The sequence below is a fragment of the Saxibacter everestensis genome, assembly GCF_025787225.1.
GTDB classification, from domain to species: Bacteria; Actinomycetota; Actinomycetes; order Actinomycetales; family Brevibacteriaceae; genus Saxibacter; species Saxibacter everestensis.
The window spans coordinates 1,027,018-1,084,688 of sequence record NZ_CP090958.1 but is presented as its reverse complement, the minus strand read 5'-3'; the positions used below and the strand labels follow the sequence as shown (position 1 = coordinate 1,084,688).

51 protein-coding genes and 3 rRNA genes (2 of these 54 only partly in view) are annotated in these 57,671 nt (G+C 63.1%); 10 read left to right on the top strand and 44 right to left on the bottom strand.

The genetic code is table 11. The annotated features are described in order from the left end of the window. From murJ to argC, 25 genes are all read right to left on the bottom strand, one after another. Positions 1–727, bottom strand: the start of a protein-coding gene (gene murJ / locus LWF01_RS05295) for a murein biosynthesis integral membrane protein MurJ (protein WP_349639999.1). The gene continues 926 nt to the left of window position 1, outside the view; 727 of the gene's 1,653 nt are visible here — the first part of the coding sequence; it begins with the start codon at positions 725–727; the stop codon falls past the left edge of the window. Next, a complete protein-coding gene (locus LWF01_RS05290) occupies positions 724–1,596 on the bottom strand; it encodes a hypothetical protein (RefSeq protein WP_349639998.1) in 873 nt (290 codons plus the stop codon). Before LWF01_RS05290 ends, murJ begins: the two co-directional genes overlap by 4 nt. Next, positions 1,596–2,588 carry a copper transporter gene (locus tag LWF01_RS05285; protein WP_349639997.1) on the bottom strand — a complete coding sequence of 331 codons (993 nt, stop codon included), beginning with the start codon at positions 2,586–2,588 and terminating at the stop codon, positions 1,596–1,598. Before LWF01_RS05285 ends, LWF01_RS05290 begins: the two co-directional genes overlap by 1 nt. Positions 2,589–2,612: 24 nt before the next feature. Beyond that, a complete protein-coding gene (gene steA, locus LWF01_RS05280; protein WP_349639996.1) occupies positions 2,613–3,809 on the bottom strand; it encodes a putative cytokinetic ring protein SteA in 1,197 nt (398 codons plus the stop codon). Between the two features lie 125 nt (positions 3,810–3,934). Next, on the bottom strand, positions 3,935–5,683 hold the full coding sequence (gene recN, locus LWF01_RS05275) for a DNA repair protein RecN (protein WP_349639995.1): 1,749 nt from the start codon (positions 5,681–5,683) through the stop codon (positions 3,935–3,937). An 8-nt stretch (positions 5,684–5,691) separates the two neighbouring features. Beyond that, complete coding sequence (locus tag LWF01_RS05270; protein WP_349639994.1) at positions 5,692–6,615, bottom strand: NAD kinase; 924 nt, start codon at positions 6,613–6,615, stop codon at positions 5,692–5,694. Further along, positions 6,612–7,532, bottom strand: a complete 921-nt coding sequence (locus LWF01_RS05265; RefSeq protein WP_349639993.1) for a TlyA family RNA methyltransferase — start codon at positions 7,530–7,532, stop codon at positions 6,612–6,614. Before LWF01_RS05265 ends, LWF01_RS05270 begins: the two co-directional genes overlap by 4 nt. Continuing rightward, on the bottom strand, positions 7,529–7,714 hold the full coding sequence (locus LWF01_RS05260; RefSeq protein WP_349639992.1) for a hypothetical protein: 186 nt from the start codon (positions 7,712–7,714) through the stop codon (positions 7,529–7,531). Before LWF01_RS05260 ends, LWF01_RS05265 begins: the two co-directional genes overlap by 4 nt. A gap of 24 nt (positions 7,715–7,738) precedes the next feature. Next, a complete protein-coding gene (locus tag LWF01_RS05255; protein WP_349639991.1) occupies positions 7,739–8,698 on the bottom strand; it encodes an HAD-IIA family hydrolase in 960 nt (319 codons plus the stop codon). After that, complete coding sequence (locus tag LWF01_RS05250) at positions 8,695–9,849, bottom strand: hypothetical protein (protein WP_349639990.1); 1,155 nt, start codon at positions 9,847–9,849, stop codon at positions 8,695–8,697. The genes LWF01_RS05255 and LWF01_RS05250 overlap by 4 nt, the downstream gene beginning before the upstream one ends. Continuing rightward, on the bottom strand, positions 9,765–11,549 hold the full coding sequence (locus LWF01_RS05245) for a hypothetical protein (protein ID WP_349639989.1): 1,785 nt from the start codon (positions 11,547–11,549) through the stop codon (positions 9,765–9,767). The genes LWF01_RS05250 and LWF01_RS05245 overlap by 85 nt, the downstream gene beginning before the upstream one ends. Before the next feature lie 211 nt (positions 11,550–11,760). After that, positions 11,761–11,877: ribosomal RNA gene (rrf, locus tag LWF01_RS05240) — 5S ribosomal RNA — on the bottom strand. Between the two features lie 199 nt (positions 11,878–12,076). Then, positions 12,077–15,242 (bottom strand): 23S ribosomal RNA (locus LWF01_RS05235). A gap of 492 nt (positions 15,243–15,734) precedes the next feature. Next, positions 15,735–17,257, bottom strand: a 16S ribosomal RNA gene (locus tag LWF01_RS05230). Together the 16S, 23S and 5S rRNA genes form the textbook arrangement of a ribosomal RNA operon. Positions 17,258–17,888: 631 nt before the next feature. Beyond that, positions 17,889–19,166 carry a tyrosine--tRNA ligase gene (gene tyrS, locus LWF01_RS05225; RefSeq protein WP_349639988.1) on the bottom strand — a complete coding sequence of 426 codons (1,278 nt, stop codon included), beginning with the start codon at positions 19,164–19,166 and terminating at the stop codon, positions 17,889–17,891. Positions 19,167–19,325: 159 nt separating this feature from the next. Continuing rightward, positions 19,326–20,756, bottom strand: a complete 1,431-nt coding sequence (locus tag LWF01_RS05220; protein ID WP_349639987.1) for a purine-cytosine permease family protein — start codon at positions 20,754–20,756, stop codon at positions 19,326–19,328. A 96-nt stretch (positions 20,757–20,852) separates the two neighbouring features. After that, positions 20,853–21,656 (bottom strand): serine hydrolase, encoded by an 804-nt coding sequence (locus LWF01_RS05215; protein ID WP_349639986.1) that lies wholly within the window; start codon positions 21,654–21,656, stop codon positions 20,853–20,855. Positions 21,657–21,660: 4 nt separating this feature from the next. Continuing rightward, entirely contained in the window at positions 21,661–23,118 is a 1,458-nt protein-coding gene (argH, locus tag LWF01_RS05210; protein WP_349639985.1) for an argininosuccinate lyase, read from the bottom strand. Beyond that, positions 23,115–24,329 (bottom strand): argininosuccinate synthase, encoded by a 1,215-nt coding sequence (locus LWF01_RS05205; RefSeq protein WP_349639984.1) that lies wholly within the window; start codon positions 24,327–24,329, stop codon positions 23,115–23,117. The genes argH and LWF01_RS05205 overlap by 4 nt, the downstream gene beginning before the upstream one ends. Before the next feature lie 67 nt (positions 24,330–24,396). After that, the gene (locus LWF01_RS05200; protein ID WP_349639983.1) at positions 24,397–24,978 is read right to left on the bottom strand and encodes an arginine repressor; all 582 of its coding nucleotides are present in this window, start codon (positions 24,976–24,978) and stop codon (positions 24,397–24,399) included. After that, positions 24,957–25,883 (bottom strand): ornithine carbamoyltransferase, encoded by a 927-nt coding sequence (argF, locus tag LWF01_RS05195; protein ID WP_349639982.1) that lies wholly within the window; start codon positions 25,881–25,883, stop codon positions 24,957–24,959. Before argF ends, LWF01_RS05200 begins: the two co-directional genes overlap by 22 nt. Positions 25,884–25,885: 2 nt before the next feature. Beyond that, a complete protein-coding gene (locus tag LWF01_RS05190) occupies positions 25,886–27,130 on the bottom strand; it encodes an acetylornithine transaminase (protein ID WP_349639981.1) in 1,245 nt (414 codons plus the stop codon). Beyond that, on the bottom strand, positions 27,127–28,095 hold the full coding sequence (argB, locus tag LWF01_RS05185) for an acetylglutamate kinase (protein ID WP_349639980.1): 969 nt from the start codon (positions 28,093–28,095) through the stop codon (positions 27,127–27,129). Before argB ends, LWF01_RS05190 begins: the two co-directional genes overlap by 4 nt. After that, positions 28,092–29,246 carry a bifunctional glutamate N-acetyltransferase/amino-acid acetyltransferase ArgJ gene (gene argJ, locus LWF01_RS05180; RefSeq protein ID WP_349639979.1) on the bottom strand — a complete coding sequence of 385 codons (1,155 nt, stop codon included), beginning with the start codon at positions 29,244–29,246 and terminating at the stop codon, positions 28,092–28,094. The genes argB and argJ overlap by 4 nt, the downstream gene beginning before the upstream one ends. Continuing rightward, positions 29,243–30,310, bottom strand: coding sequence for an N-acetyl-gamma-glutamyl-phosphate reductase (gene argC, locus LWF01_RS05175; RefSeq protein WP_349639978.1), 1,068 nt, complete (start codon positions 30,308–30,310; stop codon positions 29,243–29,245). The genes argJ and argC overlap by 4 nt, the downstream gene beginning before the upstream one ends. Before the next feature lie 236 nt (positions 30,311–30,546). On the opposite strand from argC, the gene LWF01_RS05170 reads away from it, so the two are divergent. The 3 genes from LWF01_RS05170 (at position 30,547) to LWF01_RS05160 (ending at position 33,382) form a co-directional block, all read left to right on the top strand. Beyond that, positions 30,547–31,524, top strand: coding sequence for a quinone oxidoreductase family protein (locus LWF01_RS05170; RefSeq protein WP_349639977.1), 978 nt, complete (start codon positions 30,547–30,549; stop codon positions 31,522–31,524). Between the two features lie 515 nt (positions 31,525–32,039). Continuing rightward, positions 32,040–32,501 carry a hypothetical protein gene (locus LWF01_RS05165; RefSeq protein ID WP_349639976.1) on the top strand — a complete coding sequence of 154 codons (462 nt, stop codon included), beginning with the start codon at positions 32,040–32,042 and terminating at the stop codon, positions 32,499–32,501. An 8-nt stretch (positions 32,502–32,509) separates the two neighbouring features. Continuing rightward, positions 32,510–33,382, top strand: a complete 873-nt coding sequence (locus LWF01_RS05160; RefSeq protein WP_349639975.1) for a PKD domain-containing protein — start codon at positions 32,510–32,512, stop codon at positions 33,380–33,382. 8 nt (positions 33,383–33,390) lie between these two features. On the opposite strand, the gene LWF01_RS05155 is transcribed toward LWF01_RS05160, so the two are convergent. The 7 genes from LWF01_RS05155 to infC all read right to left on the bottom strand — a co-directional run bounded on the left by LWF01_RS05155 (position 33,391) and on the right by infC (position 40,130). Then, positions 33,391–34,245, bottom strand: a complete 855-nt coding sequence (locus LWF01_RS05155; RefSeq protein WP_349639974.1) for an SDR family NAD(P)-dependent oxidoreductase — start codon at positions 34,243–34,245, stop codon at positions 33,391–33,393. After that, a complete protein-coding gene (pheT, locus tag LWF01_RS05150) occupies positions 34,246–36,765 on the bottom strand; it encodes a phenylalanine--tRNA ligase subunit beta (protein ID WP_349639973.1) in 2,520 nt (839 codons plus the stop codon). Next, entirely contained in the window at positions 36,765–37,811 is a 1,047-nt protein-coding gene (gene pheS / locus LWF01_RS05145) for a phenylalanine--tRNA ligase subunit alpha (RefSeq protein WP_349639972.1), read from the bottom strand. The genes pheT and pheS overlap by 1 nt, the downstream gene beginning before the upstream one ends. Before the next feature lie 103 nt (positions 37,812–37,914). After that, complete coding sequence (locus LWF01_RS05140; protein ID WP_432761989.1) at positions 37,915–38,784, bottom strand: TrmH family RNA methyltransferase; 870 nt, start codon at positions 38,782–38,784, stop codon at positions 37,915–37,917. An 18-nt stretch (positions 38,785–38,802) separates the two neighbouring features. Then, positions 38,803–39,195, bottom strand: a complete 393-nt coding sequence (gene rplT / locus LWF01_RS05135; RefSeq protein WP_349639970.1) for a 50S ribosomal protein L20 — start codon at positions 39,193–39,195, stop codon at positions 38,803–38,805. Positions 39,196–39,237: 42 nt separating this feature from the next. Next, positions 39,238–39,432: a 50S ribosomal protein L35 gene (gene rpmI, locus LWF01_RS05130; protein WP_349639969.1), complete on the bottom strand. Its 195-nt coding sequence runs from the start codon at positions 39,430–39,432 to the stop codon at positions 39,238–39,240. Between the two features lie 83 nt (positions 39,433–39,515). Beyond that, positions 39,516–40,130, bottom strand: a complete 615-nt coding sequence (gene infC / locus LWF01_RS05125; protein WP_349639968.1) for a translation initiation factor IF-3 — start codon at positions 40,128–40,130, stop codon at positions 39,516–39,518. A gap of 327 nt (positions 40,131–40,457) precedes the next feature. Here infC and LWF01_RS05120 point away from each other — a divergent pair, with 327 nt between their 5' ends. From LWF01_RS05120 to LWF01_RS05105, 4 genes are all read left to right on the top strand, one after another. Next, positions 40,458–40,847, top strand: coding sequence for a DUF1844 domain-containing protein (locus tag LWF01_RS05120; protein ID WP_349639967.1), 390 nt, complete (start codon positions 40,458–40,460; stop codon positions 40,845–40,847). Between the two features lie 142 nt (positions 40,848–40,989). Then, positions 40,990–41,481 (top strand): Fur family transcriptional regulator, encoded by a 492-nt coding sequence (locus LWF01_RS05115; RefSeq protein WP_349639966.1) that lies wholly within the window; start codon positions 40,990–40,992, stop codon positions 41,479–41,481. Continuing rightward, complete coding sequence (locus tag LWF01_RS05110; protein ID WP_349639965.1) at positions 41,474–42,997, top strand: catalase; 1,524 nt, start codon at positions 41,474–41,476, stop codon at positions 42,995–42,997. The genes LWF01_RS05115 and LWF01_RS05110 overlap by 8 nt, the downstream gene beginning before the upstream one ends. 186 nt (positions 42,998–43,183) lie before the next feature. Beyond that, on the top strand, positions 43,184–43,951 hold the full coding sequence (locus LWF01_RS05105) for an inositol monophosphatase family protein (protein WP_349639964.1): 768 nt from the start codon (positions 43,184–43,186) through the stop codon (positions 43,949–43,951). Between the two features lie 964 nt (positions 43,952–44,915). Here LWF01_RS05105 and LWF01_RS05100 read toward each other — a convergent pair. The 8 genes from LWF01_RS05100 to LWF01_RS05065 all read right to left on the bottom strand — a co-directional run bounded on the left by LWF01_RS05100 (position 44,916) and on the right by LWF01_RS05065 (position 50,864). Further along, positions 44,916–45,251: a GNAT family N-acetyltransferase gene (locus LWF01_RS05100; RefSeq protein WP_349639963.1), complete on the bottom strand. Its 336-nt coding sequence runs from the start codon at positions 45,249–45,251 to the stop codon at positions 44,916–44,918. Positions 45,252–45,934: 683 nt separating this feature from the next. Continuing rightward, on the bottom strand, positions 45,935–46,699 hold the full coding sequence (locus LWF01_RS05095; protein ID WP_349639962.1) for an SseB family protein: 765 nt from the start codon (positions 46,697–46,699) through the stop codon (positions 45,935–45,937). A 2-nt stretch (positions 46,700–46,701) separates the two neighbouring features. Beyond that, entirely contained in the window at positions 46,702–47,445 is a 744-nt protein-coding gene (priA, locus tag LWF01_RS05090; protein WP_349639961.1) for a bifunctional 1-(5-phosphoribosyl)-5-((5-phosphoribosylamino)methylideneamino)imidazole-4-carboxamide isomerase/phosphoribosylanthranilate isomerase PriA, read from the bottom strand. Positions 47,446–47,507: 62 nt separating this feature from the next. Then, positions 47,508–48,122, bottom strand: a complete 615-nt coding sequence (gene hisH / locus LWF01_RS05085; RefSeq protein ID WP_349639959.1) for an imidazole glycerol phosphate synthase subunit HisH — start codon at positions 48,120–48,122, stop codon at positions 47,508–47,510. Next, entirely contained in the window at positions 48,122–48,772 is a 651-nt protein-coding gene (locus LWF01_RS05080; protein WP_349639957.1) for a hypothetical protein, read from the bottom strand. The genes hisH and LWF01_RS05080 overlap by 1 nt, the downstream gene beginning before the upstream one ends. Beyond that, on the bottom strand, positions 48,769–49,389 hold the full coding sequence (hisB, locus tag LWF01_RS05075) for an imidazoleglycerol-phosphate dehydratase HisB (RefSeq protein ID WP_349639956.1): 621 nt from the start codon (positions 49,387–49,389) through the stop codon (positions 48,769–48,771). Before hisB ends, LWF01_RS05080 begins: the two co-directional genes overlap by 4 nt. After that, positions 49,386–50,498: a histidinol-phosphate transaminase gene (locus tag LWF01_RS05070; RefSeq protein ID WP_349639955.1), complete on the bottom strand. Its 1,113-nt coding sequence runs from the start codon at positions 50,496–50,498 to the stop codon at positions 49,386–49,388. The genes hisB and LWF01_RS05070 overlap by 4 nt, the downstream gene beginning before the upstream one ends. Positions 50,499–50,507: 9 nt before the next feature. Beyond that, positions 50,508–50,864 (bottom strand): LysM peptidoglycan-binding domain-containing protein, encoded by a 357-nt coding sequence (locus tag LWF01_RS05065; RefSeq protein WP_349639954.1) that lies wholly within the window; start codon positions 50,862–50,864, stop codon positions 50,508–50,510. 476 nt (positions 50,865–51,340) lie between these two features. On the opposite strand from LWF01_RS05065, the gene lexA reads away from it, so the two are divergent. Then, on the top strand, positions 51,341–52,018 hold the full coding sequence (lexA, locus tag LWF01_RS05060) for a transcriptional repressor LexA (RefSeq protein WP_349640828.1): 678 nt from the start codon (positions 51,341–51,343) through the stop codon (positions 52,016–52,018). Positions 52,019–52,029: 11 nt separating this feature from the next. On the opposite strand, the gene LWF01_RS05055 is transcribed toward lexA, so the two are convergent. Continuing rightward, positions 52,030–52,326, bottom strand: a complete 297-nt coding sequence (locus LWF01_RS05055; RefSeq protein ID WP_349639953.1) for a helix-turn-helix domain-containing protein — start codon at positions 52,324–52,326, stop codon at positions 52,030–52,032. A gap of 66 nt (positions 52,327–52,392) precedes the next feature. On the opposite strand from LWF01_RS05055, the gene map reads away from it, so the two are divergent. Continuing rightward, positions 52,393–53,175 (top strand): type I methionyl aminopeptidase, encoded by a 783-nt coding sequence (gene map, locus LWF01_RS05050; protein ID WP_349639952.1) that lies wholly within the window; start codon positions 52,393–52,395, stop codon positions 53,173–53,175. Position 53,176: 1 nt separating this feature from the next. On the opposite strand, the gene LWF01_RS05045 is transcribed toward map, so the two are convergent. Then, entirely contained in the window at positions 53,177–55,135 is a 1,959-nt protein-coding gene (locus LWF01_RS05045; RefSeq protein ID WP_349640827.1) for an ATP-dependent DNA helicase, read from the bottom strand. Between the two features lie 108 nt (positions 55,136–55,243). Continuing rightward, complete coding sequence (gene hflX, locus LWF01_RS05040) at positions 55,244–56,725, bottom strand: GTPase HflX (protein WP_432761988.1); 1,482 nt, start codon at positions 56,723–56,725, stop codon at positions 55,244–55,246. 94 nt (positions 56,726–56,819) lie between these two features. On the opposite strand from hflX, the gene LWF01_RS05035 reads away from it, so the two are divergent. Next, positions 56,820–57,428: a class I SAM-dependent methyltransferase gene (locus tag LWF01_RS05035; RefSeq protein WP_349639951.1), complete on the top strand. Its 609-nt coding sequence runs from the start codon at positions 56,820–56,822 to the stop codon at positions 57,426–57,428. On the opposite strand, the gene dapF is transcribed toward LWF01_RS05035, so the two are convergent. Further along, positions 57,415–57,671 carry the 3' end of a diaminopimelate epimerase gene (dapF, locus tag LWF01_RS05030; protein WP_349640825.1) on the bottom strand. 652 nt of this gene lie beyond the right edge of the window, so 257 of the gene's 909 nt are visible here — the last part of the coding sequence; the start codon falls outside the window, past its right edge; it ends in the stop codon at positions 57,415–57,417. The genes LWF01_RS05035 and dapF overlap by 14 nt on opposite strands.

The following is a 57,671-nucleotide window of genomic DNA, read 5'->3' as shown; positions in this document are numbered from 1 at the left end:
GGAACCTCCAGGTGGGACGCAGCCTGACGCCGGTTGACCGGGTTGGCAGTAGCAGCGGGAGAGATATCGCCACAACTCCTGCCGTAGTGCCCCAAGCCAGAAGCGCTTCGGCGCCGGCGGAAACGTCGGCGGGCTGCGGAATCGAGCCGTCGGTCACCGCGCCGTAGCCCAGGTAGGCACCGATAACGACCAGCGATGACAGTAAAGGCACAAAGGCTGGCCAGAGGAACTTCCGGTGCGCCTGCAACACCCCGGTCAGCACCGCGCCGATGCCGTAGAGCAGAAGCTGGGGTGAGAACACCAGGAGCAGCCGGCCGGCCAGGTCCACAGTCCCGGCCGCCTGCTGCGCACTATCGCCTGAGGAGACGATCAGCTCCGCGAGCGGCCGGCTCAGGAGGGCGAGCAGAATCGAGGCCGGAAACAGGATGGTGATCGCCCAGGTCAGCAGGGCGGAGGCTATCCGGGAGGTTTCGTGCCGTGCGCCGCGAGAGATCGGACCGGCAAGCAGCGGCACAATGGCGCCGGCGAGCGCGCCGCCGACCGCGACCTCGAACAGGATATTGGGCACCAGGTTGGCGCTCTGGTACGCGGTACCGACGCCTTCAGAGCCGACCGTCGGCGCGAAGACCAGCCAGCGGCCGAAGCCGACGACGCGCGATAGCAGGGTGATGATTGCGACGAGCGCCGCAGCCGACGCAAATCCCGCGCCGACCTTGACAAGTTTCACGAGCCGGCTGAATGCCGCGGCACGCCGCGACCCCAGGCGTCGACGTCACGAAGCACAGGCGTCGACTCGATCACCTTGGTGAAACTGACTTTTTCGCTGGCCAGCGTCAGGCCGACGATTCCGGCAAGGGCCGCCGCACGCACCCACCGTGGCGCGGTGCAGATCGTGTGCACGCCGAGTAGTGCTCCGGCGGCATTCGCGCCGGAGTCCCCCAACATGGACCGGGAACTGAGGTCTGACTTCCAGCTTCCGGCGATGGCTCCTGCGGTCGCCGATAGCAGGCCGGCATTTGGGTCGCCGCCCTTCAGGCCGGCATAACCCGCCTGCAGGGCGCCGGTGCCGATAGCCGCCTTCAACGCCCTGCCCGGCCTCAGGTCGAGCAGATTGAACAGGTTCGCACTTCCGGCCACCACGCCGCCGGCGACGACGATATCTGCCAGGTGGCCGGCAACGCTGGTCTTCGGGTCCTTGTCGAGCACAAGTGCGGCCGAGGCGATTCCCGCCGCCGAGATCCCGAGCACCTTCAGCGCTCCGGTTGTCAGCTCACCCCGGACCAGCGCGCCAATATGGCCGCGGAGTCCTTTGGAGCTTCCACGCTCGGCCAGGTCGTCCACGGCACCGAAGGCGCCCGCGCCCACGGTGGCGAGCAGGGCGGCCGCTCGCACGTGCGGCGACTCGACATCGCCGATGGCGATTCCGGCGATCGCACCGGTGGTGTACGCCGGCCCCTCTAGCAGGGTGACCTGTTCGCCCTTGTGGTTCGTCCGATCGAATTTCGCGGCGCCGGGAAGGTGCTTTCGCGCCGCCAGGACTCCGGCGGTCGAGGCCGCCGCGGTGAGCGCGCCGGCGGCGTTCCGTAGCCAGCTCATCATTTGTCCTTTTCAGGCGCCGGCTCTGCCGTTTGCTTTTCCGGCAGGACCGCGTCCGCGCCGTCTGCGTAGCCATAGTGGCCGGAGCCGCCGCCGAGCTGTTCCCGCAGCGCGAGCGTCGTCACGATCGGCCCGGAAGCCAGGTTGACGTTGTCCACCGTCGAAACGTCGGTGTCACCGTCGCGAAGTTCGGTAAGCAGACCGTTCGTCGCCGATTTCGCGGTTCCGGAGGCGACCACTCCAGCCGAATCCTGTTTCAGGGCGCCGAGCAGCGCGACATACGGTTCCTCTGTCGTTTTGCGCTGATCGGCATTCTGCTCCGCGACCTCGCTTGAGGTGGCCGAGCTGGATGCGGTCGGCAGGCTGGTTTCATCTTCGCCGTCGATGACGACGCTCAGGGTGGCCAGGCCGAGATTGTCGGGCTCCGCCGAGACAACCTTTGCCTCGGCGAGCTGCGGCAGCAGGTTCTTCCTTGCCTTGTCGCCCTCGGCGTCGGCAAGATTGGGGACGACGAGCGACTGCGCCAGCGCGGCCGAAAGAGTCGCGGACGTGCTGTCCGTTGGCAGCTCGGGGTCTTCGGTTCGAAGCGTCTGAGCCAGGGCGTCCCGTTCGGTGCCGCTGGCGAATGTCTCATTGACAGTTACCCGGCCGGCAACCGTGGCGCCGGCGGCTTTCAGTGATTCCTCGACCGCGTCCACAGCGTCGTTCTCGGCATCGGGCAGCGCAATGATGTTCACGGTGCGGCCGCCGAGCTGTCCGGAGACCAGCTGCGGACCGACCTCGGCAAGAAACGCATCCTGATTCTTCGCGTTGTTCTCGGCGGTCGCTGCCTGCTCGCGCAGGTTATCCCGATCGGTGCGCAACGCTTCGACCTGGGTCGACAATGAGTCGCCGATGGACTCCTTCAGCGGGCCGGCACCCAGGATGATGCCCACCGCCAGGGCCAGAAAGACTGATATCAGCGAGACGAGGTGGTAGCGAAAATCGATCACAGTAGTTGCGGTTCCTTTGCATGCTCAGCCAGCACTGGATCCGCCGAAAAGGTGTCGGACCCAGGAGATGACTCCATCAAAATTTGCTGCGACGAGGCCGAATAGCGTCTGCCCGGCCGCGGTCGCGGCCAGGGCGACCAGCACTGCCAGCAGACCGGCCAATGCCAACAGCGTCATCTGCAGGTTGGAAATTCGTTGCCGGTAGAGCCGGGACACTCCCTTGGCGTCAATCAGTTTGGACCCGACCCGGAGCCGGGTCAGGAATGTGCTCGCCATTCCCTTCCGCCCCTTGTCCAGAAACTCGATCAAGGTGTCGTGAGTTCCCACGGCGACGATCAGGTTGGCGCCCTTATCATCGGCAAGCAGCATGGCAACGTCTTCGCTGGTGCCTGTGGCAGGGAAGACGACGCATTCGACGCCGAGTTCCTGAAGGCGTTCGAGTCCCGGCGCCCGGCCGTCCCGGTAGGCATGCACGACAAGTTCGGCGCCACAGGAGAGTGCCTTGTCAGACACGGAGTCCATGTCCCCGACAATCATGTCCGGCACCTGTCCGGCTTCCAGGATGGCGTCCGCGCCGCCATCGACGCCGATCAGGATCGGACGATACTCGCGGATATACGGCTTGAGCATCGCCAGGTCTTCTTTGTAGTGGTAACCACGCACCACGATGAGCACCTGCCGGCCTTCGATCTTGGTGCGCACATGGGGCACCCCGACCCGGTCAAGCAGCAGATCGCGCTCTTTGCGGATGTACTCGATCGTGTTGGTCACGAATGATTCCAGCACGACGGACATGCCTGCCTCGGCCTCGGTCATATCCGCGCTGACCTGCTCGGAGGTCTGCACAGTGCCCTCGCCGACCAGCTCGTCGCCGAGCAGGAGCCGGCCACCCTCGATGGTGAGCGACTCCCCTTCCGTGACCTTGCTCATAATCTCTTCGCCGACGCCGTCAATCAGTGGAATTCCGGCGTTCACCAGGATTTCCGGCCCCAGATTCGGGTAGCGACCCGAGATCGACCGGGCGGCGTTGACAACCGCCTTCGGCCGGCAGCCGACGAGCGCCTCGGCGGAGACCCGGTCGATGTCTTCGTGGTTGATAACCGCGATATCGCCGGGCTCCAGGCGCTTCGTCAGGTCTTTGGTTCGAGGGTCTACTCGAGCGGTCGCCGACATCCCATCGGCAACCGATGTGTCCTGTTCCTTTACCCTGCGCAGCTTCATCAAGATTCATTTTCCCATGTCGCAGCGCAAGTTGCGATTCCTACACGCACTCCGGCGGTTGGAAGCGCTGTTAGCCTGCTCTCATTCGGCGGGGGCTTTCGGCGTGCTTCAGCCCTTCACTTCGGTCAGCTCTTCGCCGTGGCTGCCCTTGCCGCGGCTGCCTGCTTCCAGCTACCGCGCTCGGCTGCGGCGGAATCCAGCAGCTCTCCGGCGTGGGTCAGAGCTGCTTCGGACTCGTCATCTCCGGCGAGCATTCTTGCCAGCTCGATTTTCCGCTCGTCGAGGTCAAGGGTTCGGACATCGCTGAGGGTTATGCCCGCCGCGCTGTCTGCGGTCTTCGATACCTGCAGGTGCGCGTCGGCCCAGGCCGCGACCTGCGGAAGGTGGGTAACAACGAGGACCTGCGCAGACTGGGCAAGCTTCGCCAGCCTTCGGCCAATTTCGACCGCGGCTTTGCCACCCACACCGGAATCAACCTCGTCGAAAACAAATGTCGGCACCGGATCGACCCCGGCAATGACTACCTCTAGGGCAAGCATCACCCGGGACAGTTCGCCACCTGAGGCGCCTTTCGAGATTTCACGCGGCGTTGAACCCTGGTGCGGAGCGAGCAGCAGGGCAACGTCGTCAGCTCCGTGCGAGCCGAGCTGCCCGCGGTCGGTCACGTCGACCACGAGCTTGGCATTGGGCATCGACAGTGCGTGGAGTTCCGCACTCACCAGCGTGCCGAGTTTCTCTGCTGCCTTGATTCTGAGCGCGTGCAGCTTGTCGGCATGCTGACGTGCCGCTTCGTGCTGGCGATCGCGGGACTGCTCAAGCTCGGCGATCCGGTCGTCGTCCCCGTCGATCGCTGCCAGCCGGTCAACCCCTTCACGTTCCCAGCGCAGCACGTCGTCGATGGTTTCGCCATACTTGCGGGTCAGCTTGGCCAGTTCGGCTCGCCGCTGCTCGATCCCGGCAAGCTCCTCGGCGCCACCGGCCTCAAGCCCGGTCGCGTAACTGGCGAGCTCGGCACCGAGATCGGCTGCCTGATAGCCGAGGTCGCGGCACCGGTCGGCGAGTTTCGCCAACTGCCCATCGTGTTCTTCGACCGCGGCAAGGGCGCGGGTCGCCGTATCGAGCAGCGCAATGACGGATGTCGCTTCGAAGTCGTCTCCTCCGGTGACCGCGAGCACCGATTGTTCTGCGGCGATCCGCAGGTCTTCTTCGTGTGCCAGCCGATTGGCGCGGGACTTCAGTTCGGCGTCCTCACCCGGCTGAGCTTCCACCTGGGAGATTTCTTCCAGCCCGAAGCGCAGCAGGTCCGCTTCCTGGGTGCGCTTGGATGATTCGGCCCGAAGGGTCTCCAACTCGTCCGACGCAGCGCGCCAGCCGGAATATGCTGCCCGATACTCGGTCAGCTCGGCGGCCAGCTTCGGGCCGGCGAAGCGATCCAGGATGTCGCGCTGTGCCGTGGCTGATCGAAGCCTGATCTGTTCGGACTGGCCGTGCACAGTAACCAGTTCGGCACCGACATCGACCAGGACCCCCACAGGCACGCTTCTGCCGCCGGCGAAGCCCCGGGACCGCCCGGAGGCTAACACCGATCGGGAGAGCACGATGCCGTCGTCCTCGATCTCGCCTCCAGCCTCGTCGATCCTGGCTGCCGCTCGGGAGTCGGCGGGGAGTCGCAGGCTGCCGTCGACCGATGCCTGTTTGGCTCCTGCCCGCACCGCACCGCTGTCGGCGCGCGCGCCGAGCAGCAGGCCAAGCGCGGTGACGACCATGGTCTTCCCAGCCCCGGTCTCACCCGATACCACTGTCAGGCCAGGGCCGAGTTCGACCGTTGCCTCGGAGATGACTCCGAGGTCCCGGATCCTTAGTTCCTCAATCATGCAGTTCCTCAATCATGCGCATCCCCCGGGCCGCGCCATCCGGTCACCGGCAACTGGAATTTCGCCACCAAGCGGTCTGTGAACGGGCCCTGGCTGAGTCGGGCCAGCCGGATCGGCACGGCCGAGCGGCTGACCTCGATCCGGGCACCCGGCGGGAGTTCAACTGTGCGTCGTCCATCGCACCAAAGCACGCCCGAGCCGTCGGTGCGGTCCAGAACCTCGACCGCCAGCGTGGACGACGGGCCGACCACGACCGGCCGGGCGAAAAGGGCGTGCGCGCTGAGCGGCACCATCAACAGGGCCTCGACCTCCGGCCAGACCACCGGGCCGCCAGCCGAGAAGGCGTAAGCGGTGGAACCGGTCGGCGTCGCCATCACCACGCCGTCGCATCCAAAGGTCGACAGCGGCCGGCCGTCGACCTCAAGAACGAGTTCAAGCATCCGTTCCCGGCTTGCCTTTTCGACGGTCGCCTCATTGACCGCCCAGGTCCGGGCGATCACCTCGTCATCGACGGTGACGACGACATCGAGCGTCATCCGCTCTTCGACTCGGTAGTCGTTGGCGGCCACCTTGTGCACGGCAAGGGCAAGGTCTTCCCGTTCGCTTTCGGCCAGGAATCCAACGTGGCCGAGATTCACGCCGAGCAGAGGCGCCTGGCTGCCGCGGACGTACTCGGCGGCCCGCAGAATGGTCCCGTCGCCGCCGAGCACCATAACAAGCTCGATGTCATCGAGAGCCTCTGGCAGGTCATCGTCGTGCAGAAGCCTGGTTGCGGAAGGCCCCTTGCCAAGGGCCACGTCGAGCTCCTCGGATTCCTTGGCGAACATCACCGGGATCAGGCCGTCCAGCGCCAGCATCTGGCGAACCGCCTGTGCAGATTCGAGGGCCTCTGATCGACCGGTGTGGGTTAGTAAAAGTATCTGCCGACTCATGTCTGCCCCCTCCGTTGTGTCTGGCGTGATGTGAGCTGCGATGCGAACTCTTCAATTACGAGCATAGGGTTTGGTTCTGACGAGCGGTCGGCGGCTTCGGGTACCAGGGGTTTGAACCAGATGAAAAACTCGATATTCCCGCTGGGTCCGGGCAGCTCCGATCGGCAGATGGCGACCGCCCTGAGATTCAAGGTCCCGGCCGTTGCCGCGACCGAGCGGAGGGCCTGGCCGTGCTTTGCCGGGTCGCGGACAACGCCACTGCCGTCGAGATCGGAGCGCTTCAGCTCGAATTGCGGTTTGACCATCAGGAACAGGTCGCCATCGTCCCGGACGCAGCGGCGCAGGGCTGGCAGCACCAGGGTGAGCGAGATGAACGAGAGGTCGGCGACGACGATATCGACGGCGCCGGTGATGTCGTCGGGGCCGATACCGCGGACATTTGTGCCCTCAAGCGAAGTGACATCCGGCCGTCGCGCGAGCTCGGGAGCGAACTGGTCGTGGCCGACATCGACGGCCACGACTTCCGAGGCACCGGCCTCCAGCAGAACCTGGGTGAACCCGCCAGTGGACGCGCCGGCATCGAGGCACCGCCTGCCGCGGACCAGGGAGCCTGCCGCGGTGCCGGCCTCGCTAGTCGCGGTGCCGGCCTCGCCGGTCACGCTGCCGGCCTCGCCGGTCACAGTGCCGAAGTAACGCAGCGCGCCGGAGAGCTTGTGCGCGGCCCGGGACACGTAGGCTTCCTGCTCCGTCACGACGATGTCGTCATCGCTCGCCACTGGCTGCGCGGCTTTCACCGCGGGCCGGCCGCCGACGCGGACCACGTCAGCCGCAATGTACTGAGCCGCCTGGGTGCGAGAACGAGCCAGCCCACGCCTGACCAGTTCCTGATCGAGCCTGACCGGTTTTTCGGGCGTCACTGCTCGTCAAGCTGCGCCGACAGCTGGCGATAGAGTTCGTTGAACGCCTCTGGGCGTTCCTTAAGCGGCAGCTCAGCGACCTGATCGATCCGCTCTATCACCGCATCCACCTCAGCGTCACCGCTGGTCTCCGGAGCCGACTCGGGTGCGGGCACGTTCTGCGGGCTTGGAACTTCGCTCATCTGGCTACCGTATCGCTTACGCGTCTACAGTCCGTCCAGGTCCACTTCGGTTCCAGCATCCACAGCGGCCCAGACCGCGGAGCTGACTGCGCGCGCCAGCTCGGCGCCGGCGCCTTCCCGGATCAGCTTTCCGTCAACTACGACCGCGTGTGCGGCGCCGCAGTGAAATCCGTCATCGTCGCTGCGCACGGCCGGCATGGAGTCGAACAACCCGGAAATCGAATCGGCGATATGCGTAGGCCGATCGATGCCTCGAGCTTCGGCAAGTTCACGCAATCCGGTGATGCCGGTCAGCACGAGTAGCGAGTCGATCCCTGCCCGGTTGGCACCGGCGATATCGGTGTCCAGCCGATCCCCGACCATGATCGCGTTCTTCGCATCCGCCCTGCGCACCGCGGTCTCGAAGATCGCCGGCTCAGGCTTACCTGCCACTCGGGGAGTCACTCCGGTCGCCTGTTCTACAACGCTCACCAGCGTGCCGTTGCCCGGCGCAATCCCGCGTTCGACCGGGATAGTCAGGTCGATGTTCGTTGCTATCCAAGGCACGCCGGCGCGAACCGCGAAAGTCGCTTCCGCGAGTTGCTTCCAGCCGACTTCGGGGTCAAAACCCTGCACGACGGCCGCCGGAGAATCGTCGACCGAGCGAACCGGGACCAGTCCCTCGTCCGACAGCGCATCTTCCAGGCCGGCGCCGCCGACAACTAATATCGGCGAGCCGGCAGGGTGCTCGGTTGCCAGCACGCGCGCGGCAGCCTGCGCCGAGCTGACAACGTCATCGGCTTTAGTCGGAATGGCAAGATCGCTCAGATGCTGTGCGACCGCCTCGGTGGTCCGAGAGGCGTTATTGGTGATGTACAGCGTGCGGCGGCCGGACTGAACTATCTGCTCTACCGCCTGGCTGGCGCCCGGGATAGCGTGCGGACCTTCGTATACGACGCCGTCCAGGTCACACAGGACGGCGTCGTACGCGTCGATAAGCATCATTTCCTGCTGTCACCGTCGGTGGAATCAGCTCCACCGAGGTCATCGAACAGAGTGGGCAGCGGTTCGCCGTCCGGCGCTTCGGTGGATCCACCATCCGCTTCGGTGGATTCGCTATCCGCTTCGGTGGATTCGCTATCCAGCGGGGAGACAGCTTCATCATCTTCGGCTGCTTCCGCCATCAGCTGCTCTTCCACCGCGGCGTCGTCTTCAGCTAGCGATACCTGATCGACCGAAGTGTCCGTCTCCTGCGCTGGCACGCTGTCGTCGCTGTTCCGCTCGTCCCGTTCTTCGGCTGGGGCGTCTCCAGTCACCTCGGCGGTAGCAGGTTGTCCATCGAGTTCGCCATCCTCGGAATCCTCGTCGATAGGCTCATCGTCATCGAGTTCATCATCGTCGGAATCCTCGTCGATAGGCTCATCGTCCGCAGGCGTGTCGTCGTCACCGGACTCATCGTCCGTCGACTTCGTTGACCCGATTTCGGCAGCAACATCCTCGGCAGCGAACTCGCCGGCAATTAGCGCTTCTGTCTCGGCGTCGGCAGACTCCGTGCCGACAACGAAATCATCTTCATGGCCGAATTCCTCGACGATTTCCTGGTCGCCGGATTCACCGTCCGCTGATGTGGCCAGCTGAGCGTCGCTCTCACCGGACACGTCTACGTCGGTCTCCTCGGCCAGTTCGAAGATTTCAATCTCCTCGTTCGGATCCGGTTCCTCGTCGCCGAACAGCGCGCCGGCAGAGGCAGCAGTCCGGCGAGCAAGCTTCTCCCACTTGTCGGCCTCGACCGCGTCACCGCGAAGTCGAAGCAGGTCCGAATAGGCAGACTGCAGCCGGACCAGATGACCGCTAGGGCGCGCGAGCAGGTTCTCGGCCTCCAGCAGTCGCTGCGCCTCGTCCAGCTGACCGAGGTCGCTGTGCGCACCGGCCGCGACCAGGACCAGTTCGATCCGGTCGGCCTCATCCAGGTCGCTTAGCTCGGGGTACCCGAGCATTTCGATTGCTTTGGCAGGTCGGCCGCGGCCGCGTTCGGAGTCGGCAAGCAGCGCGAGGTTGTGGTTCGACCCGCTCAGCCGCCGATGGGTGCGCAGCTCGCGAACCGCTTCATCGTATTTGCCCAACGCGTACGCGACCAGGCCGAGCCCCTCGCGCACGATGCCGATCCGGCCACCGCGGCGAACTGCGGCCTGCGCATGTTCATAGGCGAGCTCAGGATCGGTGTCCAGAAGTCGGCCTGCGGCAACCAGGTGCTGGCTGACCCGCTCCGCGTTGTCCTTGGAGAGTCCGCGGAGCTCGGCGCGCGCTTCCTTGTCCAGCTCCTGACCAGTGATGTCGGCCGGAATCTGCGGCGCGCGGAAATTGTCTCGAATGTACTGAGGCGGACGCGACCGGCTGTGCTCCGTCGGTCGATCCGAACGCTCAGCCCCGCGGTCGTTACGGTCGAACCTCCGCTCGCCATCGCGCGGCGGACGACGATCCCCACGGTCATCACGGTTAAATGAACGCGGACCACGATCCGAACGCTCAGCATCACGCGCAGGACGACGGTCATTCCGGTCAAAGCTCCGCTCACCATCGCGCGGCGCACGACGATCCCCACGATCGTCACGGTTGAAGGAACGCGGACGCTCGCTGCCGCGGTCATCACGGTTAAATGAACGCTCGCCGTCGCGCGGCGGACGACGATCCCCACGGTCATCACGGTTGAATGAACGCGGACCACGATCCGAACGCTCAGCCCCGCGGTCGTTACGGTCGAACCTACGCTCGCCATCGCGCGGCGGACGACGATCCCCACGGTCATCACGGTTGAAGGAACGCGGACGCTCGCTGCCGCGGTCATCACGGTTAAATGAACGCTCGCCATCACGCGGCGGACGACGATCCCCGCGGTCATCACGGTTGAATGAACGCGGACCACGATCCGAACGCTCAGCCCCGCGGTCGTTACGGTCGAACCGTCGCTCGCCATCACGCGGCGGACGACGGTCTCCACGGTCATCACGGTTGAAGGAACGCGGACGCTCGCTGCCGCGGTCATCACGGTTAAATGAACGCTCGCCATCACGCGGCGGACGACGATCCCCACGATCATCACGGTTAAATGAACGCTCGCCATCACGCGGCGGACGACGATCCCCACGATCGTCACGGTTGAATGAACGAGGACCACGGTCATTAGGCGTAAACCTGCCGGAACCACGCTCGCCATCACGCGGCGGACGACGATCCCCACGGTCATCACGGTTGAATGAACGCTCGCCATCACGCGGCGGACGACGGTCTCCCCGGTCATCACGGTTGAAGGAACGCGGACCACGATCTGAACGCTCTCCACCACGGTCGTTACGGACGAAGCTCCGCTCGCCATCGCGCGGCGGACGACGGTCGCCCCGGTCATCACGGTTAAAGGAACGAGGACCACGGTCATTAGGCGTAAACCTGCCGGAACCACGCTCACCATCGCGCGTCGGACGCCGATCCCCACGGTCATTCCGGTCAAAGCTCCGCTCGCCGTCGCGCGCTGGACGACGGTCGCCCCGGTCATCACGGTTGAACGTCCCCGGACCGCGATCCGAACGCTCACCATCACGCGCAGGACGACGGTCATTAGGGGTGAATCGGCCGGACCCGCGCTCGCCATCACGCGGCGGACGCCGATCGTTAGGTGTAAAGCTGCCGGACGAACGCTCGCCATCACGCGGCGGACGCCGATCATCGCTGCGACTATTCGGGTTGCTGTTCGGGCGCTCATTGCGCTTGAATCCTGAGCTGCGCTCACCTTCGCGTCGTGGAGCGCGGTCGTCACGGCTGGGGCCGCGGTCGTCACGCCGATCCTGGCGCGGTCGTTCACTGTCAAAATCTCGCGGAGACATGAGTCTCTCCTCTATGCAATTGGCTTTTTGAAGCGTGAGTAGCTCGATCAATTATCCCACACCAGGACCAGTGGACTCGCGCGGCGAGGTTGTGGACGGGTGGTGGTCATCGTGGGCGATGTGTCGTGAAATGAAGAAAGGGGCCTGAGGCTACCGTCTGGTAGCCTCAGGCCCCTTGCTTGAATGGTTGTCCGGCGGTGTCCTACTCTCCCACACGGTCCCCCGTGCAGTACCATCGGCGCTGGCAGGCTTAGCTTCCGGGTTCGGAATGGAGCCGGGCGTTTCCCTGCCGCTATGGCCGCCGTAACCCTGTGTCACCAGACCCCCGCACAGTGGTGGGGGTGGTGAAGTGTGTGGGTCACAACAGTTAGCTTATGTAGTTGTTGTGAATAGTGTGACACCCCCGGGTTTATGGCCGGGGGGTGGTTGTTTGGTGGTTTGGGAACCGTATAGTGGACGCAGCGTTTCTTACACACTTGTTATGGATTCTTTGTCGTGAGTGTGTGTGGGTAAGTTATCGGCTTATTAGTACCAGTCAGCTCCACACATTGCTGTGCTTCCACGTCTGGCCTATCAACCCAGTAATCTAGCTGGGAGCCTCTCACCCCGTAGGGGTATGGAAATCTCATCTCGAAGCAGGCTTCCCGCTTAGATGCTTTCAGCGGTTATCCTTTCCGAACGTAGCTAACCAGCCGTGCCCTTGGCAGGACAACTGGCACACCAGAGGTTCGTCCGTCCCGGTCCTCTCGTACTAAGGACAGCCCTTCTCAAATTTCCTCCGCGCGCAGCGGATAGGGACCGAACTGTCTCACGACGTTCTAAACCCAGCTCGCGTACCGCTTTAATGGGCGAACAGCCCAACCCTTGGGACCGACTCCAGCCCCAGGATGCGACGAGCCGACATCGAGGTGCCAAACCATGCCGTCGATATGGACTCTTGGGCAAGATCAGCCTGTTATCCCCGAGGTACCTTTTATCCGTTGAGCGACCGCGATTCCACAATCCACGGCCGGGTCACTAGTCCCAGCTTTCGCTCCTGCTCGACACGTCCGTCTCACAGTCAAGCTCCCTTGTGCACTTACACTCGACACCTGATTGCCAACCAGGCTGAGGGAACCTTTGGGCGCCTCCGTTACTCTTTGGGAGGCAACCGCCCCAGTTAAACTACCCATCAGGCACTGTCCCTGAACCAGATCATGGTCCGAAGTTAAGGTATCCAATATGACCAGAGTGGTATTTCAACGATGACTCCACGAACACTAGCGTGCCCGTCTCATAGTCTCCCACCTATCCTACACAAGCCACACCGAACACCAATACCAAACTGTAGTAAAGGTCTCGGGGTCTTTCCGTCCTGCTGCGCGTAACGAGCATCTTTACTCGTAATGCAATTTCGCCGAGTTCGTGGTTGAGACAGTAGAGAAGTCGTTACGCCATTCGTGCAGGTCGGAACTTACCCGACAAGGAATTTCGCTACCTTAGGATGGTTATAGTTACCACCGCCGTTTACTGGGGCTTAAATTCTCAGCTTCACCACACAAGTGTGGTTAACCAGTCCTCTTAACCTTCCAGCACCGGGCAGGCGTCAGTCCGTATACATCGTCTTGCGACTTCGCACGGACCTGTGTTTTTAGTAAACAGTCGCTTCTCCCTGGTCTCTGCGGCCAACTCACGCTCCCACCGCGAAGGTGTTCACGCGCTTGGCCCCCCTTATCCCGAAGTTACGGGGGTATTTTGCCGAGTTCCTTAACCACGATTCTCTCGATCGCCTTAGTATTCTCTACCTGATCACCTGAGTCGGTTTGGGGTACGGGCGGCTAGAACCTCACGTCGATGCTTTTCTCGGCAGCATGGGATCACCCTCTTCCCGCCACAAGGGCGGTCACCATCAGATCTCAGGAACGGCATCAAAGCCAGTCTCACGGATTTACCTGCAAGACTCCCTACATCCTTAGACGTGCACAACCATCGGCACGCGGAAGCTACCCTCCTGCGTCACACCTGTTAATACGCTTACCTACTACCAGATCAGGTCCCACGCTCCCCACAACACAGAACAAGCTCGAAAGCCAGACCATGGTGGTTTGGGTGGTTAGTATCCCCGGAATCGGTATGGGCGGTTCTTCGCCGGTACGGGAATATCAACCCGTTGTCCATCGACTACGCCTGTCGGCCTCGCCTTAGGTCCCGACTTACCCAGGGCGGATTAGCCTAGCCCTGGAACCCTTGATCATTCGGCGGACGGGTTTCTCACCCGTCTTTCGCTACTCATGCCTGCATTCTCACTCGTGTAGGCTCCACCACTGGTTTACACCGCGACTTCACTGCCCACACGACGCTCCCCTACCCATCCACACCCCTGAACACCACCCCGTAGGATAATGCTTGGAATTATGTGAATGCCACAACTTCGGCGGTGTACTTGAGCCCCGCTACATTGTCGGCGCGGAATCACTTGACCAGTGAGCTATTACGCACTCTTTCAAGGATGGCTGCTTCTAAGCCAACCTCCTGGTTGTCTGTGCAACTCCACATCCTTTCCCACTTAGCACACGCTTAGGGGCCTTAGTTGGTGGTCTGGGCTGTTTCCCTCTCGACTACGAAGCTTATCCCCCGCAGTCTCACTGCCATGCTCTCACTTACCGGCATTCGGAGTTTGGCTGACGTCAGTAACCTTGTTGGGCCCATTAGCCATCCAGTAGCTCTACCTCCGGTAAGAAACACATGACGCTGCACCTAAATGCATTTCGGGGAGAACCAGCTATCACGAAGTTTGATTGGCCTTTCACCCCTAACCACAGCTCATCCCCTCCATTTTCAACTGAAGTGGGTTCGGTCCTCCACGCCGTCTTACCGGCGCTTCAACCTGGCCATGGCTAGATCACTTCGCTTCGGGTCTAGGACACGCGACTATAGGTCGCCCTATTCGGACTCGCTTTCGCTACGGCTTCCCCACACGGGTTAACCTCGCCACGTATCGCTAACTCGCAGGCTCATTCTTCAAAAGGCACGCCATCACCCACCAGCCCACTAAAGGACCGCACAGGCTCTGACGGATTGTAAGCACACGGTTTCAGGTACTATTTCACTCCCCTCCCGGGGTACTTTTCACCTTTCCCTCACGGTACTTGTCCGCTATCGGTCATCAGGAAGTATTTAGGCTTACCAGGTGGTCCTGGCAGATTCACACGGGATTACACGAGTCCCGTGATACTCGGGATACCACTCGGGCCGGCACTGAATTTCGTCTACGGGACTCTCACCCACTATGGTCCGTCTTTCCAAACGATTCGACTATCCAACACACGTCACCCTTGAAGCCCGGTAGAGCCCCACGAATGGTCCCACAACCCCCAACCTGCAACGCCTACCGGCTATCACACAGACCAGGTTTAGCCTCATCCGGTTTCGCTCGCCACTACTCCCGGAATCACTCTTGTTTTCTCTTCCTGTGGGTACTGAGATGTTTCACTTCCCCACGTTCCCCCCACACGCCCTATATATTCAGGCGCGGGTCACCAGACACGCACGCGCTCTGGCGGGGTTTCCCCATTCGGACACCCTCGGATCACCGTTCGTTTACCAACTCCCCGAGGCTTATCGCAGGTTACTACGTCCTTCTTCGGCTCCTGATGCCAAGGCATCCACCGTGTGCTCTTAAAAACTTACACACAAAACACACACAAACCCATAAAAATAAATAAGATGCTCGCGTCCACTATACAGTTCTCAAACCACCAGCAGCCCCACCACACCCACCCACAAAAACGCAGGCTTCGACGATGGTCCACACAAGAAAAACCAGCCACCCACCCCCCACACTCTGTTACGAGCACAACGGGTAGGGCGCCTGTTCTCCCAGGGCCCAACAGCGTGTTCATGTGATACCCAGCCACCAACCAAACCAGCACGCGCCAGCCTTCCAACCACCCAACGGATTAACGTCGGGACAGCGTACTCACTGACACCACCAGCCCAGCCTCCCCACAACCACACACACTCAAGTGCGCGGTCACGAGTCTCAGCAGGCTTAAAGCATTGATGTTCCACCCTTGAGCTAACCACCCGTGAACACTCGCCACGGTAATGGCCGTCATCACCACACAACATCCCCCGAGGAACGAATCCCCGAAACATCCTGCACGGTACTAACTGCTCCTTAGAAAGGAGGTGATCCAGCCGCACCTTCCGGTACGGCTACCTTGTTACGACTTAGTCCCAATCGCCAGTCCCACCTTCGACAGCTCCCTCCCCACAAGGGGGTTAGGCCACCGGCTTCGGGTGTTACCGACTTTCGTGACTTGACGGGCGGTGTGTACAAGGCCCGGGAACGTATTCACCGCAGCGTTGCTGATCTGCGATTACTAGCGACTCCGACTTCACGTAGTCGAGTTGCAGACTACGATCCGAACTGAGACCGGCTTTCTGGGATTCGCTCCGCCTCACGGCATCGCAACCCTTTGTACCGGCCATTGTAGCATGCGTGAAGCCCAAGACATAAAGGGCATGATGATTTGACGTCATCCCCACCTTCCTCCGAGTTGACCCCGGCAGTCTCCTATGAGTTCCCGGCATAACCCGCTGGCAACATAGAACGAGGGTTGCGCTCGTTGCGGGACTTAACCCAACATCTCACGACACGAGCTGACGACAACCATGCACCACCTGTATACCGACCCGAAGGGGCGTACATCTCTGCACGTTACCGGTATATGTCAAGCCTTGGTAAGGTTCTTCGCGTTGCATCGAATTAATCCGCATGCTCCGCCGCTTGTGCGGGCCCCCGTCAATTCCTTTGAGTTTTAGCCTTGCGGCCGTACTCCCCAGGCGGGGCACTTAATGCGTTAGCTGCGGCACGGACCACGTGGAATGCGGCCCACACCTAGTGCCCAACGTTTACGGCATGGACTACCAGGGTATCTAATCCTGTTCGCTCCCCATGCTTTCGCTCCTCAGCGTCAGTAACAGCCCAGAGTCCCGCCTTCGCCACCGGTGTTCCTCCTGATATCTGCGCATTTCACCGCTACACCAGGAATTCCAGACTCCCCTACTGCACTCTAGTCTGCCCGTACCCACTGCACGTCCAACGTTGAGCGTTGGATTTTCACAGCAGACGCGACAAACCACCTACGAGCTCTTTACGCCCAATAATTCCGGACAACGCTTGCACCCTACGTATTACCGCGGCTGCTGGCACGTAGTTAGCCGGTGCTTCTTCTGCAGGTACCGTCACTTGCGCTTCTTCCCTGCTGAAAGAGGTTTACAACCCGAAGGCCGTCATCCCTCACGCGGCGTCGCTGCATCAGGCTTGCGCCCATTGTGCAATATTCCCCACTGCTGCCTCCCGTAGGAGTCTGGGCCGTGTCTCAGTCCCAGTGTGGCCGGTCGCCCTCTCAGGCCGGCTACCCGTCGTCGCCTTGGTAGGCCATTACCCCACCAACAAGCTGATAGGCCGCGAGCCCATCCCCCACCAATAAATCTTTCCACCCCACACCATGCGGCACGAGGTGACTATCCGGTATTAGACCCCGTTTCCAAGGCTTATCCCGAAGTGAAGGGCAGATTACTCACGTGTTACTCACCCGTTCGCCACTAATCCACCAGCAAGCTGGCTTCATCGTTCGACTTGCATGTGTTAAGCACGCCGCCAGCGTTCGTCCTGAGCCAGGATCAAACTCTCCGTAAAAACATACAAAAAGCATCGTCCCAGCAAGAAAAGACAAAAACTAGCAAAACAACAACCAATCCCCGAAAGGACCAGTCACCGTCAATTGCTCGAAATTATTATCTTAATGTTTCCTGCCAAAACAGCACACACACCACACCCCACAAAGTAAGGCATAACATGCGCGCCAACAAACATATGGCATCAACACATCACATAAACACGCTATTGAGTTCTCAAAGAACAAACGCTATCCGAAACCCACCAACCCCGACAGGGCCTGTATCGCTCGGCGCTTTTCAAAACTTTACCACCCATTCCCCCCGCCCGCCAAATCCACCACAAAGCCCGGCAGAAACAACAAAGCGAGAAAAACAGTCCCCCAAACAAAGACACGACAATAAACGCCACACCATCAATTAAAAGGGAATATCACCCACCCAGACCACGCCACCAGGAGAACACCCAGACCAGCGCCGCCCCAGAAACAGGCAACAGAGACAAACATACCCAACCCCCACCACCAACGCAAACCCAACCCCCGTGACCCCCACCACACCAACCCACCACACCGGCAAAGCCCCCGCAGAAAAGAGCGATGGGCGTCACGGGAGGTCTCCCGTAACGCCCATCGCTCTTCGCTTGTGCCTGGTTACTCCGCGGTCAGTGCGCCGAGGGTCTTCTTGCCGCGGCGCAGCAGAACGTAACGCTCCCCCAGCAAGTCATCGGCGGCAATCACGGCATCTTCCGCCGTCACCTTGACGTTGTTCACGTACGCGCCGCCTTCTTTGATCGCGCGTCGGGCGGCACCCTTGCTCGCAACAAGTCCGCTGCTGACCAGCGCATCGACGGCCCCTACTTCGCCGGCAAGCACTCCCGACCGGGAAACCGTGCCACTCGGCAGTTCTGCCACCACGTGCCCGAGGGTCTCCACGTCGAGGCCGCGGATTTCGCCGCCGCCGAATAACGCCTCGGTCGCCGCCAAAGCCTTCGCGGTCAGCTCCGGACCATGGACGAGCGTCGTGACGTCCTCGGCAAGTGCTCGCTGCGCAGCTCGGGCCTGCGGGCGCTCGTTTGTTTGCTGCTCCAGCTTGGCGATTTCGGCAAGACTCCGGAACGAGAACACCTTCAGGTACTTGATCACGTCCCTGTCGTCGGCGTTCAGCCAGAACTGCAAAAAGGCGTACGGCGAGGTGAGGTCGGAATCCAGCCAGATCGTGCCCGATTCGGTCTTGCCGAACTTGGTGCCGTCAGCCTTGGTGATCAACGGCGTGGCCAATGCATGCACCGGAGTCCGCTCCACCCTGCGGATCAGGTCGACGCCGGAGGTCAGATTTCCCCACTGATCGGACCCGCCGGTTTGCAGCGTGCAACCGTAACGCCGGAACAGTTCGAGGTAGTCGTTGCCCTGCAGCACCTGGTAGCTGAACTCGGTGAAGCTGATTCCGTGTTCGCTGTTGAGCCGGGCGCTGACCGCCTCTTTGGCCAGCATCCTGTTGACACTGAAGTGCTTGCCGATATCGCGCAGGAAGTCGATGGCAGAGACTTCCCCGGTCCAGTCGAGGTTGTTAACCATCCTTGCGGCATACGGGCCGTCGAAGTCGATGAACCGTTCGATCTGGCCCCGGATCTTGTCGATCCAGCCGGCCACGACCTCGCGGTCATTCAGGGTTCGTTCACCCGACATCCGCGGATCGCCGATCAGGCCAGTGGCGCCGCCTACCAGCATCAGCGGCCTGTGCCCCGCATCCTGAAGATGCCGTGCCAGCAGCAGCTGAACCAGGTTACCCATATGCAGACTTGGCGCCGTGGGATCGAAGCCAACGTAATAGGTGACAGGTCCTTCGGCGAGGGCAGCCCTCAGAGCCGCCTCTTCAGTAGTCAGGGCAACCAGGCCCCGCTGCTGTAATTCGCCCAGGACATCACTCACGATTGAGCCTTTCTTCGTCTGCGACAGTTGCGCTATGAATCCTAGCCGGAACCGGCCGCCGCAGCGCAGCCGGATCGTTTGACGCCCGACGTCGTCCGGCGAGGAGCGTGCCGCCGCCGGACTCCGAACCCGAAGAGGCGGCGCGACCCCTGCCATGGCTCACGGCAGCGGCGCCTCGTCGGGAAGGATGAGCCGGTCCGGCACGAGATGCCTGCGTCGTCTCGCCAACAGGTAGTACGCGATGCCCGGCACGATGACACCGACGATCCAGGAGATATCGGTATGGCCGAGCATGTTGACGAACGGTCCCGTGTAAAAACTCGTGTATAGGAATGGCGCCTGGGCCGCGAGCCCGATCGCGTAGCAAATAATGGCGTCCCAGCGCCACCGTCCGTAGCGGCCGTTCACGTCGCTCAGGGCGGGAACGTCGTAACGCTCCTTGGAGATGAAGTAGAAGTCCACCAGGTTGATCGCGCTCCACGGCGTGAAGAACGTCAACAGGAACAACAGGAATGTCGAGAACGCCTCCAGGAATGAGCCGCGACCCAGCAGCGCCGTGAGGGTCGCAACCAGCATGATGCCGCAAACGTAGAGCGTCCTGGCTGTGCGGCTGATCTCGCGATGGCCGGCGAAGCCGGTCACCGTGGTGACAACCGACATAAAGCCGCCGTAGGCATTGAGCACGTTGACGCACAGCTTGCCAAGGGCAATTACGAAATAGAGCGCGGCCGCAACGATGCCGGTCCCGCCGAGGCTCACCACGAAGCCGACCTCGTCGCCGGAGAATTGGTCGCCTGCGATCGCGGCTGCAAGCACGCCGAAGGTCATCGACCACTGCGAGGCAAGCACGGAACCGCTCAGCGTCGAAGCGAAGGTCTTCCATGCCGGCGTGCTGGCCGGAAGATAGCGCGAGTAGTCGGCGACATACGGCCCGTAGGCGATCTGCCACGAGGCGGAAAGGGACATTGCCAGAAAGAAGCTCGCCCACGTGAAGTTCGCGTTGCTCAGCACATCAGGGGACGAAGCGGCGATCAGCCGTATCGTCAGGTACAGGAACGCGAGGGCGCCGATGACGCTGGCTATCCGACCCATCACGTGGATCAGCCGGTAACCGATAATCGCGATCACCGCCGTTGCGACGCCGAAAATCACGATGCCCACCGCATCCGTCGAGCCGAGCAGGCCCGCAACTGCCTGGCCAGCCAGGACAGTGCCGCTCGCCGCGAAGCCGATGTACATCAGGACAACGAGCGCCAGCGGAATCACCGCGCCGTAGACGCCGAACTGCGCCCGGGAGGAGATCATCTGCGGAAGTCCGAGCCGCGGGCCCTGCACCGAATGCAGCGCCATCACCACCCCACCGAGCAGCTGACCGATGAAGAGGCCGAGTATCGAGAAGACCACATCGCCGCCGAGCACCACGGCGAGCGCTCCGGTGACGACCGCGGTGATCTGCAGATTCGAACCGAACCAGAGGGTGAACTGGTTGAATGGCCGACCGTATCGCTCGGAGCGTGGAATGTATCCGATGGAGCGAGCTTCGACGCCGAATGCCGGCTTTGATGTGTCCGCGATCACGTTTTTGCTCATACTTGAAGCATCGCGCACCGATCCCCGGCAGGAAAAGAGCCATCGCTGCGGATGCGTCCGATATTTCGGACGGATCCGGATAGTGAGATGAGAAGGCTACTTTTGCAGTTGGTAAGCGAAGCGGGACATGGCGGCAAGCATTTCGGTGGCGTCCGGTTCGGCATACCCCCGCGTGCACACCGCGAGTACGTAGTTCTCATCGGCATCGAGATGACCGCTGGGAGACACATATCCGCCATCATGCTGGATTCCCGCCACCCAGCCCGATTTCGATCCGGAGCGGATGCCCGCGGGCAGCCCCCGGGCGAGGTAGTCGAACTGCTGATCTTCCAGCATTCGCAGCATCTCGGCGGTGCTCGCTTCGGATGCCGCAGCGCCGGTGACGATGGTCCGGACTATTGCGGCCAAATCGCGTGCGGTCATCAGGTGAGTCAGCCCGTGGTCACGTGCCGGGCCATCGCAGATGAACCGCTCCATCTTGGCGCTCCGGGCGCCGCACAGGGCGAAGGCCTCCGCAATAGCCGGAAATCCGACGAGCTCGACTGTCATATTGGTGGCCTCGTTGGAGGACACCGCGACCATCCGCCAGAGCACGTCCCTTAGGCAGAGTCGCGACCCGGCTGGCGGCATGCCGACGTCGATCTCGTCGGCATCCATCCCGAATTCCTCGCCGGACGGCGCCATTGAGCGGAAGGTATGCCGGACGGTCAGCAGCTGATCCAGATCGAGCCTGCCGTCGTCGACGGCGCGCATTGCGGCGATCAACACACCGAGCTTGACTGTCGACGCGGCATAGAACGTCCGGTCGGGTTCCCGCTCGGCGATCACCCGACCGGAAAAGTCGGTGAGGCAGTACGAGACGACGGGGACCCCATCGCTTTCGTAGCCTGTGACCGGCATCGTCCTACTCTCCTCGTGCCCACCGCTGGGCGTTCGCCGCGGCCGTTGTCAGACGTTCGAGCTGAACCTCGACAGCGCTACGGGCGGTGCCGCCCTGCGCCGAACGGGAGTTCAGCGAACCTTCCGTGCTAAGCACTTCCCGAACGCCCGGAGTCAGGTGCTCGGAGATGTCAGCGAAGTCCTGGTCGCTGAGATCCCACAGCTCGATGCCGCGTTCCTCGCAGACCCTTACGGCTGCGCCGGACAGCTCGTGCGCAATTCGGAAAGGCACTCCCTGGCGAACCAGCCACTCGGCAATGTCGGTGGCCAGCGCGAAGCCCAGCGGCGCCAGTTCCGTCATCTTCTGGGTGTTGAAGACCAAGGTGCCGATCATGCCGGAAAACGCCGGCAGCAGGAGCTCGAGGGTGTCGACGTCGTCGAACACCGGCTCCTTGTCTTCCTGCAGGTCGCGGTTGTACGCGAGCGGCATCGCCTTCAGGGTGCTCAGCAGGCCGGTCAGGTTTCCGATCAGCCGACCGGACTTGCCTCGGGCCAGCTCCGCGACGTCCGGGTTCTTTTTCTGCGGCATGATCGATGAGCCGGTCGAGTAGGCGTCGTCGAGCGTCACGAATGAGAATTCCTTCGTCGCCCACAGGATGACCTCCTCGGAAATCCGGGAGAGGTCAACGCCGATCATGGCGGCGACGAAAGCGAACTCGGCGAAAACATCGCGTGAGGCGGTGCCGTCGATGGAGTTCTCCACGGCGCCGTCGAAGCCGAGGTCACGCGCCACGGCGAGCGGGTCGAGGCCCAGGGACGAACCGGCCAGCGCGCCCGAACCATACGGTGAAACGGCGGCCCGGCTGTCCCAGTCCTGCAGCCGCTGCACATCGCGCAGCAGCGCCCAGGCATGGGCCAGCAAGTGGTGGCTGAGCAAAACAGGCTGTGCGTGTTGCAGATGCGTTCGGCCCGGCATCGGCACGCCGAGATGCCGGGTGGCCTGCTCGACGAGTGCCTGGATGACGTCGAGCACCCCGGCTGAGACGATCCGGGCATGATCGCGCAGGTACATCCGGCCGAGGGTGGCGATCTGGTCGTTCCGGCTCCGACCGGCACGGAGCTTTCCGCCGAGATCGGCGCCGGCCCGTTCGATCAGGCCACGTTCCAGGGCCGAGTGAACGTCCTCGTCCGAAACCGCAGCGACGAACGCGCCGGAGGTGACGTCGGCATCCAGCCGGTCGAGCGCGGCGTGCATGCCGGCCAGCTCATCGTCGCTGAGCAACCCGGCGGATCGAAGCACCCTCGCATGGGCCTTCGAACCGGCGATGTCATAGCCGGCCAACCGCCAATCGAAGTGGGTTGATTTGCTCAGCCGGGCCAGGGCGTCGGCCGGCCCGCCGTCGAACCGGCCTCCCCACAGGCTCAGCTTCTCCGGCTGATCCGGCTGGCCCGGCGTAGCAGGATTCACGGCGTCGTCGGTCACAGTGTCGGACCCTGGCCGAACTTCTCATCGCGGGCAGCGGCCTGCTTAGCCGAAAGGCCGTAAATATCGATGAATCCACGAGCACTGGACTGGTCGAAGGTGTCCCCCGAGTCGTACGTGGCCAGGTTGAAATCGTAGAGCGAGGAATCGGAACGGCGGCCGGTGACCGTGGCGCGTCCGCCGTGCAGCACCATCCGGATGTCGCCCGTGACGTACTTCTGAGTATCGGCGATGAACGTGTCGAGCGAACGCTTCAGCGGCGAGAACCACTGGCCGTCATAGACGAGTTCGGTCCAGCGCTGGTCAACAGTGCGCTTGAACCGTGCCTGCTCACGCTCGATCGTGACGTTTTCGAGTTCCTGGTGCGCGGCGATCAGTGCCATGGCTCCCGGCGCCTCGTAAACCTCACGGCTCTTGATGCCGACAAGACGGTCCTCGACGATGTCGACCCGGCCGATGCCCTGGGCGCCTGCGCGCCGGTTCATCTCCTGGATCGCCTGCAGCGGCGTGACGGCGACGCCGTCGATGCTGACCGGGATGCCTGCCTCGAAGCTGATGATGACTTCGTCGGCCACCGGTGGGAAGGCTGGGTCATCGGTGTAGTTGTAAACATCCTTGGTGGGCTCGTTCCAGATGTCCTCGAGGAAGCCGGTCTCAACTGCGCGTCCCCAGACGTTCTGGTCGATCGAGAACGGGTTCTTCTTCGTCGTGGCGATCGGCAGATTGTGCTTTTCCGCGTATTCGATCGCCTTGTCACGCGTGAGCGCCAGGTCGCGGACCGGCGCGATGCAGGTCATGTCCGGGGCGAGTGAGGTGATACCGACCTCGAAACGGACCTGGTCATTGCCCTTGCCCGTGCAGCCGTGTGCGACAGTGGTGGCACCGAACTGCCGGGCGGCCTTCACCAGATGTTTCACGATGACCGGGCGCGAGATCGCGGAGACATTCGGGTAGCGGTCCATGTAGAGCGAGTTCGCCTGCAGGGCCGGCATGCAGTATTCCGTGGCGAATTCGTCCCTGGCGTCGGCCACGTAGGCCTCGACCGCGCCGCAATCCAGCGCGCGCTGACGGACGACGTCCAGGTCTTCGCCTCCCTGGCCGACATCGACCGCCATCGCGACGACTTCGGCGCCGGTGGCATCGTGGATCCATCCGATGGCCACGGATGTATCGAGGCCGCCTGAGTAGGCCAGCACAACGCGGTCAGTCAATTTGTGTTTCTCCTTCAGATATTGCGAACTATGAAAATTTGCGCGATTCGTACGTTACAAGTTCTGTTCAATCATCGCCGTTGCCGGCCATGCCAAGAAACTTGGCCGCCAGAGCAGCTCCGCCGGTGGGTTCCGCCGCGATGACGAGAACCGTGTCGTCTCCCGCGATCGTACCGAGCAGGGTCGGAATAACCGAGTGATCGATGGCCGAGGCCAGGAACTGGGCCGCGCCGGGCGGGGTACGCAGCACGACGAGATTCGCGGACGATTCCGCCGAGACCAGGAGTTCCTCACACAATCTGTGCAGCCGCGCGTCCAGGAGTTCCTGACCACGGGCGCCTTGCGGACTGCGGTCGCCGCCCTCGCCCGGGACCGCATAGACCAGGCCGGCCGGGCCGCGCACCTTAACCGCGCCGAGTTCCACCAGGTCCCGGGACAGCGTTGCCTGCGTGACGCTGAGTCCGTCGATCGCGAGCAGCTGCACCAGTTCGGTCTGCGAGCGGACTTCCTGCCGGCTGATCAGGTCGATGATGCGCTGATGGCGTGCGGTCTTGGTTTGCGGCAGCGTCTGGCGGCCGGATTCCGCTCCGGGCTTGTCGCCCTGGGCAGCCTCGGCCCGGTCGCCGTCTACTTCTGAGCCAGCAGCCATGCGAGCAATCCTTTTTGAGCGTGCAGCCGGTTTTCAGCTTCGTCCCAGATGACCGACTGCGGGCCATCGAGCACCTCAGCGGTGATTTCCTTGCCGCGGTATGCGGGCAGGCAGTGCAGCACGATAGCCCCCGGCTTTGCCGCCGCCAGGGTTTCCGCACCGATCTGGAACGGAACGAAAGGGCTGTTCGCATCCGTTCGTCCTTCCGCGCTGTGGCCCATCGACACCCAGGTGTCGGTGACCAGAACGTCGGCGTCATCCGCTGCCTGCTCCGGAACGGAGGTTACCGTGACCGAGCCACCGGTCTCGGCGGCGAGCTTCTGGGCATCTGCCAGGATCCCGGCGTTCGGTTGATATTCCGCCGGCGTGGCGATCCGCACGTGCATTCCGGCGTTCGCTCCGGCCAGGGCGTAGGAGTGCGCCATGTTGTTGGCTCCGTCGCCGAAGTAGCTCATCACCAATCCGGCCAGAGTGCCCTTGTGCTCGCGAATCGTCAGCAGGTCGGCGAGTAGCTGGCATGGATGAAAGTCGTCCGAGAGCGCGTTGATCACCGGAACGCGGGAATGTTCCGCCATCTCTTCGAGGCCGGACTGCGCACCGGTTCGCCAGACGATGGCTGCAACCTGACGCTCCAGAACGCGGGCAGTATCTGCGACCGATTCCTTGTGGCCGAGTTGCGAGGCGCCCGAGTCGATGATCAGCGGCATCCCGCCGAGATCGGCGATGCCGGTCGCAAACGAAATCCGGGTGCGCGTGGATGTCTTGTCGAAAAACACCGCGACGGTCTGCGGGCCATCCAGCGGCCTGGCGCCGAAGCGGTCCGTCTTCAGCCCGGCGGCAAGTTCGAGCACCTCGGCAAGCTCGGCCGGACTCAGGTCGTCGTCGCGGAGGAAATGTCGGGTCATGTCTAGGCGGCTTTCGTGTTGTCGAGAATGGCGGGGAGGGCTTCGATGAACTCATTCGCCTGATCGGCGGTGAGGATAAGGGGTGGTGCCAGGCGCAGGGCTGTGGGCGATACCGGGTTGACGATGAACCCTGCCTCGAGCGCGCTCTTTGCCGCAGCCGATGCCACCGCCTCGCGCAGCTCGATGGCGATCAGCAGGCCTTCGCCGCGCGCGGAGCCGATCAGCGGGTGGTTGAGCGCGGCTATGCCGTCAAGGATCACCGCGGACACCTTGCGGACATTTGCCAGCAGTCCATCCGATTCGATCACGTGCAGGGTGGCAAGGGCGGCGGCGGCGGCCACCGGATTTCCACCGAAAGTGGTCCCGTGCTGACCGGCCTGCAGCAGGGCGGACGTTTCGCTGCCGAACGTCACCAGCGCGCCGGTCGGGAAGCCTCCGCCGAGTCCCTTTGCCAATGTCATCGCGTCCGGCACGACGCCGTCGCCAATGTGCTCGAGCTGATGCGCGAACCAGGCACCGGTTCGGCCGACTCCGGTCTGCACCTCGTCAAGGATCAGCAAGGCGCCGGCCTCGGCGGTGATCTCGCGGGCCGCCTTCAGGTAGCCGGCCGGAAGCGGCCGAACGCCGGACTCCCCCTGCACTGGCTCGACGAACAGCGCCGCTGTGTCGCCATCGACTTCCGCACGCAGCGCTTCCAGGTCTCCGAACGGCACGTGCACGACGCCGCCGGGCAGCGGTTCGAACGGCGTGCGGTAGGCCTGCTTGGCGGTCAGCGCGAGCGCTCCCATCGTGCGGCCGTGGAAGGCGCCCTCCAGCGCGATAATCTTGCGCCGGCTCCCGTCGTCGACCCGGCGGGCGAGCTTGAAGGCGGCCTCGTTCGCTTCGGTGCCGGAATTGGCGAAGAAGACCTTTGAGCCCTCCGGCGCCTTGGCCAGCTGCAAGAGACGCTCGGCCAGGGCAATCTGCGTCGGGGTGGCGAAGAAGTTCGACACGTGTCCGAGGGTCGCCCATTGACTGGTGATGACGGAGGTAAGGAACGGATGCGCATGTCCCAGCGCGTTGACCGCTATTCCGGCCAGAAGATCGAGGTACCGTTTGCCCTGGTCATCCCATACGACGGCGCCCTGGCCACGAACCAGGGTCCGTTGCGGGGTGCCGAAGACCCCGAGCAGCGATTCCTGGTAGCGAGGCAACCAGGATCCGGTCGCCTCGATGTCCACGTTCAGTTGGCTGAGTGCGTTGTTCACTGCTGACCTTCGATACTTTCGCTGATGAGCGCCTCGGCGTGCCCGTGCTCCGCCGCTGCGACCTCTGTGTCGGGCAGCACCATGGTGCCGATGCCCGCAGAGGTGAAGATTTCGAGCAGGATGGAATGCGCCAGGCGGCCGTCGATGATGTGTGACTGTTTCACTCCGGCCCGCACGGCCTGAGCCGCGGCATGCATCTTCGGGATCATGCCCGATTCCAGACCGGGAAGCAGTTCTTCGAGTTCGGAGACGCCGATCACCGAAATCAGCGAGGACTTGTCCGGCCAGTTCGAGTACAGCCCCTCGACGTCGGTGAGGATGACGAGCTTCTCCGCGCCCAGCGAGGCGGCGACCGCGGATGCTGCCGTGTCGGCGTTCACATTCAGAACCTGACCCGGCGGACCGTCGATATCCGGAGCGACCGTTGAAATCACCGGGATGCGACCGGCATCCAGCAGGTCGTCGATGGCCTGCCGGTCAACCCCGACGACCTCGCCGACGAGTCCGAGGTCGACCTCTTCGCCGTCGATCACCGTTCCGGTACGGCGCGCCTGCAGCAGGCCGGCATCCTCACCGGAGAGGCCCACAGCCAATGGCCCGTGCGTGTTGATTCTGCCCACGAGTTCGCGACCGACCTGACCGGTGAGCACCATCCGGACGACGTCCATCGCCTCCGGGTTGGTTACCCGCAGCCCGCCGCGAAATTCGGACTCGATGCCGAGCTTCTTCAGCATCGATGAGATCTGCGGACCTCCGCCGTGCACCACGATCGGTTTCAGCCCGGCGTAGCGCAGGAAGATGATGTCCTCGGCGAATGCTTGCTTCAGCTCGTCGTTCTGCATGGCGTTTCCGCCATACTTCACCACGACGGTTGCTCCGTTGAACTGCTCCAGCCAGGGCAGGGCCTCGACGAGTGTCGCCGCCTTGTCCTGCGCCGTGGCCAGTCTCTGATCGATGTCACTCATGTGGAGTACGCGCTGTTCTCTTCGACGTAATCGTGCGTGAGGTCCGATGTCCAGATGGTGGCTTCGTGCGTGCCCGCATGCAGGTCGATCACGATGCTCACCTCCCGCGGCGTGAGGTCCACCAGGCTGACGTCGGCGTCGGGCGTTCCTGCCTTGCAGACCCACACGTCATTGATCGCCACGTCGATATCGGCCGGCTCGAACTTCGCATCGGTCGTGCCGATGGCTGCCAGAACCCGGCCCCAATTCGGGTCGTTGCCGAAAACGGCCGCCTTGAACAGGTTCGAACGGGCCACGGAACGGCTTGCGGCGACGGCGTCATCGACCGAGTCCGCGCCTCTCGTCGTGATGGCGATGTCGTGGTGCGCTCCCTCGGCATCGACGTGCAGTTGCGCTGTGAGCGACTGGCAGGCGGCAAGGACCGCCGCGTTCAGTGCTTCCGGCTCGGCCTCGATGCCGGAGGCGCCAGAGGCCATCAGCACAACTGTGTCATTGGTGGACATGCAGCCGTCGGTGTCGAGCCGGTCGAAGGTCTCTGCCGTTGCGTTGCGCAGGGCGGCATCGAGCGCTTCCTGATCTGCGATGGCATCCGTTGTCAGCACGACCAGCATCGTCGCCAGGCCCGGCGCCAGCATCCCCGCACCCTTAGCGATGCCGCCAACGCTGAATCCGGCGGCGTCCGTGATAGCCACTGTTTTCGCCCGGGTGTCCGTCGTCATGATTGCGGTCGCGGCCGCCATCCCGCCCTCGGAGTCCAGCTCGGCAGCGGCGGCGTCAACTCCGGCCAGCAGCTTCTCCTCGAAGAGCCGCACGCCGATCAGTCCGGTGGAACAGACCACGACGTCGATCGCGCCGATGCCGACCTTTTCGGCAACGCGTTCCGCAGTCTTGTGGGTGGTCTGGAAGCCGCGCTGACCCGTGTAGCAGTTCGCCCCGCCGGAGTTGAGCACCACGGCGCGCACAACGCCGTCGGCTGACGCCTGCTCGCTCCACAGCACAGGGTTGGCCTTGCAACGGTTCGAGGTGTAGACCGCGGCGGCGTCGAAACGCGGCCCGTCGTTCACCACGAGGGCCAGATCGGGCTTTCCGCTGGGCTTGAGTCCGGCGGTGACACCGGAGGCACGGAATCCTTTTGCGGCTGTGACACTCACGGAGCTACTCCTTCTAATGGCAGTGCAAGCGTTTCGGGGAGGCCGAGCGCCAGGTGGGTTGCCTGCAGCGCCTGACCGGCGGTGCCCTTGACCAGATTGTCGAGCACACAGGTCACGACGACCCGGCCGGCCCGTTCATCGAGAGCGAGCTGGATCAGGGACGTGTTGGCGCCGACTGTCGATGCGGTCTGTGGCCACTGTCCCTCGGGTAGCAGATGGACGAATGGCTCATCGCCATAACTTGTCTGCACTGCCGCGCGAAGCGCCGCCTGAGTCACGCCATCCTTGATCCGGGCGGTGACCGTGGCAAGGATGCCGCGGGCCATCGGGACAAGGGTCGGAGTGAAGGAGATACGCACCGGGCCGGTTGCCGCGTCCGCGCCGACGCTCCAGTTCAGGTTCTGTTCGATCTCCGGAACGTGCCGATGGCCTCCGCCAACGCCATACGGCGAAGCCGAGCCGAGGATCTCCGAGGCGAGCAAATGAGTTTTCGCGGACTTACCGGCTCCTGAAGGCCCGTTGGCCAGCACCGCAACCAGATCGTCGGGCTCGATCAGGCCCGCGGCGAGCAATGGCGCGGTGGCAAGCGTGACGGCGGTGACGTTACAGCCCGGAACGGCCAGCCGCTTGGTGCCGGGAATCTGCTCGCGTTGCTTGCCCTCGGGCAGTTGCAGCTCGGGCAGTCCGTAGGTCCAGGTCCCGGGGTGGTCGGATCCATAGAACTTCTGCCAGGCCTCGGCGCTGACCAAGCGGTGATCTGCGCCGAGATCGACCACGAGACTTTCAGGGCTCAGCCGCGCTATCTCGGCGGCGATCGCCCCCGAGGCGCCGTGTGGCAGCGCCAGGAAGATGACATCGTGACCGGCAAGGTCCTCGGCCGTTGTGGCAACGATTTGCCGGTCGGCGAAGCGCACAAGATGCGGCTGGTGCTCGCCGAGAAGCGAGCCGGCACTCTGATGGCCGGCGAGGGTTGAGACCTGTAGTTCGGGGTGCGAACTCAGCAGGCGCAAGACCTCGCCCCCGGCGTACCCGGTGGCTCCCGAAACCGCGACTGAAAGTGGCATATGTATATATATACGCTCAATAGCTTGAACATGCAATTTGGGTTTGACTGGAATTCGCTCACGGATGCCGGCGTTTGCCTTGACAACCGTTGTACCAGGTTTGCTTTGTCCCAGCTGCGGGCGCCCTCGGGACTCGCGGCTGATATAGAGGAGGATAGCTGTGAGCCAGCTTACCCACTTCAGCCCCAACTTCAGCCCCAACTTCAGCCCCAACTTCAGCCCCAAGGAGATTCTCGGTGACACATAAAGCGATTCAGGCAACCCAGGCCGGCGGACCTGAGGTCCTGGAGTACGTAGACGTTGAGGACGTTTCGGCAGGCGCAGGCGAGTTGCTCGTCGAACCGAAGGCGATCGGAATCAATTTCATTGACACCTACCGTCGCTCGGGCGTGTACCCGATGCAGTTCCCGCATGTGCCGGGGGTGGAAGGCGCCGGAGTTGTCCGGGACGTGGGTCCCGGGGTCGACAACTTCAGCGTTGGCGATCGGGTCGCCTGGCATAACGCGCACGGAAGCTACTCGGAACAGGTCATCGTCGGCGCCGACCAGGCTATTCCGGTGCCCGACAACGTCGATGACGAAACTGCTGCGGCGCTGCCGTTGCAGGGGATGACGGCGCACTACCTGGCAACATCGAGCTTCGCTGCCCGCGAAGGCACCACGGCACTTGTTCACGCCGGCGCAGGCGGGGTGGGCCTGGTGCTGACCCAGCTGCTGAAAAAGCTTGGCGCCCGGGTGATTACCACCGTTGGCACCGAGGAGAAGGCAGAGCTCTCCCGTCAGGCCGGTGCAGACGACGTCTTCCTGTACGGCGACGGTGTGGATATCGCGGCGACTGTGCGCGGATTGACCAACGGACAGGGCGTGGACGTGGTGTACGACGGTGTCGGGAAGGCGACGTTCGACGCAAGCCTGGACTCGCTGGCGGTACGCGGACTCCTGGTGCTGTTCGGCGGATCCAGCGGTCAGGTTCCGCCGTTCGACCTGCAGCGACTCAACTCAGGCGGATCGCTCAGCGTTAGCCGTCCAACCCTCGTGCACTTCACCCAGACCCGCGAAGAGCTGCTTTCCCGCGCCGAAATGTTGCTCCAGGGAGTGCAGGAAGGCTGGCTGAACTTCCGGATCGGCGCCAGCTACCCGTTGTCCGAGGCAGCACAGGCGCAGCGGGACCTCGAGGGACGCAAGACGACCGGAAAGATCGTGCTGCTGCCGTAATCTGAGTGTCGCGAGCCGCGTGCAAGATTGCGGCCTGTCCAGCGCTTTCGGAACGGGTTTGCTGCGACCATCCGAGGATCGCGAGCCCCGTGCAAGATTGCGCCTGAATGCGCGCGCGGTCCTGCACCCAGCTCGCGATCCTTCGCGGGCGGCCGGCCGGGCTGTCCGATTTGTGGCTGGGCATCCCAATCGTCGGCTTTGTTGCGCCATCAATGCCGGGATCGGCGGCGAGTTATCCACAATTTGCCGCGATAACGCTGTCACGGCCTCTGCAATCCCGGTATGGTCTGGCCATGAATTGCCGCGGAGTGGTCAGATCAATCGTGGCGGGCGCGTGTGCCGTGGCGCTGATTAGCGGTGCAGCCTGCAGCCCTACCGGCGCCGGTTCACCACCTGAAGGTGGCGAGAGCACATCGGCTCCTCCATCAGACGCACTCCCCTCTTCCGAAAATCCGGAAGGGGGCGATAACGGACCGGGCGATGGCGACGGCGGCGTTTCGGATGACACGGCTCGGGTGCCGACCAAGCTCAAGTTGACCGTGGAAGAAACCGAGGCAGCCCGGGAGGCAATCAAGGCGTTCGACAGGTACTTGAAGGTCAGCGATGACGTCAGTCACGATGGCGGGATGAATCCAGATCGGCTAGCCGAAGTGGCTACCAGCATCCTGCTTGAGGCGGAACTCAACGGTGCGAAAACGCTCCGAGAGGACCGACAACATGTGACAGGAAAATCCAGCTATGACTCGGCTGAGGTCAAGGCAATCGACGTCGCTAACGCCGAAAACGGTGGAAAATCCGCGGTTACCCTCTATGCATGCGTTGACGTCTCCCGAACGGACGTAGTTGACGCTGAGGGAAAGTCGACGCTACACGGCGATCGTCGAACCCGTTGGCCATCGACATACTCAATCTGGCGCGAAAGCGGAAATTCGCCGTGGTTGGTGGGTGACCTCAAGCAGGACGAATCGGCATGTTAGGTCGACCGATGGATAGACAAAGACACACAGCCGGACTGTTAGTTGTGTTTGTGCTGGCTTCCACGCTGACGGCCGCCGCCATCCCCGCCTACGCGGCCGGCGATTGCCGGATCAAAGGGCGGTTTAATAACTCCTGCCAGCTACACGGCCCCGAGCGCGATGCCCCCAAGTCTCCCGAGCGGCCGCGGAAGACCCAGCCGAAGCAGGACGGCTGCCAGAAAGGCGGCAAGTCGGTCCCCTGCAGCAAGAAGAACGGTTACTGGTCCGACGACGAGCAGTGCTATGGCCGGCAGCTTCCATCGCAGCCGCCGGACAGCGACGGGTCCGACTACCTAATCTGCGACCAGTTCAACAACCAGGGCCCGAAGCTGATTCCGCCGCCACCCACCATGCCCTACGTGGACCAGAGTGACTTCCAGAACTTCGATCTCAAGGAATTCCGTCCGCTGTTCCAGCCCGATGGCTGGACCGTGACGCAGCATCGGACAAATATGTACACGAACGCGGAACAGCACATCATCAACATGACGCTGCTCGGCTTCCCGGTACGGGTCCGTGCCACGCCGGTCGCCTTCACCTGGAACTTCGGCGATGGCGGCACCACGACAACCAGCCAGAAGGGGAAACCCATCGCGCAGGGCGAGGACCCGGCTTTCTATCACGTGTATGCGAAACCGGGGAACTTCGGCGTCGTGCTGACCACGCACTATCGGGGTGAATTCTCAGTTGCAGGCGGACCATGGATTGACATCGACGGACAGGCGGCAGTGCCAAGCGAGGCGATCCCTATCGATGTGAAGCGCTACCATCGGTACGGCGTCTCGGAGAACTGCTCGTCTAATCCGGCCGGCCCGGACTGTTCACCGGAGTCGGATGATTAGCGGAACGGTTACCTGACCCGAAGCCGTCTGGCATCGTCGGACAGACCGGCGAGAGCCTCCTGTTTGAGACCCTGCACAGTGTCAGTTCCGGCGCGCAGGTAACGCCCGGAAAACTCGTCCAGTTCACCACTCGCGATGGCGAGCAGCAGCTCGACAACCTGCGCGGGTTCGGTCCAATCGGCGGAGCCTCGTCCCTTATGCATCGGCATCCCCGCGGTCATATCCGTCTGGATCACACCGGGAGCGAGTTCAAAGATCCGCAGGCCATGTGCGGCTCCGTGGCGCTGGATCGCGCCGGCCAGCCGGAACAAGCCCGCCTTGGATGCGCCGTATGCGGAGTAGTCATCCATGCCGAGCGCTCCGCCACCTGAATTGATGTCGACAATCCGGCCGACGACGTTCCCGTCGGCCGAACGCGCCAGCATCTTCGGGGCGACCGCCTGCAGCACGTTGAACGGTCCACGCAGGTTTGTCTCGATGACGTGCCACCAGTCCGCGCCGTCAACCGACCAAGGGGCGGCCTCGTGGCTTTCGATCGCTCCCGCGTTGTTCACAACGAGTTCGATCGGCAGGCCCTTCGCATCGGCGAACTGCTCAAGTTTGGCTGCGCCGGCTAATACCGATTCCGGACGTGTTACGTCCATTTCAATCCCGATAACCTCGGCGGACCGGGAAGTCTCGGCGGACCCGGAAGACTCAGCCCGGGAAGACTCGGCTGCCCTGCCGGCAATCACCTCGGCGGCGGCGTTTGCGGAGTCCTCACTCCGAGCGGTCAGCGCAACATGCCACCCCGCGTCGAGCAGCCCCGCGGCCAGGTGCTGGCCCAGACCGCGGGAACCTCCGGTAACCAAGGCGACTGGCATCTACTCGCCCCGCACGACGGCGTCGAAGCGCTCGACGGCCACCGAAGTCGCCGCCTGGCGCATCGCTGACGTTTCATCGGCGGTCAGTGTCCGGTCCAGGGCGCGGAAGACCAGACGGTACGCCAGCGACTTCCTGCCAACGCCTGCCTGCTCGCCCTCGAACACGTCGAAAAGCTCAATCGATTCGAGCAGTTCACCGGCACCCGACTGCAGCGCGGCGGTCACGTCGGCGGCCGGAACTGCCGAGTCGACGATCAGCGCGACGTCCTGGCGCGAGACCGGGAACGACGAAAGCACTTCGGTGCTACGGGCCGGCGCCGCTTCGGCAATCAGGGCGTCCAGATTCACCTCGAATGCCACTGCGCGGGCAGGCAGTTCAAGGGCTTCGCAAACCTTCGGATGCAGCTCGCCGGCGTGTCCGAACAACGCACCACTTGGCAGCCTCAACTCGGCACAGCGGCCTGGATGCCATGGTTCATAGTGGACGGACGCCACACTCAGTTCCAGGCCCCGCACGTCGGCGATGGCCCGGGCGAGTTCGATGGCGTCGGCCGCGTCGGCCGGTCGGCCCTTGCCCCACCAGCCAGCGTGCTCGCGAGCACCGGTGAGGACACCGGCGTAGTGCAGCGGCTGTGGCGGAACCGCAGCGAACACCGTGTTGCGTTCCGCGTCGGAGGGCAGAATTCCGGGCTCGAACCTTGGCGCATGTGCCAGTTTTGGCCCGGACGGTTGGGTGACCAGGCCTGCCTCGAAAATCGAGACCTCCTTCAGGCCACGGCCGATGTTGCGGGTTGCCACGTCGACAAGCGTCGCCAGCAGCGTGGTCCGCATTAGCGGCAGCTCATCGGACAACGGATTAGCCAGTTTCGCGTTGAAGCGCCGCGGATCATCGGCAGGCAGGCCGAACTCCTCGTGACGCTTGGCCGCGGTGAAGGGATAGCTGAGCACCTCGTCGAGTCCAAGAACCGTCAGTCGGTTGGACACCTGGCGGCGCACGCGTTGCGCGAGGGTCAGTCCCGCACCGGCTTTTCCATCCGGCACCACGGAAGGAATTCGGGAGTAGCCGCCAAGCCGGGCCACTTCCTCCACCAGATCGACACTGCGGACCAGGTCCTGCCGCCAACTCGGCGGCGTTACCACGACGTCTTCTCCATCACGAGTGACAGCCGCACCCATTGCCTCGAGCAGGCCAACGACCTCATCGTCGGCATAGTCAACGCCGACGAGCTGTGCTGGGAGGGTGAGCGGCATCCGAACGGTGTTCTGCGGTTCGCGATTGTCGACGTCGGTGACTGCTTCGTCGGCCTTACCCGCGCCGTATTCAACCAGCAGTCGAACGGTAAGTTCGGCGGCGAACGGCGCGAGGTTATGGTCGACGCCACGCTCGAAACGTCGGGACGCCTCGGTGGAGAGCTTGTGCCTGCGCGCGGACCGGGCGATCGAAATAGTGTCGAAGTGGGCGGCCTCGATCACCACATCCTTGGTGCTGTCGCCGACCTCGGCGTCGGCGCCACCCATTACTGCGGCGAGGCCGATGATCCGCGAGGTGCCGTCGGCCGTTTCGTCCGTGATCAACAGATCTTCCGGGTCAAGCTTGCGCTTCACATCGTCCAGCGTTGTCAGCGTCTCCCCCGCGATGGCCCGGCGGACCACGATCTTCTCACCGAGCAGGCCGAGATCGTAGGCGTGCAGGGGCTGGCCAAGCGCCAGCATCACATAGTTCGTCACGTCGACGATAAGGGAAATCGGGCGCATTCCGGCCTGCAGCAGGCGGCGTTGCATCCAGTACGGAGATTTCGCGGTCGGGTCAATGCCGCGCACGATCCTGGTGATGAACCGGTCACACCCCGGCTTAGCCGCGAGAGGAGTCTGGTCGCGAAGCTCGACCGGGAAGGCATCCGGCAGCGTGCCTGCATCGGGGATCTCGATATCGGCCGGGTCGGCGAACGCCTGGCCGGTAAGCTGCGCATATTCGCGTGCAATCCCCCGAAGACTGAGCTGGTAGCCGCGATCGGGTGTGACATTGACGTCGAGCGTGGTGTGGTCCAGGCCGAGCAGCGGGATCGCGTCATCGCCGGGCGTGGCGTCCAGGCCGAGCTCGCTCAGCACAATAATGCCGTCATGGTCCTCGCCGAGGCCGAGCTCTTTGGTGGAGCAGATCATCCCGTCGGAGACATGGCCGTAGGTCTTACGAGCGGCGATGGCGAAATCGCCCGGAAGTACCGCTCCGGACAGGGCCACGACGACGAGATCGCTCGTGCCGAAGTTGTGCGCACCGCAAACGATGCCGCGCGGCGCGTCCTCGCCGACATCGACCGAGCACCAGTTGATCGTCTTGCCATTCTTCTGTGGCTCGGGCTCGATCGTCAGCACGCGGCCGACGACAAGCGGCCCGGACACAACGGGGCCGAAAAGATCTTCTTCTTCGAGCCCGATTCCGGCGAGCTGTTCGGCGATTTCCTCCGCGGATGAGTCGCCCAGTTTCGTGTAATCCGCGAGCCAGTTCAGTGGGACGAGCATCAGACGTTCACCCCGAACCGCGCGCTGAAACGGACATCGCCCTCGACCATGTCGTGCATATCGGTGATGCCCTCCTGGAACATTAGGGTCCTCTCTATGCCCATACCGAAGGCAAAGCCCTGGTAGACCTCTGGATCGATTCCGGCCGCGGTCAGCACGTTCGGGTGGACCATGCCGCAGCCACCCCACTCGATCCAGCCTGCGCCGCCCTTCTTCTGCGGGAACCAGAAGTCCATTTCCGCGCTTGGCTCAGTGAATGGGAAGAAGTTGGGGCGCAGTCGGGTGCGGGAATCCGGACCGAACATGGCCCGGGCAAAATGATCGAGGGTGCCCTTGAGATTCGCCATCGTCAACCCCTTATCGATGGCGATACCCTCCACCTGGTGGAAAACCGGGGTATGGGTAGCGTCTAGTTCGTCCGTCCGGAATGTCTTACCGGGACAGACCACGTACAGCGGCACACCTCGCTCCAGCAGAGAGCGTGCCTGCACCGGCGATGTGTGTGTGCGCAGCAGCAATCCGGCATCGACCGGTTCGACGAAGAATGTGTCCTGCATCTGACGCGCGGGATGATCCGGTCCGAAGTTCAGCGCGTCGAAGTTCAGCCACTCGGCCTCCAGCTCCGGTCCTTCAGCTACCTCCCAGCCGGCGCCGACGAAGTGATCGGCGATCCGTTCCTGCAGAAGTTGCAGTGGGTGACGGTGACCGATTGGCCGGCGCCCGGTCGGAAGGGTGACGTCGATCGTCTCCTGGACCAATACGGCGGCATCGCGGGCGGCCTCAAGTTCTGCGAGTCTCAGCTCGAATGCCTGCTTGACGGCGGCTCGCGCCTGGCCGAGCAACTTTCCGGCTGTCGCACGATCCGGTCCGGCAAGCTGGCCGATTTCGCGGTTTGCCAATGCCAACGGCGACTTATCACCCTGATGCTTAAGCCGTGCCTCTTTTAGAGCGTCGAGCGAGTCGGCCGCCGCAAAGGCCTTTGCGGCCTCATCACGTGCCAGAAGCACTCCGGGTTCGTCCAGAGGGTCAAGGTGGCCTTGAGGCATGAAACAACATCCTTCGTACTGGTTTTGGCTGCCGGGTAAGTCTACCGGTTTCGACTATCAGGACGGGGGCACGTCTGGTAGAGCGAGATCGAGGCTATCCGCTCTACCCTCGTTGCGCCCTTGCCGATTCGTACAGGCACAGCGAGGCCGCAACGGCCAGGTTCAGGCTCTCCGCCGCACCGTACATCGGCACCTTGACGATCGCATCGGCCAGTTCACGATCCTCCGGCGGCAGTCCCCATGCCTCGTTACCGAAGACCCACGCTGTGGGGTCAGCCAGCGACACGCCATCACAAGGCAGCGTGTGCAAATCGAGGGCGGGTTCGTGTCCGTCGGCGGCCAGCACGCGGATATCCGCCGCCTGCAACTGCTCGACAGCGGCGCTAAGTGCAATGTTGGTCACCACCGGCAGGTGGAAGAGACTGCCGGCCGTCGAGCGCACTGTCTTGGGGTTGTAGACGTCAACACTCGCGTCGGTGAGCACGACGGCGTCCGCACCCGCGGCATCGGCGGCCCGCAGCACGGTTCCGGCGTTGCCAGGATCCCGCACGTGCGCCAGCACGGCAACGAGTTTTGGCTGCTGCGCAATAACGTCGTCGAGCCTGACATCGATGAACTCACAGGCGATGACGACCCCTTGCGCGGCAACGGTTTCGGTGAGCACGCTGAGTGCCTCATCGGTTATCTGCCGGAACTCCACGCCCGCGATCGCGGCGGAATCAAGCAGGTCAGGATGCCGCTCTGCCGCGGCCGCCGTCATCCACGCCGCCTTGATCAGGGTGCGCTCGGAACGCCCGGCTCCATGCAGCAGAAGTGCCTCGCGCACGGCCTGCGGTCCCTCTACGAGGAACTTGCCCGCCTTGGAACGCGCAGAGCGCCTAGCCAGTTTCGCGAACTCCCGAACTCGCTCTGAACGAGGATTCGAGACGATCGGTCCGGCTAGGCGCTCATGCTCAAACGATTCCTGGGCCACGATCAGGCCCTGATCGCTTTACGCAGCGGAATCTGCCTTCGGTGCGTTGACGTCACTTGGCAGGCTGCCCTTGGCGATACCGACCAGCGCGGTGAACGTGACTGCGTCGTGAACGGCAAGCTCGGCCAGCATACGACGATCAACTTCGACCCCAGCAGCCTTCAGGCCCTGAATGAAGCGGTTGTACGTGATGTCGTTGGCGCGGGCAGCGGCGTTGATCCGCTGAATCCACAGACGACGGAAGTCACCCTTGCGGGCGCGGCGGTCACGGTAGCTGTAAACCAGCGAGTGGGTGACCTGCTCTTTTGCCTTGCGGTACAGGCGCGAGCGCTGGCCGCGGTAGCCGCTGGCGCGCTCCAGAATAACCCGACGCTTCTTATGGGCGTTGACCGCCCGCTTTACGCGTGCCACGTAAATACTCCTTAGATATTAAAAAATTAGGGTGCTCTTAGCTCAGTGGCCGAGGAGCTTCTTGGCTTTCGCTGCATCGGCTGGCGCCATGACCTGGTCGATCTGCAGGCGGCGCTTGCGGCGCGAGGACTTGTGCTCGGCCAGGTGGCGCTTGTTGACCTGCTCGCGCATGATCTTGCCCGATCCCGTAATACGGAACCGCTTCTTTGCACCGCTGTGAGTCTTCTGCTTCGGCATGGATGCCGTCACTCCTTTAACTGTGCGGAGATCTTTAACAATCACCGCGTCGATGTCTTCCTGCCGGGTTTTAAGACCGCAGGTTACTTCTCTTCCTCGGCCGGAGCCTCAGTTGAAGCCTCGGCCGGAGCCTCAGTTGAAGCCTCCCCCGCGGAATCTGCCTTGGCAGCATTCCTGGCATTGGCTTCGTCACGCTGTGCAGCCCGTCGGGCGTCTGCCTTGGCGTCTGCCTTACTGCGGTGCGGCCCGATGACCATAACCATGTTGCGGCCATCGACGCGCGGAGAAGACTCCACCGCGCCGAGGTCGGCAACTTCTTCCGCCAGCTTGTTGAGAAGTCGCATGCCCATTTCGGGCCGGGACTGCTCACGGCCGCGGAACATGATCATCACCTTGACCTTGTCGCCGGCCGCAAGGAAGCGCGTGACGTGACCCTTTTTGGTGTCGTAGTCATGCGCATCGATCTTCAACCGGAAACGAATTTCCTTCAGAACCGTGTTGGCCTGGTTCTTACGAGCCTCACGCGCCTTCATGGCGGACTCGTACTTGAACTTGCCAAAATCCATGAGCTTCGCCACAGGAGGCTTTGCCTGCGGAGCGACCTCTACGAGGTCCAGATCCGCCTCGGCTGCAAGGCTGAGCGCCTTGTCAATCGCGACAATGCCGACCTGCTCGCCATTAGGTCCAACCAGACGCACCTCAGGTACGCGGATCCGATCATTAATGCGGGGCTCGCTAATGTGTGTGCTCCTTTAATCCTCAAATTCAACCCGACGCACAGAACGAGGAAGGCCCCCGAACTGCCGAAGCAATTGGGAGCCTAGAAACACCGGCAGGCACTAATGACGGACGCCATATGTACTGCGATGACACTTACCCGGCCGCTGACTAAAGATCGCGAAAACTCAGGTGGGAGAAGGCCTCCACTTGCATACTGAATACCATCATACCGGCTCCCGGCTCAGTGAACTGAACCAGGCTACGCGATTGAAGATCTTCAGTCGGTCTGTGACAAGGTTATCAGCATGACCGACTCTGGCACGAATCCACCACGTAGTGAGGACGCCGACGACGCTCCCGCCAACGCCGTCCGCGACATCTCCGAAGTTCCAGCCGTTGAAATCATCGGGGCCGCCGCCGTGCACCTGATGAGCGCCGCCGCGGTGAAGTGCGGACTGAGCGAGGACACCGAGCACGAGAAAGCCGAGGACCTCAAGGACCTCGACGAGGCACGGAAGCTCATTACAGCCCTCGCCGGGCTGATAACCGCCGCATCAACAGAGATCGGCGACCAGCACGCCCGACCGCTGCGCGACGGATTGCGAAGCCTGCAGCTCGCCTTCCGCGAAGCGTCGAACTTGCCGGACGCCCCCGGCCAGGGACCGGGCGAGAAGTACACCGGCCCGGTGAATTAACCGAGCCGACTCGTTGGCCCCAGCCAACGGATGGTCGGCCTTGCTAACGAACGGCCAAACAATAGATGGCCGCCCGAGTGGCCAACTAACTGGCTTGATTCCGTTATTTGAATAATTCCAGACAAGCTGATTAGCTGGGAGCATGCCAGCCAAGGACTTCGATAGCGTTACTGCGCTACGCGATGCCGGTTTACGGGTCACCGCCCCGCGACTGGCGGTTCTGGACGTGCTCCGGAGCAGTTCTCACGTTGATGCCGAGACGATTACCCGTGACGTTCGGGCGAAGCTTGGCTCCGTGTCCACCCAGGCGATCTACGACGTCTTACACGCGCTGAACTCGGCCGAGATAGTCCGGCGAATCGATCCTTCCGGCGCCGCGGCCGCCCGCTATGAACTGCACAGGCACGACAATCACCACCACCTGGTCTGCCGGGGCTGTGAGGCGATAGTCGACGTCGCATGCGACGAGGGGCATGCCCCGTGCCTGAGTCCGCAAGAAACTTCCGGCTTCGCCATCGATGAGGCCGAGATCATTTTCTGGGGCCTATGCCCCAGTTGCTTCGATGTCCGCAACGGCGAGCACATCGGCGATATAAGAGGAACGCAAGTTTCCACGAGGAGGAAATATGAGTGAACCGTTCACAACGAACGATTTCGGTGCACCGGTCGGCAGCGACCAGCACTCGCTGACGGTAGGCCCCAACGGCCCCATCCTGCTGCAGGACCACTACCTGATCGAAAAGCTCGCCCATTTCAACCGTGAGCGGGTCCCCGAGCGCGTTGTGCACGCCAAGGGTGGCGGAGCTTTCGGAACGTTCAAGACAACAGCGGACGTCAGCCGGTACACGAAGGCCTCCCTGTTCCAGCCAAACGCCGAGACCGAAACTCTGCTGCGTTTCTCCACTGTCGCCGGCGAGCAGGGCTCCCCCGACACATGGCGGGATCCTCGTGGCTTCGCGCTCAAGTTCTACACCGACGAGGGAAACTACGACCTGGTCGGCAACAACACCCCGGTGTTCTTCATTCGCGACACCATCCAGTTCCCGGATTTCATTCACTCCCAGAAGCGCCAGAGCCACACCGGCCTGCGCGATAACAATATCCAGTGGGACTTCTGGACCCAGGTCCCGGCAAGCGCACACCAGGTCACCTGGCTGATGGGCGACCGCGGCATCCCCAAGACGTGGCGGCACCAGAACGGCTACGGTTCGCACACCTACCAGTGGATCAACGCCGAGGGCGAGCGGTTCTGGGTCAAGTACCACTTCAAGTCCAACCAGGGGCACGAATTCTTCAGCCAGGAAGATGCCGATGCGATGGCCGGCATCGATGGTGACTACCACCGCCGCGACCTGCAGGAAGCGATCAACCGCGAAGAGTTCCCGAGCTGGACTCTCAAGGTCCAGGTCATGCCGTACGAGGATGCGAAGGCTTACCGCTTCAACCCCTTCGACGTGACCAAGGTATGGCCGCACTCCGACTACCCGCTGATCGAGGTCGGCCAGCTGGAGCTCAACCGGAATCCGGTCGACTACTTCACCGAGATCGAGCAGGCCGCGTTTGCTCCGTCGACCCTGGTACCTGGTATCGGACTGTCGCCGGACAAGATGCTGATGGGTCGGGTCTTCGCCTACGCTGACGCCCAGCGCTACCGGATCGGCGCAAACTACGCGCAGCTGCCGGTCAACGCGCCGAAGACCCCGGTGAGCTCTTATAGCCGGGATGGCCAGATGAGCTTCCGTGACTACCCGAAGGACCGTCCGGAGTTCGCTCCGAATTCCTACGGCGGCCCGCATGCCGATGTCAGCCGGGTCACCGAGAACAATTTCGAGGCCGATGGCGATCTGGTTCGCAGCGCATACAACCTGCATGCCGAAGATGACGACTTCACGCAGCCAGGCACGCTGGTCCGCGAGGTGTTGAACGACGAAGAGCGCAACCGCCTGGTCGGCAACGTTTCCGGGCACCTGCTCGGTGGTGTGTCCGAGCCGATCCTGCTCAAGGCCTTCCAGTACTGGAAGAGCGTCGACACCGAGATCGGAAACCGGATCGAGAACGTCGTTCGCGCCGCACAGGCCCAGAACGAGGGCGACACGGTAGGAAACTCCAGCCCGGGCACCGAGACGGACGAAGCCTTGCTTCGCGCCTGACTTAAAGCCCAGTCCTACTTTGGGTAGGTAGAGGGCGACCAAGCCCCGGATCAGCCGTAACAGGCTGACCCGGGGCTTGTTGCATTTGTGCTTCCGAACGGGATGCCGACGGCGAGCGATACGGTAGTGACAGCGGACCCGGCGCCGGATACACCCCAGCCGCGGCGTCAAGCTCGAAAGGAACCTATGCCCCAGGAGACCACCGACGCCGAACTGGCCGCGGAACTGGTGCGCGCTGCCGGCGCCCTTGCACAGCGGATGCGACGGGGTGGCCTATCAGCGGAGCAAAAAACGTCTGTCTCCGACATCGTCACCGCGGCCGACCGCGATGCCGAGGCGCTCGTTGTCTCCAGGCTCCGGAGGCTCCGCCCGGATGACGCGATCGTCGGCGAAGAAGGAGCGAACCATGCTGGAACCTCCGGAAGATCCTGGGTCATCGATCCGGTCGACGGAACCTACAACTTTCTGGCCGGATCAACCTACTGGTGTTCAGCAATAGCGTTAAAAGACGAATCCGGCGTAATTCTCGGCGCGATCTACCATCCGCACGACGACCTGTTATGGTTTGGCGGCCCCGGCATGCCCACGTTGCGCAACGGCGAACTTCTGCCTGCGGTCGCTGACCTTCCGCTGTCTCAGCTGAGCGCAGCCACTTACCTGCATCCGGCGCTTATCACCGAACCAGATGTGGCAGCACCGTTCATGCAGGCCGCTCGGCGACCGGCGACGCTGCGGATGTTCGGTTCCGGCTCGATGGATCTGGCCGGAGTCGCCGAGGGGCGAAACGGTTGCTGGTTCCAGCACAGCTGTCCGGAGTGGGACTGGCTGCCGGGAAAGGCAATTGTCGAGGGAGTTGGCGGAAGCACCGCACAGGTCGAGGTCAATGGCCGGATCTGGTCGATCGCCGGTGGGTCCTCGGCGGTCCGGGAACTCTCCGAGGCGCTGAGCGGCTGACGCGGGCTGGCTACACCACATGGCGTAAATGGACACCACTCGCAGCGGTCTTGATAGGGGCATCCCTGCGTGGCTTGCCAGGCAGGGATGCCCCTATCAAACCGCGAGTCGCTTCGGAATTTACAGTTAAGCGAGCGGCGGCCTGGCTGGTTAGGATTCAACAGGTCGAGGCAGTCCAACGGTAGGCTTTCTTGCCCAGCCGCTAGGTTCGAAGCCGCCCTCATCCGAGTACACATGTAGTTTCCTAGCGCGGAGTTGGATCTGTTACTGAGGGACTTGCGGTCACGTATGCCAACTGCCGAGTCAGGCGAAGACCAGCTTCAAGACAGTAGGACCGCGGAGGATACGTGGGAAGGTGACCTTGTTCGCCGGACTCGAAGAATGGAGTACGGACATCCCGATCCTGCAGAGATCGCTTTAGAGTCTGTAAGAAAAGCTGTTTGGGATGCCCCTCGACGTGACGTTCCCAGGCGTCCATACGACGGTTCAACTAGTTCAAGCAGGATCGCCCATGAGCGAGACCGGGCAAGGGCAAAGCCAGGTCGTTTGGATTATTGAGCCCAGAGTCATCCGGGGCGTCTATGGATGCCAGCTGCCAGTTGCGATGTGAAGGACCGGCCCAATGGCCAGCAGTCCGTTCGCGATTCTGACTTACGGATCTAACGCTTCTCGGGCCGAGTCTTCGAACCGCGGATCCGTGAGGAGCGTGAAAAGCTCTACCAGATGCGGCTTCAACCGCGGCTTCCCGGGACCGTTATACCTGTGCAGGAGAAACACCAGAGCGTTTCGCCATCGTTCGCTCCGACCAATGCGTGTGGGCCTCGGGCGTCGATTTCCTGCTCAGCTCAACGATCTCGTCGATCTTCGAATGCGGGGTCACAGGTTTATGCCCCCGCCCGCCCGCCCGCCCGCCCGCCCGCCACGGACCTTACTCAACTTCGGAAACCCGTCCTCAGTGAACGGTTTATTCGGTTGACATACACCAGGCCGTCCGCGCGACTACAGTGAACCCGAGTTTCGTCAGGTTGCCAATGCTTGGTGATGCCGGTGCCGCCGTGGCCGCGGCCAGTGAGGCGCCCAGGTTTGCCGCAAGTGAGAGCCGGTGGGCCAAGAGCGCGGTTTGGGCGCCAAGGTCTCGTGCCGCCGGAAGTGTGGAGGCCCCGCCGAGAACCGCACATGTGGCGTGCAGGGACATCGCAGCTGCGGCCAGCGGTTGACCGTTGCGCGAAGCGATGAAGGCACGGACTGCAGGAAGAGCATGCTCGGTCCGGATCAAAGCACCCACCTCGCTCGAGGCCATGTATCCTCCATCAAGAAGGTCCAAGAAGAGTGCCATATCCTTCTGGGTGGCGACTCCGCGTATCCGCCACGGGACAGCGCCCACTCGGGCAGGTTCACAACGCGCACCCAAATCAAGGAAGGCAACTGGTCGCACGGGGGCCGGCTCGTAACCCTCGCCTCGTAACCAGCCGAGGAGGTTCTGTGATGGTGAAGTGGCGACGATTGTTAGTCGGCGTGGATTCGGGAACCTCTTGATGATCTCGGGCAGAGCCTCGACCGATTGATCGGTTACGCCCTCTATGGTGTTCAAAAAGTCATACTGATCTCCAGTCGCCAGACTCGCGCGTAACCCACCAAAGCTGAACGATTCGAACCTGCCCGGCAACCTTGCCCCTGCCGCCGCATCGAGCGAAAGTTTCTTACGAGCGAACACAGCCAGTTCCGCGGCCTCAACAGCTTCTTCCGAACTACTTGTCATCTTGACTTCCCAAACGACTGCACAGCTCCAAACAATCCTCCCGTTGCCGATTGACCCCCGCCTCCTCGCCGGTACGATCCTCCGAGATTCCTACGTACACCAATACCTGCTCTACAGGCCCCACTATTTCCGCAGCATCACCCTTCGCCTCCACATGGTAGGTGTGCCATTCACACCATGTGGACTAGGCGAGGTGGCTGACACGGGCCAGCTAGACGGGCTGGCTAAACGGTCCTGACCGAAACGATCAACGAGTCGACCAGCTCGGTGATAAGCGAACTAGCGGCCAGTTTCCGCCGGAATCTGTCCAGCGCAGTTTTCAACGCGGCGTCGTCCGTGCCAGCCGGCACATCGACGACGATGCCGACCTCGGCTCCCCCGGCCGACGGCCTGGCACTTCCCGGCCGCAGCTCGGTAGCGGTTATCACGCTGTCTGCGGCGGCGAGCCGCGCGATCTCATCCGCGACGCGCCGATTTGCCCAGGCCGGAATCCACTGCCGGCCCTGAGCGAGTGACCAGACGGCCGGCCGGCGAACCAGAAACATGTGCGGAGCGCCCGGGTCGATGACGACCAGCTGGGCGCCCTCATCGACAGCCGAAAGCATCAGCCGCAGCGACTCGACCGGAATCGGCCGGGCCTCGGGGTTCCATCCGATCAGTTGCTCGATGCCGGTGAATCCGGGTGCGGTTGCCCGCCCATCCTCGGCGGCGAGCGTGACCATTGCCATCTCGGCGCTTTTGTCGTGAGTGAGCCCACTCGCGTCGGTTGCGGCTTCGTCCAGACTAGCCACGATCGGTACGAACAGCCGTGATTCGCGCAGCGCTTCGATCACGTCTACGTGCCGCTGCGGATTCAGCTCGGAGGCCTGAGAGCATGCCTCGAGCGCGGCGAGTAAGGCCACCTCGGGTTGGCCCGAGTCGCCGGCGAACGGGTTTGGCTTCAGCTCTCGGCCGGCCCAGGGCACTCCTGCCGAGTCAGAGGAGGCCACGATCAGCGACCGGCGACGTCGAGCGCCTCGGGCAGCGTGAACTTCCGCGCGTACAGCGCCTTACCCACGATGGCGGAGTCGACGCCCGTGGGCACCAGCTCGCGGAGTGCCCGCAGATCGTCGAGGCTCGAGATTCCGCCCGAAGCGACAACCGGGCTGTTCGTGCGCCGACAGATTGCGGTTAACAGTTCGGTGTTCGGTCCCTGCAGGGTGCCGTCCTTGGTGACATCCGTGACCACATAGCGGGAGCAGCCGGCTTCCTCAAGGGTGTCAAGCACCTCCCAGAGGTCGCCGCCGTCCTTGGTCCAGCCGCGGGCGGCCAATGTCGAGCCGCGGACGTCGAGACCGATCGCCACTTTCGAGCCGTAGTCGCGGATAATCTCGGCGGTCCATTCCGGGTTCTCCAGCGCGGCTGTGCCGATATTGACCCGCTCGGCACCGGTGTCGAGCGCGCGCTCCAGCGACTCGGTGTCGCGGATACCGCCGGAAAGCTCGACTTTGATGTTCAGCGATTGCGTCACCTTGCGGAGCAGGCTCTGGTTGTCGCCACGGCCGAAGGCAGCATCCAGGTCGACAAGATGAATCCATTCGGCGCCATCGTCTTCCCAGGCGCGGGCCGCGTCAAGCGGGCTGCCGTAGTCGGTTTCGGTCCCTGCCTCGCCCTGTACCAGGCGGACGGCCTTACCGTCGGCGACATCGACGGCCGGAAGCAGGACCAGCCGGGGGCTGTCGTTGATCTCTGGCATTGTGTTCCTTTGCTGTGAAGAATATGGGTCGACGTAGATCGCGGATACCAGCGGCACAGCGCCTACCGCAGGGTGTTCACCCAATTGGTCAACAGTCTGCGGCCCGCGTCACCGGACTTCTCGGGGTGGAACTGCGTTGCGCTCAACGCGCCGTCCTCGACGGCCGCCACAAAGCGCTCGCCGTGCTCTGCCCAAGTCACCGACGTATTATCGGGAGCTTGGGTGGCGGCATAGGAATGCACGAAGTAAAACCGTTCCGAACCAATTCCATCGAACAACACCGAGTCGGTGGGCGCTTCGACCGTGGCCCAGCCCATGTGCGGTACAACGGGCGCCGCCAGCCTGCGTACCGTTCCAGGCCAAATACCAAGACCTGTGCTTTGCTCGCCGCCCTCGACCCCCTCGGTGAAGAGCACCTGCAGGCCGACGCAGATTGCCAGCACTGGCTTCTGGTCAGCGAGCCGATCCGCAATCAGCCTGTCTCCGCCCACCCTGCGCAGATCGGCGACCACCGAGGAAAAAGCTCCCACCCCGGGGATCACCACGCCATCGGCGGCCATCGCTTTGTCGACGGACGGTGTGAGTTCGACCGAGGCACCGGTGCGCTCCACTGCACGGAACGCAGAACGGACGTTGCCCGAGCCGTAATCGAGCACCACAACCGATGGGCTAGTCATCAGGTTTTCCCTCCGCGCAGCAGCCGCATCGCCCGCCAGGCCGCCGCGGCCGTCAGGAGCGCGGTCACGACTGCGCCGAACCACGCCGTCGAGTTGCCGGCGACGGCGATGACCACAAATACGATCAGCAAGACGAAGGCGAGTAAACCACCGAGTAGCCAGAGCATCGCGGTTCGCGCAGTCCTCATCCGCTCCGGACTCATCGTCGCGGCGCTCGCCTCTAGCCGGCTCATCGACCTGGTGTCGATACTGCCCGATACCTCGGCGGCCTCCACGCTTCCGAGCAGCACCTTCTCCAGGACATCGGGCAATTTGGACAGCGCCAGGCCAGCCGGAACATCCGCCTCGTGCAGTCCGCGACGCCACTGTGAGGAATCGATCTGGCCACCGTCACGGACCAGGAGCAACACTTCGTTCCGTCCGGAAAGCTTCGAGAGGCTGGCAGCCTGTTCGCGGGCCAGCTCTAGATCTGGTTCGGCAACCACCACGGCATTGAAGTCACCCACCGGCACAACATGACCGTGGATCTTCGCCAACACGCAGGCCGCTGCCAACTGGTCAGCCTTTGCGAACGGCGTGAGGACGACGACCCGGTTGTCGCGCGCGACTCGCCCATTTTCAGCGACGCCAGGATCGGTCTCGCCGCTCACAGCGCGCCCTTCGTGCTGGGAATGCCGGTGACGCGCGGATCCGGTTCGACTGCCATCCGCAATGCGCGGGCCAACGCCTTGAACTGGGCCTCCACGATGTGGTGGGGATCGCGGCCGGCCAGCAGGCGAAGGTGAACCGCAATACCCGCATGCAGCGCAAGTGACTCGACGACGTGCCGAGTCAGTGAGCCGGTGAAGTGACCGCCGATCAGGTGGTACTGCTGGCCTTCGGGCTCTCCGGTGTGAACGACGTAGGGACGCCCGGAGACGTCTACCACAGCTTGGGCGAGAGCCTCGTCCAACGGAACGGTTGCATCGCCAAATCGACGGATTCCGGCCTTGTCGCCGAGCGCATCCTTCAGCGCGTCGCCGAGCACGATCGCGGTGTCCTCCACCGTGTGGTGCGCGTCAATATCGGTGTCGCCGTGTGACTTGACCGTCAGGTCGATCAACGAGTGCTTCGACAAGGCAGTCAGCATGTGGTCGTAGAACGGCACCGAGGTCGAGATGTCGGAAACACCTGTTCCGTCCAGGTTGACGCTGACGGAGACAGTGGACTCGCTGGTGACCCTTTCGCGGGTCGCCCGTCGGACGCTGACTGTGGTGTTGGCACTCACTGCGGTGTTTCTCCTAGGATTTCGCCCAGCGCATCGAGGAAAGCGCTGGTCTCGGCTTCGGTGCCGGCATTGACGCGGAGATGCCCCGGGATGCCGACATCGCGGATAAGGATTCCGCGATCGAGCAGACGCTGCCATACCGTGTGTGCGTCGGACAGCCCCCCGAACAAGACGAAGTTCGAGTCGGAGGGAAACGGGCGAACGCCGAACCGCGGAAGCGTCTGCACAATTCTATCCCGCTGCGCCTTCAGGGCTTCCACGTTGCCAAGCAGCTCGTCGGAGTGATCCAGCGCCGCACCGGCGGCCGCCTGAGTGAGAGCCGAAAGGTGGTACGGCAGCCGGACCAGCCGGATGGCATCAGTCACCGCGGGATCGGCGGCAAGATAGCCTACGCGCGCCCCGGCGAGCGAGAACGCCTTACTCATGGTGCGCGAGACTATGAGCCGCTCGCGGCCCGGCAACAGCGTCAAAGCCGATCGGGTTCCGCTACGAGAGAACTCCGCATAGGCCTCATCGACAATCACGATTCCCGGAGCGACATCGTAAATGGCTTCGATCGTGGCGAGATCCAGCGCGGTGCCCGAGGGGTTGTTCGGCGTGCACAGGAAGACAACATCAGGCTGAAGTTCGGTAACCGCCCTGACGGCGTCCTCCCGATCGACCTGGAAATCGGCATCGCGATCGACGGCCATCCATCGTGTTGAGATGCCCTGGCTGATGATCGGATGCATCGAGTAGCTGGGAACAAAGCCCAATGCGGTTCGGTCGTGTCCACCGAATGCCTGCACGATCTGCTGAAGCACTTCATTGGACCCGTTCGCGGCCCAGATATTGTCCGCGGTCAGTCTGTGCTCGTCATCCAACCCCGCATTGAGGTACTTCGCCAGCTTCTCCCGAAGCGCGGTGAACTCGCGGTCGGGGTACCGATTGAGCGTGCGCACCTGGGCGGCAACGGCTTCAACGATGGCCAGGGCGACCGATTCCGGAACTGCATAGGAGTTCTCGTTCACATTCAGGCGGACATTGACATCCAGCTGGGGGGCGCCGTACGGCTGGCGGCCACGCAGGTCGTCTCGAAGCGGAAGATCGTTAAGGGATGCTCTAGTCACCCCTAAAGTTTACTGGTACTCCGGAATCGCCAGACGCTGGCCGGTCCGCACCACGGTGCCGTCCAACTGGTTCAGTTCGACGATTTTGGTAATCGTGTCGCGCGGGTCGGAGTTCGGGGCCGCTTCGCTTGCAATCCCCCACAGCGTCTGACCGTCCTGCACTGTGACGTACTCAACCACCTCTGCGGTGGAAGAATTTGCCTGAGCCTCGGCATGAAACAGCATCCCCGAGACAACGCTGAACGTGGCAGAGAGCGCAAGCACTGCGCCAATCAGAACGAGCGCCGCCAGCACGGACATGACCAGGCGACCGCGGCGATTTAGTCGAACACCGGCGAATCCGGTTGCTGCAATCGTTGAACTCATCTGTCCAATCTCCTTTGTGCGTCGTATCGAGCTGCCAGTCGAACCATCCAGCGGTCGAACGTCTGTTCGATAGAAGGTATGTACTATTAGTACCACCCGATTCGAACACTTGTCCACAGTTATTCGAAAATTCCTCGAACAAACGTTTGAATCCCGGCGTCCGTTTGACTAGGCTGGGACTACACCGGCTGGCTGCCGCGGTTGTACGTTTCTTAGCTGACCTCTTACTTGGTCTTCTACTAGGCACAGCCTTACAGCCAGCACTGACAGTCACTCCGGTTCCGCGCTATGGCGGTCCCCGCAGCTTGGGGAAACGGGCCGGTTGACTGGCAGGCCGGACGCAGATACGAGCCAGCAGCACCGACAGATGAGGATCTCCCGTGACGGACTCAGAGAAGCCAAGCCGAAGGATCGGCCGCCCCCGCAACGACGAGATCGACTCCGATATCGCTGACGCCAGAGCCCGTACCGAAAGCATGCACGGCCTCAGCGAAGCCTCGGTGCACGAACTGCAGGACGTGCCGAACTTCCGCCGGCTCACCGCGCGTCAGCAGTTGGTCCTCGAGACCATCCGGCATTCGGTGGCCGTCCGCGGCTATCCGCCAAGCATGCGCGAGATCGGCAAGGCGGTCGGCCTGGCCAGCCTCTCCAGCGTTGCGCACCAGCTGAGCCAGCTCGAACGACTGGGGTTCCTGCGCCGGGACCCCAAACGTCCGCGCGCCATCGAGGTGATGAACGCCAGCGACTTCGAGGTGCCTGTCTCGGCGGAAACATCGGCCAACACGACAATGGTGCCGGTGGTCGGCCGAATTGCCGCCGGCGGTCCGATCCTCGCGGAACAAGCCGTTGACGATGTCTTCGCCCTACCCCGCCAGCTCGTCGGCAACGGCGAGTTGTTCCTGCTCAAGGTGGTCGGCGATTCGATGATCGATGCCGCTATCTGCGACGGTGACTGGGTGGTCGTCCGGCAGCAGCCGACGGCGGAGAACGGTGAGATCGTCGCCGCCATGCTGGACGGCGATGCGACCGTGAAGACGCTGAAGCGGGACGGCAAGCACATCTGGTTGTTGCCGCATAACCCATCGTTCGAGCCGATTAACGGCGATGAGGCGACGGTTATGGGCCGTGTCGTAGCGGTACTGCGCAGCGTATAGTCAGCACGGTTTTAGCCCGCGCGAGCCGCACTGACTGGGGCGTTGCCTATTCGGGCCGACTGTTCGGGCTGGTTGATCTCGGCCCACACCGCATCTAGAGACAGGCCGAGGACGTCAGCGATCGCAGCGATAGTTGGGAAGGCAGGGGTCGCCACCCTGCCCGTCTCGATCTTCCGGAGGGTCTCCGGTGAAACGCGTGCGTCGAGCGCGGTCTCGAGCATCGAGCGCTCTCCCCTGGTTCGACGCAACAGGGCACCAAGGCGCTCTCCGCGCTCGACCTCTGCTGGAGTGAGCGGCAACCTGACCATGGATCCAATTCTAATACCGGGATAGTATGACCGGTATAGTTATTGGCTGCATGAGAAGGATTCCGCATGATCGAGATACTGAACGCCACCGAACTGGCACAGGCAAAGGCCACTGGCGCCCTGGTCGCCGACATTCTGCAGTCACTGAAGAACCGCACCACGATCGGCACGAACCTCCTGGACATCGACCGCTGGGCCGCGGCCATGATCGTCGAGGCCGGAGCGCAGTCCTGCTATGTCGACTACGCGCCATCCTTCGGACGCGGGCCGTTCGGCCACTACATCTGCACGGCCGTCAACGACGCCGTGCTCCACGGACTGCCACACGACTACACGCTTGCCGACGGCGACCTGCTGACACTGGACCTCGCCGTCTCCAAGGGCGACGTCGCTGCGGACTCCGCCATCAGCTTCGTCGTGGGCGAATCGAAGCCGCCGGAGAGCGTCGCGATGATCAGCGCCACCGAACGCGCACTGAGCGCAGGGATAGCCGCTGCCGGACCCGGGGCCCGGATCGGCGATATCTCCCATGCCATCGGCTCGGTGCTCAGCGAAGCGGGGTACCCGATCAACACCGAGTTCGGAGGTCATGGCATCGGATCAACGATGCACCAGGACCCGCACGTGGCGAACACCGGAAGACCCGGCCGCGGGTACAAGCTGCGCCCTGGGCTGCTGCTCGCACTGGAGCCATGGGTCATGGCGGACACCGCCGAACTCGTCACCGATGCCGACGGGTGGACGCTCCGAAGTGCGACCGGCTGTCGCACAGCCCACAGTGAACACACGATCGCCATCACCCAAGACGGAGCCGAAATCCTCACCTTGCCGAGACGGACGCAGCCGTGAGCTATCCGGGCGCGTCGAGCCGTGTGAGCGCTCCACGCACTATTTCCGGATCTGTGGTCGCCCAGAGCTGAGGCAGTGAGGCCCGGAGGAAGCCGCCATACCTCGCGGTCGCCAGCCGGGAGTCCAGGATCGCCACCACGCCACGATCGGTGCTGGTCCGAATCAGTCGACCGGCTCCCTGGGCCAGCCGGATCGCGGCATGGGTCGCGGCAACTGTCATGAAGCCGTTCGCGCCACGGGAGGCGGCTGCCTCGGTGCGCGCCGAGGACAGCGGGTCGTCGGGGCGGGGAAATGGAATGCGGTCGATGATGACGAGTCGGCAACTATCGCCGGGCACGTCGACGCCCTGCCACAGCGAGAGCGTGCCGAATAGGCAGGCGGACCGGCTCGCGGCGAACCGGCGGACCAGTGTGGGTGTCGCATCCTCCCCCTGGCACATGATCGGCACCTCGACGCGGGTACGCATTTCGGCCGCTGCCGCCTCCGCGGCACGGCGGGAGGAGAACAACCCAAGCGCTCCGCCTCCGGAGGCGTTGATCAGCTCTGCTATCTCACTCAGGACGTCCTCGTTCATCCCACTGCGGCCGGGCGGCGCCAGGTGTTTGGCGACATAGAGAATGCCCTGCCGTGGATAGTCGAACGGCGAGCCGACGTCCAGACCCTGCCATGCCGGGGCGCCATCGCCCAGCAAACCGAGCGAACCAGCCACAGCGTCAAACGTCCCGCCCAATGTCAGAGTCGCCGAGGTCGCGACAACAGTCCGCTCGGCGAAAAGACCGGCCCGCATCTTGGCCGCGACCGACAGCGGGGCGATATGTAATGAGACGGTCTCCTGGTCCCGGAAGGTGGAGCGTTCCACCCAGACCACATCGTATTCGGTGCGCTCCAGCACTCGCTCACCTAGTTCGAAGACTTCCTGAAGCCTCGCCCTGGTGACCTGCCGCCCGGCGTTCGCCGTCTCCTTCGACTCCCCCGAGGTGTCGGCCAGTGCCGCCCTGGCGGCATCACGCACCGCGGTGACCGCCATACCAAGTTCGTCGGGCAGGCCGCGGCGGAGCAGCCCGGCAGGGCTCTCCGCCAGGGCCTCGGTGAGCTGCTCGGCGGCCCGGTCGAGCTGACCGGCCGATGCCGCAGTGTTCTTGCGCACGGATGACGCTGCGGTGCCCACCATCGCACTGGTCAGGCGGCCGGCAAGCGCAGAGGTGACCCGGTCCATCAGCTCGTGCGCTTCATCGATGATCACGCTGTCATGTTCGGGCAGAATGTTGGGCTCACCGAACGAATCGATGGCCAGAAGCGCATGATTTGTCACGACGACGTCGGCGTCCGCCGCCAGCGCCCGGGAACGTTCACTGAAGCAGGCGTCGGCGACCGGGCACTTGGCTGCTCCAAGGCAGTCGAACGCGTTCACCGAAACCTGCGACCAGGCTCTTTCGCTGACACCGGGAACCAATTCGTCCCTGTCTCCGGTCTCGGTTTCGGCGGCCCATTCGCGCAGCCGTTTCACTTCTTCGCCGAGCTTGCTGGAGCCTGCGGCACCAGCTGCCGGCGGTACATGCGGGCTGATGTCGGCGCCGAGGTCGAACAGCATCCCGGCGGAATCATCCGGGTATCCGCCGTCGAGCTTGTGCTGGCACAGGTAGTTTCGGCGACCCTTGACCAGAGCGATGTTCGGTGGCCGGGAGACCTTGCCTTTCAATGCCTTCACCAGGCGAGGAAGATCCCGGGCCACGATCTGGGACTGCAGGGCAAGCGTTGCGGTCGAAATCACCACTGGCGTGCTGGTGGCCAGGGCATGTTCGATGGCGGGCACCAGATAGGCAAGGGATTTTCCGGTGCCGGTGCCGGCCTGGACCAGCAGGTGCTTGCCGCTGCGCAGTGCGTCGGCGACTGCATCGGCCATTTGCTCCTGGCCGGGACGGCGGGTGCCGTTGACGGCTTCAACCGCAACGCTGAGCATGTCCGCGACGGGGTCGTCCTTGGTGGCCGCCTGGGAGCGCTTCGCATTCAACGATTCGCCGTCACTGTTTCCCACTGGAGAAACTCTAGTCGACTTGAGAGCGGCCGGTTACACCGCGAAGTCGACGAGGTCGCCGGCCAGGTCGGAACGGACCTTCGCGTGCACCCGGGTGCCCTCGGCCACGTGCGACAGCTCGAGAATGTCACCGTGGTCGTGAATCCGGGAGACCAGGTCGCCTCGTGAGAACGGCAGCAACACATCGATGTCGACATTGGGCTGTGGCAAGAGCCCCGCGATGACTTCACGCAGTTCCTCAAGACCGTGTCCGGTGCGGGCCGACACGACGACCGCGTGCTTCTCGCGCTGACGCAGCCGTTCGACGACGAACGGATCGGCGATATCGGCCTTGTTCAGCGCGACGATCTCCGGGATCTCGCTCGTGTCGACGTCAGCCAGCACATCCCGGACAGCGGCGAGCTGTCCTTCCGGGTCAGGGTGCGACACGTCGACGACATGCAACAGAACGTCTGCCTCCGCCGCTTCCTCAAGCGTGGAACGAAACGCCTCAACCAACTGGTGCGGCAGGTGCCGGACGAAACCGACTGTGTCCGTGAACGTGTAGCTCCTGCCCTCCGGGGTGAGAGCATGGCGAACCGTCGGGTCGAGGGTCGCGAACAGCGCATTTTCAACCAGAACCCCGGCGCCGGTCAGGTAGTTGAGCAGCGAGGATTTACCGGCATTCGTATAACCGACGATGGCGACAGACGGAATCGCGTTGCGATGCCTGGACGAGCGCATCGTCTCCCGGGCCGGCTTCATACCCGAGATTTCCCGGCGCAGTTTCGCCATTCTGGTCCGAATCCGGCGGCGATCCAGCTCGATCTTCGTCTCACCGGGTCCGCGCGACCCGATCCCGGCACCCCCGGCGACCCGGCCACCAGCCTGGCGGGACATCGAGTCACCCCAGCCGCGCAGGCGCGGCAGCAGGTACTCAAGCTGCGCGAGTTCAACCTGCGCCTTGCCCTCACGGGACTTGGCGTGCTGGGCGAAGATGTCCAGGATAAGAGCAACCCTGTCGATCACCTTGACCTTGATGATGTCTTCGAGGCCACGCCGCTGTGATGGCGACAGCTCGCCGTCGCAGATGACTGTATCCGCCTCGGTGGCCGCGACTATCGCGCGCAATTCATCGGCTTTGCCGGCACCAAGAAAGGTACCAGGATCCGGCTTCTGCCGCCGTTGCATAACGCCGTCCAGAACCTCTGAGCCCGCGGTTTCGGCGAGGGCAGCCAGCTCACGCATCGAATTCTCCGCGTCGGTTGCGGTGCCAGAGGTCCACAGCCCGGCCAGCACCACTCGTTCCAGCCGGAGCTGCCGGTACTCAACCTCGGTGACGTCCTCGAGTTCCGTGGACAGCCCGGCGACGCGTCGAAGCGCACGCCGATCCTCAAGATCGTACTGGTCACCGTCATGGCTGCTGTGTTCGTCGGTCTGCGGATCGACGGCGGTTCCGGCCCGTGAAAGCACCCGACTCACCACATCATCGATCGCATCTTCGGCCACCGGTGTATGCGGATCAGGATGCTGCACTAATATCTCTTCCTCTCAACGACTTTCCTTGTCCTAGAATCCCACGATTGCCGGGGCAGTGGCTAATGAATTTTCGTTTAGGCTTGACAGCACCATGGCTCCAGATCACTATTTCTCCGAAAATCCCGGCAGCGACGACAAACGCCAGACAATTGCGGTACGTCTCGCCGGCCGTGACGTCGAACTGACCACCGCCGCAGGAACCTTTAGTCCCCAGCGGCTGGATCCCGGAACAAAGGTTCTGCTGGATGCCGTGCCGAGCCCTCCACCGCGCGGATCGCTACTCGATCTCGGCTGCGGCTGGGGACCGATCGCGCTGAGTGCGGCGCTCCAGTCTCCCGAACTGACGGTATGGGCAGTCGACATTAACTCCCGATCCCTGGATCTGACGGCGCTCAACGCGAAAGCGCTGAATCTTACCAGTATCAACGCCGTGACGGCCGACGATGTTCCCGAACACCTCCGCTTCGACATGGTGTGGTCGAATCCGCCGATCCGGGTGGGCAAGGCGGCACTGCATGGCCTGTTGGAGACCTGGCTGCCCCGATTGGCGGACGGCGGCGAGGCCTGGCTCGTCGTCGCGAAGAAACTAGGGGCCGACTCGCTGCAGAAATGGCTTGACGAAGAGCTTCCACCGGACTTCATCACCAGCCGGGAATCGAACTCGAAAGGCTACCGGGTGCTCAAGGTCAAGCGCGGCTGACCTCGCCGCGGGCTACCAGGGCTGCCGGACCGGCCAGGTCCACTTCCTGGCCGCGAACATCGACCCGGACGGTGCCGCCCGGAACCTCGACCCTCCAGCGGTCGGGCGCGCCAGCGCCCGCCCAGAATCGGGCGGCAAGCGCCGCGGCGCAGGATCCCGTCCCGCAGGATTGGGTTTCCCCGACCCCGCGCTCGTGTACTCGCATCCTCAGGCTGCCCTCCTCGCCCGCTGACTCGCCGGGAA

What these genes read in the sequence shown, in the direction of transcription:
- pheT (WP_349639973.1), bottom strand. Translation starts at nt 36,765, where the DNA reads ATGCTCGTCCCACTGAACTGGCTCGCGGATTACACGAAACTGGGCGAC.
- LWF01_RS05220 (WP_349639987.1), bottom strand. Translation starts at nt 20,756, where the DNA reads ATGAGCAAAAACGTGATCGCGGACACATCAAAGCCGGCATTCGGCGTC.
- rpmI (WP_349639969.1), bottom strand. Translation starts at nt 39,432, where the DNA reads ATGCCGAAGCAGAAGACTCACAGCGGTGCAAAGAAGCGGTTCCGTATT.
- hisH (WP_349639959.1), bottom strand. Translation starts at nt 48,122, where the DNA reads ATGACTAGCCCATCGGTTGTGGTGCTCGATTACGGCTCGGGCAACGTC.
- LWF01_RS05055 (WP_349639953.1), bottom strand. Translation starts at nt 52,326, where the DNA reads ATGGTCAGGTTGCCGCTCACTCCAGCAGAGGTCGAGCGCGGAGAGCGC.
- LWF01_RS05260 (WP_349639992.1), bottom strand. Translation starts at nt 7,714, where the DNA reads ATGAGCGAAGTTCCAAGCCCGCAGAACGTGCCCGCACCCGAGTCGGCT.
- LWF01_RS05270 (WP_349639994.1), bottom strand. Translation starts at nt 6,615, where the DNA reads ATGAGTCGGCAGATACTTTTACTAACCCACACCGGTCGATCAGAGGCC.
- LWF01_RS05155 (WP_349639974.1), bottom strand. Translation starts at nt 34,245, where the DNA reads ATGCCAGTCGCCTTGGTTACCGGAGGTTCCCGCGGTCTGGGCCAGCAC.
- lexA (WP_349640828.1), top strand. Translation starts at nt 51,341, where the DNA reads ATGCACGGCCTCAGCGAAGCCTCGGTGCACGAACTGCAGGACGTGCCG.
- argB (WP_349639980.1), bottom strand. Translation starts at nt 28,095, where the DNA reads ATGAGTGACATCGATCAGAGACTGGCCACGGCGCAGGACAAGGCGGCG.
- LWF01_RS05160 (WP_349639975.1), top strand. Translation starts at nt 32,510, where the DNA reads ATGGATAGACAAAGACACACAGCCGGACTGTTAGTTGTGTTTGTGCTG.
- LWF01_RS05035 (WP_349639951.1), top strand. Translation starts at nt 56,820, where the DNA reads ATGGCTCCAGATCACTATTTCTCCGAAAATCCCGGCAGCGACGACAAA.
- LWF01_RS05115 (WP_349639966.1), top strand. Translation starts at nt 40,990, where the DNA reads ATGCCAGCCAAGGACTTCGATAGCGTTACTGCGCTACGCGATGCCGGT.
- LWF01_RS05045 (WP_349640827.1), bottom strand. Translation starts at nt 55,135, where the DNA reads ATGCTCAGCGTTGCGGTTGAAGCCGTCAACGGCACCCGCCGTCCCGGC.
- LWF01_RS05110 (WP_349639965.1), top strand. Translation starts at nt 41,474, where the DNA reads ATGAGTGAACCGTTCACAACGAACGATTTCGGTGCACCGGTCGGCAGC.
- LWF01_RS05255 (WP_349639991.1), bottom strand. Translation starts at nt 8,698, where the DNA reads ATGATGCTTATCGACGCGTACGACGCCGTCCTGTGTGACCTGGACGGC.
- LWF01_RS05065 (WP_349639954.1), bottom strand. Translation starts at nt 50,864, where the DNA reads ATGAGTTCAACGATTGCAGCAACCGGATTCGCCGGTGTTCGACTAAAT.
- LWF01_RS05100 (WP_349639963.1), bottom strand. Translation starts at nt 45,251, where the DNA reads ATGGCCTCGAGCGAGGTGGGTGCTTTGATCCGGACCGAGCATGCTCTT.
- map (WP_349639952.1), top strand. Translation starts at nt 52,393, where the DNA reads ATGATCGAGATACTGAACGCCACCGAACTGGCACAGGCAAAGGCCACT.
- LWF01_RS05200 (WP_349639983.1), bottom strand. Translation starts at nt 24,978, where the DNA reads ATGGCTGCTGGCTCAGAAGTAGACGGCGACCGGGCCGAGGCTGCCCAG.
- recN (WP_349639995.1), bottom strand. Translation starts at nt 5,683, where the DNA reads ATGATTGAGGAACTAAGGATCCGGGACCTCGGAGTCATCTCCGAGGCA.
- pheS (WP_349639972.1), bottom strand. Translation starts at nt 37,811, where the DNA reads ATGCCTCAAGGCCACCTTGACCCTCTGGACGAACCCGGAGTGCTTCTG.
- steA (WP_349639996.1), bottom strand. Translation starts at nt 3,809, where the DNA reads ATGAAGCTGCGCAGGGTAAAGGAACAGGACACATCGGTTGCCGATGGG.
- LWF01_RS05290 (WP_349639998.1), bottom strand. Translation starts at nt 1,596, where the DNA reads ATGAGCTGGCTACGGAACGCCGCCGGCGCGCTCACCGCGGCGGCCTCG.
- LWF01_RS05105 (WP_349639964.1), top strand. Translation starts at nt 43,184, where the DNA reads ATGCCCCAGGAGACCACCGACGCCGAACTGGCCGCGGAACTGGTGCGC.
- LWF01_RS05215 (WP_349639986.1), bottom strand. Translation starts at nt 21,656, where the DNA reads ATGCCGGTCACAGGCTACGAAAGCGATGGGGTCCCCGTCGTCTCGTAC.
- LWF01_RS05120 (WP_349639967.1), top strand. Translation starts at nt 40,458, where the DNA reads ATGACCGACTCTGGCACGAATCCACCACGTAGTGAGGACGCCGACGAC.
- argF (WP_349639982.1), bottom strand. Translation starts at nt 25,883, where the DNA reads ATGACCCGACATTTCCTCCGCGACGACGACCTGAGTCCGGCCGAGCTT.
- priA (WP_349639961.1), bottom strand. Translation starts at nt 47,445, where the DNA reads ATGCCAGAGATCAACGACAGCCCCCGGCTGGTCCTGCTTCCGGCCGTC.
- argC (WP_349639978.1), bottom strand. Translation starts at nt 30,310, where the DNA reads ATGCCACTTTCAGTCGCGGTTTCGGGAGCCACCGGGTACGCCGGGGGC.